The sequence below is a fragment of the Streptomyces sp. NPDC050145 genome, assembly GCF_044460245.1.
GTDB lineage: Bacteria > Actinomycetota > Actinomycetes > Streptomycetales > Streptomycetaceae > Streptomyces.
In genome coordinates this window covers 420,131-464,320 of the sequence record NZ_JBITJS010000005.1, presented here as the reverse complement: position 1 = coordinate 464,320, position 44,190 = coordinate 420,131, and the positions used below count along the sequence as shown (strand labels likewise).

At 70.5% G+C, this 44,190-nt stretch carries 36 protein-coding genes and 2 tRNA genes; 20 read left to right on the top strand and 18 right to left on the bottom strand.

Annotated elements, in window-relative coordinates; genetic code table 11:
- Nucleotides 1–134: 134 nt before the first annotated feature.
- Nucleotides 135–2,708 (bottom strand): aminopeptidase N, encoded by a 2,574-nt coding sequence (gene pepN, locus ACIBTU_RS13535; protein WP_399126211.1) that lies wholly within the window; start codon nt 2,706–2,708, stop codon nt 135–137.
- Nucleotides 2,709–2,843: 135 nt separating this feature from the next.
- Between pepN (ACIBTU_RS13535) and ACIBTU_RS13530 the strand changes: the two genes are divergently transcribed.
- Nucleotides 2,844–3,365: a DUF1203 domain-containing protein gene (locus tag ACIBTU_RS13530; RefSeq protein WP_399126210.1), complete on the top strand. Its 522-nt coding sequence runs from the start codon at nt 2,844–2,846 to the stop codon at nt 3,363–3,365.
- 85 nt (nt 3,366–3,450) lie between these two features.
- Here ACIBTU_RS13530 and ACIBTU_RS13525 read toward each other — a convergent pair whose 3' ends face one another.
- Nucleotides 3,451–4,473, bottom strand: coding sequence for an aspartate-semialdehyde dehydrogenase (locus ACIBTU_RS13525; RefSeq protein WP_399126209.1), 1,023 nt, complete (start codon nt 4,471–4,473; stop codon nt 3,451–3,453).
- Between the two features lie 198 nt (nt 4,474–4,671).
- On the opposite strand from ACIBTU_RS13525, the gene ACIBTU_RS13520 reads away from it, so the two are divergent.
- On the top strand, nt 4,672–5,184 hold the full coding sequence (locus tag ACIBTU_RS13520; protein WP_399126208.1) for a sigma-70 family RNA polymerase sigma factor: 513 nt from the start codon (nt 4,672–4,674) through the stop codon (nt 5,182–5,184).
- Nucleotide 5,185: 1 nt separating this feature from the next.
- Nucleotides 5,186–5,893, top strand: coding sequence for a hypothetical protein (locus ACIBTU_RS13515; protein WP_399126207.1), 708 nt, complete (start codon nt 5,186–5,188; stop codon nt 5,891–5,893).
- A gap of 66 nt (nt 5,894–5,959) precedes the next feature.
- On the opposite strand, the gene ACIBTU_RS13510 is transcribed toward ACIBTU_RS13515, so the two are convergent.
- Nucleotides 5,960–9,271, bottom strand: a complete 3,312-nt coding sequence (locus ACIBTU_RS13510; protein WP_399126206.1) for a S8 family serine peptidase — start codon at nt 9,269–9,271, stop codon at nt 5,960–5,962.
- Nucleotides 9,272–9,512: 241 nt separating this feature from the next.
- Here ACIBTU_RS13510 and ACIBTU_RS13505 point away from each other — a divergent pair, with 241 nt between their 5' ends.
- Nucleotides 9,513–9,980 (top strand): NUDIX hydrolase, encoded by a 468-nt coding sequence (locus ACIBTU_RS13505; protein WP_399126204.1) that lies wholly within the window; start codon nt 9,513–9,515, stop codon nt 9,978–9,980.
- Nucleotides 9,981–10,147: 167 nt separating this feature from the next.
- Entirely contained in the window at nt 10,148–11,911 is a 1,764-nt protein-coding gene (locus tag ACIBTU_RS13500) for a TIGR03767 family metallophosphoesterase (protein ID WP_399126203.1), read from the top strand.
- Nucleotides 11,912–11,924: 13 nt separating this feature from the next.
- Here ACIBTU_RS13500 and ACIBTU_RS13495 read toward each other — a convergent pair whose 3' ends face one another.
- Entirely contained in the window at nt 11,925–12,974 is a 1,050-nt protein-coding gene (locus tag ACIBTU_RS13495; protein ID WP_399126202.1) for a hypothetical protein, read from the bottom strand.
- Between the two features lie 202 nt (nt 12,975–13,176).
- Complete coding sequence (gene pepN, locus ACIBTU_RS13490) at nt 13,177–15,744, bottom strand: aminopeptidase N (RefSeq protein ID WP_399126201.1); 2,568 nt, start codon at nt 15,742–15,744, stop codon at nt 13,177–13,179.
- A gap of 158 nt (nt 15,745–15,902) precedes the next feature.
- Here pepN (ACIBTU_RS13490) and ACIBTU_RS13485 point away from each other — a divergent pair, with 158 nt between their 5' ends.
- A complete protein-coding gene (locus ACIBTU_RS13485; protein ID WP_399126200.1) occupies nt 15,903–16,559 on the top strand; it encodes a DsbA family protein in 657 nt (218 codons plus the stop codon).
- Here ACIBTU_RS13485 and ACIBTU_RS13480 read toward each other — a convergent pair whose 3' ends face one another.
- From ACIBTU_RS13480 to ACIBTU_RS13465, 4 genes are all read right to left on the bottom strand, one after another.
- A complete protein-coding gene (locus tag ACIBTU_RS13480; protein WP_399126199.1) occupies nt 16,560–16,778 on the bottom strand; it encodes a hypothetical protein in 219 nt (72 codons plus the stop codon).
- Between the two features lie 145 nt (nt 16,779–16,923).
- Nucleotides 16,924–17,574, bottom strand: a complete 651-nt coding sequence (locus ACIBTU_RS13475; protein WP_399126198.1) for a superoxide dismutase — start codon at nt 17,572–17,574, stop codon at nt 16,924–16,926.
- 158 nt (nt 17,575–17,732) lie between these two features.
- The gene (locus ACIBTU_RS13470) at nt 17,733–19,172 is read right to left on the bottom strand and encodes an amino acid permease (protein WP_399126197.1); all 1,440 of its coding nucleotides are present in this window, start codon (nt 19,170–19,172) and stop codon (nt 17,733–17,735) included.
- Between the two features lie 156 nt (nt 19,173–19,328).
- Nucleotides 19,329–20,732, bottom strand: coding sequence for an amino acid permease (locus ACIBTU_RS13465; protein WP_399126196.1), 1,404 nt, complete (start codon nt 20,730–20,732; stop codon nt 19,329–19,331).
- Nucleotides 20,733–21,005: 273 nt separating this feature from the next.
- On the opposite strand from ACIBTU_RS13465, the gene ACIBTU_RS13460 reads away from it, so the two are divergent.
- The gene (locus tag ACIBTU_RS13460; RefSeq protein WP_188338935.1) at nt 21,006–21,587 is read left to right on the top strand and encodes a biotin transporter BioY; all 582 of its coding nucleotides are present in this window, start codon (nt 21,006–21,008) and stop codon (nt 21,585–21,587) included.
- A 10-nt stretch (nt 21,588–21,597) separates the two neighbouring features.
- Here ACIBTU_RS13460 and ACIBTU_RS13455 read toward each other — a convergent pair whose 3' ends face one another.
- Nucleotides 21,598–22,923, bottom strand: coding sequence for an FAD-binding oxidoreductase (locus ACIBTU_RS13455; RefSeq protein ID WP_399126195.1), 1,326 nt, complete (start codon nt 22,921–22,923; stop codon nt 21,598–21,600).
- A gap of 63 nt (nt 22,924–22,986) precedes the next feature.
- Nucleotides 22,987–24,438: an amino acid permease gene (locus ACIBTU_RS13450; RefSeq protein WP_399126194.1), complete on the bottom strand. Its 1,452-nt coding sequence runs from the start codon at nt 24,436–24,438 to the stop codon at nt 22,987–22,989.
- Between the two features lie 173 nt (nt 24,439–24,611).
- On the opposite strand from ACIBTU_RS13450, the gene ACIBTU_RS13445 reads away from it, so the two are divergent.
- From ACIBTU_RS13445 to ACIBTU_RS13430, 4 genes are all read left to right on the top strand, one after another.
- On the top strand, nt 24,612–25,094 hold the full coding sequence (locus tag ACIBTU_RS13445) for a ribose-5-phosphate isomerase (RefSeq protein ID WP_399126193.1): 483 nt from the start codon (nt 24,612–24,614) through the stop codon (nt 25,092–25,094).
- 96 nt (nt 25,095–25,190) lie between these two features.
- Nucleotides 25,191–26,012, top strand: a complete 822-nt coding sequence (locus ACIBTU_RS13440; RefSeq protein ID WP_399126192.1) for an Fpg/Nei family DNA glycosylase — start codon at nt 25,191–25,193, stop codon at nt 26,010–26,012.
- A gap of 112 nt (nt 26,013–26,124) precedes the next feature.
- Nucleotides 26,125–27,309, top strand: coding sequence for a PP2C family protein-serine/threonine phosphatase (locus tag ACIBTU_RS13435; protein WP_399126191.1), 1,185 nt, complete (start codon nt 26,125–26,127; stop codon nt 27,307–27,309).
- 318 nt (nt 27,310–27,627) lie between these two features.
- Nucleotides 27,628–28,068, top strand: coding sequence for an HD domain-containing protein (locus ACIBTU_RS13430; protein ID WP_399126230.1), 441 nt, complete (start codon nt 27,628–27,630; stop codon nt 28,066–28,068).
- 17 nt (nt 28,069–28,085) lie between these two features.
- Here ACIBTU_RS13430 and ACIBTU_RS13425 read toward each other — a convergent pair whose 3' ends face one another.
- The gene (locus tag ACIBTU_RS13425; protein WP_399126190.1) at nt 28,086–29,243 is read right to left on the bottom strand and encodes an acyltransferase family protein; all 1,158 of its coding nucleotides are present in this window, start codon (nt 29,241–29,243) and stop codon (nt 28,086–28,088) included.
- 676 nt (nt 29,244–29,919) lie between these two features.
- On the opposite strand from ACIBTU_RS13425, the gene ACIBTU_RS13420 reads away from it, so the two are divergent.
- Entirely contained in the window at nt 29,920–30,114 is a 195-nt protein-coding gene (locus ACIBTU_RS13420) for a hypothetical protein (RefSeq protein WP_399126189.1), read from the top strand.
- Between the two features lie 77 nt (nt 30,115–30,191).
- On the opposite strand, the gene ACIBTU_RS13415 is transcribed toward ACIBTU_RS13420, so the two are convergent.
- A tRNA-Gly gene (locus ACIBTU_RS13415) sits at nt 30,192–30,262 on the bottom strand.
- Between the two features lie 189 nt (nt 30,263–30,451).
- On the opposite strand from ACIBTU_RS13415, the gene ACIBTU_RS13410 reads away from it, so the two are divergent.
- The 5 genes from ACIBTU_RS13410 (at nt 30,452) to clpX (ending at nt 35,378) form a co-directional block, all read left to right on the top strand.
- Nucleotides 30,452–30,528 (top strand) — tRNA-Pro (locus ACIBTU_RS13410).
- Nucleotides 30,529–30,716: 188 nt separating this feature from the next.
- Nucleotides 30,717–32,102 carry a trigger factor gene (gene tig / locus ACIBTU_RS13405; RefSeq protein WP_399126188.1) on the top strand — a complete coding sequence of 462 codons (1,386 nt, stop codon included), beginning with the start codon at nt 30,717–30,719 and terminating at the stop codon, nt 32,100–32,102.
- Between the two features lie 503 nt (nt 32,103–32,605).
- Entirely contained in the window at nt 32,606–33,211 is a 606-nt protein-coding gene (locus ACIBTU_RS13400; protein WP_399126229.1) for an ATP-dependent Clp protease proteolytic subunit, read from the top strand.
- A gap of 65 nt (nt 33,212–33,276) precedes the next feature.
- A complete protein-coding gene (locus ACIBTU_RS13395; RefSeq protein WP_188338946.1) occupies nt 33,277–33,936 on the top strand; it encodes an ATP-dependent Clp protease proteolytic subunit in 660 nt (219 codons plus the stop codon).
- Between the two features lie 155 nt (nt 33,937–34,091).
- Complete coding sequence (clpX, locus tag ACIBTU_RS13390; protein WP_161300949.1) at nt 34,092–35,378, top strand: ATP-dependent Clp protease ATP-binding subunit ClpX; 1,287 nt, start codon at nt 34,092–34,094, stop codon at nt 35,376–35,378.
- Between the two features lie 90 nt (nt 35,379–35,468).
- Here the strand turns inward: clpX and ACIBTU_RS13385 are convergent, their stop codons facing one another.
- Complete coding sequence (locus tag ACIBTU_RS13385; protein ID WP_399126187.1) at nt 35,469–36,413, bottom strand: hypothetical protein; 945 nt, start codon at nt 36,411–36,413, stop codon at nt 35,469–35,471.
- A gap of 115 nt (nt 36,414–36,528) precedes the next feature.
- On the opposite strand from ACIBTU_RS13385, the gene ACIBTU_RS13380 reads away from it, so the two are divergent.
- Nucleotides 36,529–39,150, top strand: a complete 2,622-nt coding sequence (locus tag ACIBTU_RS13380; RefSeq protein WP_399126186.1) for a valine--tRNA ligase — start codon at nt 36,529–36,531, stop codon at nt 39,148–39,150.
- A 90-nt stretch (nt 39,151–39,240) separates the two neighbouring features.
- On the opposite strand, the gene ACIBTU_RS13375 is transcribed toward ACIBTU_RS13380, so the two are convergent.
- From ACIBTU_RS13375 to ACIBTU_RS13360, 4 genes are all read right to left on the bottom strand, one after another.
- Nucleotides 39,241–39,432 (bottom strand): hypothetical protein, encoded by a 192-nt coding sequence (locus ACIBTU_RS13375; protein ID WP_399126184.1) that lies wholly within the window; start codon nt 39,430–39,432, stop codon nt 39,241–39,243.
- Nucleotides 39,433–39,477: 45 nt separating this feature from the next.
- Nucleotides 39,478–40,530, bottom strand: a complete 1,053-nt coding sequence (locus ACIBTU_RS13370) for a glycosyltransferase (RefSeq protein ID WP_399126181.1) — start codon at nt 40,528–40,530, stop codon at nt 39,478–39,480.
- Between the two features lie 103 nt (nt 40,531–40,633).
- Nucleotides 40,634–41,350, bottom strand: a complete 717-nt coding sequence (locus ACIBTU_RS13365; protein WP_399126180.1) for a winged-helix domain-containing protein — start codon at nt 41,348–41,350, stop codon at nt 40,634–40,636.
- On the bottom strand, nt 41,347–41,916 hold the full coding sequence (locus ACIBTU_RS13360; RefSeq protein ID WP_399126179.1) for a hypothetical protein: 570 nt from the start codon (nt 41,914–41,916) through the stop codon (nt 41,347–41,349). The genes ACIBTU_RS13365 and ACIBTU_RS13360 overlap by 4 nt, the downstream gene beginning before the upstream one ends.
- A 133-nt stretch (nt 41,917–42,049) precedes the next feature.
- Here ACIBTU_RS13360 and ACIBTU_RS13355 point away from each other — a divergent pair, with 133 nt between their 5' ends.
- Together ACIBTU_RS13355 and ACIBTU_RS13350 are read left to right on the top strand one after the other, a co-directional pair.
- The gene (locus ACIBTU_RS13355) at nt 42,050–43,591 is read left to right on the top strand and encodes a bifunctional folylpolyglutamate synthase/dihydrofolate synthase (RefSeq protein WP_399126178.1); all 1,542 of its coding nucleotides are present in this window, start codon (nt 42,050–42,052) and stop codon (nt 43,589–43,591) included.
- Nucleotides 43,592–43,597: 6 nt separating this feature from the next.
- Complete coding sequence (locus tag ACIBTU_RS13350) at nt 43,598–43,930, top strand: DUF4233 domain-containing protein (RefSeq protein ID WP_399126176.1); 333 nt, start codon at nt 43,598–43,600, stop codon at nt 43,928–43,930.
- The last annotated feature ends 260 nt before the right edge of the window (nt 43,931–44,190 follow it).

Sequence of the window (44,190 nt, the reverse complement as noted above, 5' to 3'; positions counted from 1 at the left end):
CCCCCCCCCCCCCCCCCCCCCCCCCCCCCCCCCCCCCCCCCCCCCCCCCCCCCCCCCCCCCCCCCCCCCCCCCCCCCCCCCCCCCCACCGGCCGGGAGCCGCGCAAGAAACGCGCGGCCCCCGGACCGTAGGCGTTACGCGTCAGCGCCCTGCGCAGCAAGCGCCCGGGACACACCCGCGCGGGACTCCGAGACAAGGCGACGGAGCGCCGCGTTCGGCCCAGCGGACTCCAGCCAGGAATCCGTCGCCGCCAGCGTCGACTCCGAGACCTGGAGCGACGGGTACAGCCCGATCGCGATCTGCTGCGCGATCTCGTGGGACCGCGACTCCCACACCCCGGCCAGCACCGAGAAGTACCGCTCCGAGAACGAGGCCAGCAGCTCCCGCTGATCGCTCTGCACGAACCCCGCGATCACGGCCTCCTGCACCGCGTTCGGCAACTGGTCCGACTCCACGACGGAGGCCCACGCCGCCTCCTTCGCCTCCGGCGTCGGACGAGCCGCCCGCGCCGTCGCCGCGTGCCGCTCACCCGCCGCCGTACGGTCCCGCTCGTACTCCGCGGCGATCTCCGCCTCGTCGTACCGGCCCACCGCCGCGAGCCGCTCCACGAACGCCCAGCGCAGCTCCGTGTCCACGGCCAGGCCCTCGATGACCTCCGAGCCGTCGAGCAGCGCCTCCAGCAGGTCGAGCTGCTCCGGCGTACGGGCCGTCGCCGCGAACGCGCGCGCCCACGCCAGCTGGTGGTCGCCGCCCGCCTCGGCCGTCCGCAGATGCGCGAGCGTCGCCTCCGTCCAGCGGGTCAGCAGCGCGTCCCGGCGGGCCGGGTCCGCGTACAGGTCGATCGCCAGCTTCACCTGCCGGTGCAGCGACTGCACCACACCGATGTCGGACTCCTTGGCGACACCCGAGAGCACCAGGTCCAGGTACGCGCTCGTGGACAGCTCCGCGTCCCGCGTCATGTCCCAGGCCGAGGCCCAGCACAGCGCACGCGGCAGCGACGCCTCGAAGTCACCGAGGTGCTCCACGACGTACGCCAGCGACTTCTCGTCCAGCCGGACCTTCGCGTACGACAGGTCGTCGTCGTTCAGCAGGATCACGGCCGGGCGGTGCTTGCCGACCAGCTCGGCGACCTCGCTCGACTCCGTCGCCGTGACGTCCAGCTCGAAGCGCTCGCCGCGCAGCAGCTTGCCGCTCTCGTCGTCCAGGTCGTAGAAACCGATCGCGATGCGGTGCGGACGCAGCGTCGGCTCGCCCTTCGCGCCCTCGGGCAGCGCCGGCGCCTCCTGCCGGACGGCGAACGAGGTGATGACACCGTGCTCGTCCGTCTCGATCTCCGGCCGCAGCACGTTGATACCGGCCGTCTCCAGCCACGCCTTCGACCAGGCCTTCAGGTCACGCCCACTGGTCTCCTCCAGGGCGCCCAGCAGATCGCTCAGCCGCGTGTTCCCGAACGCGTGCCGCTTGAAGTACGCCTGCACACCCTGGAAGAACTCGTCCATGCCGACGTACGCGACGAGCTGCTTCAGCACCGACGCACCCTTGGCGTACGTGATGCCGTCGAAGTTGACCAGCACGTCGTCCAGATCACGGATGTCGGCCATGATCGGGTGCGTGGAGGGCAGCTGGTCCTGCCGGTAGGCCCAGGTCTTCATCGAGTTCGCGAACGTCGTCCACGAGTGCGGCCACTGCGAACCCGGCGCGTACGCCTGGCAGGCCGCCTCGGCGAACGTCGCGAACGACTCGTTCAGCCACAGGTCGTTCCACCACTCCATGGTGACCAGGTCGCCGAACCACATGTGCGCCAGCTCGTGCAGGATCGTCGCCGCCCGCACCTCGTACGCGGCGTCCGTCACCTTCGACCGGAACACGTACTGGTCGCGGATCGTGACCGCGCCCGCGTTCTCCATCGCGCTTGCGTTGAACTCCGGCACGAAGAGCTGGTCGTACTTGGCGAACGGGTACGCGTAGTCGAACTTCTCCTGGAACCAGTCGAAGCCCTGCCGCGTCACGTCGAAGATCGCGTCCGAGTCGAGGAACTCGGCCAGCGACGGCCGGCAGTAGATCGCCAGCGGCACCGACTGCCCCGTCTCCGCGTTCTCGTACGAGGAGTGCACCGCGTGGTACGGGCCCGCGATCAGCGCCGTGATGTACGTGGAGATCCGCGGCGTCGGCTCGAACACCCACAGGTCGTCCTTGGGCTCCGGCGTCGGCGAGTTGGAGATCACGGTCCAGCCCGCCGGTGCCTTCACGGTGAACTGGAACGTCGCCTTCAGGTCCGGCTGCTCGAACGACGCGAACACCCGCCGCGCGTCCGGCACCTCGAACTGCGTGTACAGATAGGCCTGTTCGTCGACCGGGTCCACGAAGCGGTGCAGGCCCTCGCCCGTGTTCGTGTACGCGCAGTCGGCGACCACCCGCAGCTCGTTCGGCCCCGAGGCCAGGTCGGTCAGCGCGATCCGGGAGTCCCGGAACACGGCGGCGGCGTCCAGCGACCGCCCGTTCAGCTCGACTTCGCGCACGGCGTCGGCGATCAGGTCGACGAAGGTCTCGGCACCCGCCTCCGCGCTCGCGAAGCGGACGGTGGTCACCGACCGGAAGGTGCCACCCTCCTGGGCGCCCGAGAGGTCGAGATCGATCTCGTAGGAGTCAACGGTGAGCAGCTTCGCCCGCTGCTGCGCCTCTTCACGGGTCAGGTTGGTCCCAGGCACGCGGTCATCTCCAATGGCGGTTCTACTGGCGGTCTACGCTTGTGACGTTTCGGGTCATCCTTCCACGAGGGGTACGGGAAGGCGATGTCCATTTTCCGCCGGTGAAACCGCGCACCACGCACCACCGTGGAGGACATGACCAGGTACGACGCACAGCCCATCGCAGCCACCGCGCTCAAGGAACTGCGCACCACCGACGACGCGGGCCGCCCCTGCGCCCCCTACACCGCGACCGACGCAGACGCGGGCTCCCCGCTCCGCTGCTGCCTGCGGCCCATCGAGCCCGGCGAGCGCATCGCCCTCGTCTCCTACGCCCCGCTGCGCCGCTGGGCCGCCGCGACCGGAGCGCACCCCGGCGCCTACGACGAACAGGGCCCCGTCTTCCTCCACGCCGACCCCGAGGACTGCCCCGGTCACGTCCCCGACCCCGACCACTACCCCTTCGACCGCCCCGGCGCCCTGCGCACCCTGCGCCGCTACGACGCCCGCGGCCACATCGCGGGCGGCCGCCTCCTGGAGATCCCCGCCGACGCGACGGCGGGCTTCGACGCAGCCCTCGACGAGGCCTTCGCCGACCCCGAGGTGGTCCTCGTCCACGTCAGGGCGGTGGAGTACGGCTGCCTCCACTTCGCGGTCGAACGCCCACAGGCCCGCTGACCGGGCCGGACCCGGACCCGGACACACGTCAGGGGCGGCCGCCGGAAGAACCGGCGACCGCCCCTGACGACGGAGGACGTGCCCCCTACTTCTCGGCGGACAGCTCCTGCGCCACCAGCTCCGCGATCTGCACCGCGTTCAGCGCGGCGCCCTTGCGGAGGTTGTCGTTGGAGATGAACAGCGCCAGACCGTTCTCGACCGTCTCGTCGCCCCGGATACGGCCCACGAACGAGGCGTCCTGACCGGCGGCCTGCAGCGGCGTGGGAATGTCCGACAGCTCGACACCCTCGGCCGCGCCCAGCAGCTCGGTGGCGCGCTCGACGCTCAGCGGACGGGCGAAACGGGCGTTGACCTGCAGCGAGTGCCCGGAGAAGACGGGAACCCGGACGCACGTGCCGGAGACCTTCAGCTCGGGGATCTCGAGGATCTTGCGGGACTCGTTGCGGAGCTTCTGCTCCTCGTCCGTCTCGTTCAGCCCGTCGTCCACGATCGCGCCGGCCAGCGGCAGCACGTTGAACGCGATGGGGCGCTTGTAGACGTTCGGCTCCGGGAAGTCCACGGCGCCGCCGTCGTGCGTCAGCTTGTCCGCGTCGGCGACGACCTTCTGCGCCTGCCCGTGCAGCTCGGCGACACCGGCCAGGCCCGAACCGGACACGGCCTGGTACGTGGCGACGACCAGCGCCTCCAGACCGGCCTCGTCGTGCAGCGGACGCAGCACGGGCATGGCGGCCATGGTCGTGCAGTTCGGGTTGGCGATGATGCCCTTGGGGCGGTTCGCGATCGCGTGCGGGTTGACCTCGGACACGACCAGCGGGACCTCGGGGTCCTTGCGCCAGGCGGACGAGTTGTCGATCACGACGGGGCCCTGCGAGGCGACCTTCTCCGCGAGCGCCTTCGACGTGGCGCCACCGGCGGAGAACAGCACGATGTCCAGGCCCGAGTAGTCGGCCGTCGACGCGTCCTCGACCGTCACACCGTCCAGGACCGACCCGGCGCTGCGCGCGGAGGCGAAAAGGCGCAGCTCCTCGATCGGGAAGGCCCGCTCGACCAGGATCTTGCGCATGACCGTGCCGACCTGACCGGTGGCTCCGACGATTCCGACCTTCACAACAGGTTCCTCCGTACGTGCGTGCGGCCATCCGGCCTGGGGGTACGTCCATGATGCGTCTGTCCAGACCCGACTTGTCCAATCCATTGTCCGGCCCTCGGGACGCTGTGCGACAGGCCACAGAATCCCTTGAACCTTTCGGGGGCCTCCGGCGTCGTAGGACACACGAAGCAAGGGGGAGGGGCATTGCTGCGGAGCATGCGCAGAGCGGGGCGCGGACGGGCCGACGACCCGCTGGACGCGACGGTCGAGGACCGGGTGCGGGCCGTCCTCTCGCTGGGCGGGGTGCCCTACGCGGACCTGCCGGACGGCGTGCAGCAGGTGCGGCTGCGCCTTCTGGAGCGGGCGGCGAAGGGCCAGGAGGCGCCGCGCGACGTGTCGGCGTGGGCGGCGGTCGTGGCCTCCAACCTGGCCATGGACTGGCACCGGGCGCGCCGCCGGCAGGAACGCCTCGGCGAGCGCCTGGCGTCCCTGCGCCAGGAGAACGCCCGGGACGCGGCCGACACCCGCGTCCTGTCCATGGCGGTCGCGCAGGGCCTGGACCAGCTGCCCGACCAGCAGCGGCAGGTGGTCGTGCTGCGCTTCTACGCGGATCTGCCGGTCCGCGACATCGCGGCGGAGCTCGGCGTGCCCGAGGGCACGGTCAAGAGCCGGCTGCACACGGCGGTCCGGGCGCTGCGGGCCCGGCTGCACGAACAGGAGGTGGTGTGACGTGCCGGACGAGACGCACGAGGACCGGCTCCTGATGCGGGCCATCGGCGGTGAGCCGCTGCCCGGGGACGATCCGGAGACCGCCGCGATCGAGGCCGACCTCGCCTTTCTCCGCGATCAGCTGCACGGCCTGGGCGACACCCTCGCCGCCCGCGAGGAGCCGACCCGGAGCCCGGCTCCGATCCCGGCCCGGGCTCCCGCCCGCCGGCGCCGCCCCTTGCGCATCGCGGTCGGCGCCCTGGTCGCCGCCTGTGCGGCCTCGCTCGCGGGCGGCCTGGTGTGGCTGGGGGTGAACGGGGCGGGTACCTCCTCGCTGAGCAGCGCCGACAAGGCCGCCGGAGCCAAGGCGGGGGAGGACGCCAAGCGGAGCCCCGAGGGCTTCGTGGCCTGCTCGGCTCTCATCGCCGAGGGCACGGTGACCCGCGTCGACCCCGTGCCCGGCACCCGCCAGGACCGGATCACGCTGCGCGTCACCCGGTACTTCAAGCCGGAGACCGGGGCGCGGACGGTGACGTTCCCGATGGACCGGGACGTGCTGCCGCGCCTGAAGCCGGGCGACCGCCCCCTGATCAGCATCCCCGTGGGCTCCCGTGAGCCGGACAACTGGGCCCTGGGCGAGGACCGCACCCCGCTGCGCACGATGGTCGTCGAGGCGCTCCCCGGAGCGAAGAACCTGCCGTGCGACCAGGGCGGAGGCAAAGAAGGCTGAAGCAAAAAGAGAGGCGGGCGCCGGTCACGGAGACCGGCGCCCGCCCCTACCGGGCCACCCTGACTGTTACGGGGTGACCTTCTCGATCTTCACGTTGCCGACGCCCGCGGCGACGCCGCGCTCGTTCAGCAGCTGCACCTGGCCGAAGAACTCACGGCCCTCCGGCGCGGCGGCCGCGGCGGTGACCTGGGCGGTGACGTCCGTGGACGCACCGTTGGCCAGCGACACGGGCTTGGACTCGTCGACCTTCACCGTGCCGAGGGACGGCGAGTAGAAGACGTCGACGTAGTCGTACGCGGTCGAACCGGACGGCACCGAGTAACCGGCGACCTCCACCGTGTACGTACCGGCGGCCGGCTTGTCGATGCTGACGGACTCCTCCGAGTCGCCGTCGGCGGACGAGGCGACCGGCTTGCCGTCCTTGAGGACCGTGAGGTCGAGGTCGGCGGCTTGGTCGGAGACGTTGCCGATGCTGACGTCGAGCCGCTCGGTGCCCTCGGGCACCTCGACGGTGGTCGTCTGCGTGGCACCGCCGGCGATGGTGGGCCGCGCCGACTTCGAGGAGCCGAGCGGACCGCCCTGGAGCTTGCCGCCGTCGATCGCGGCGAAGTTGTTCGTCACCTTCCACGAGACGTCGGCCGGGGTACCGACCTTCGCCTCGGGGAGCGTCTGCACGGCCGGGTCGAACGCGGCACCGAGCGCCTCGACGTCCAGCGTGTACGGGTTGTCGAGCAGCGGCGACGTACGGCGCGACTCGACCTCGATCTCCCAGACACCGGCCTGCGGGTCCGCGTAGGAACGCAGGTCCGGGCGGCAGGTGTTGGCCGGGTTCTCGTAGTTCGGGTAGCAGCTCGGCGTGGAGGTCTCGTCGACCGGAACGCCGTACGGGTGGATGGAGATGAACCGGGTCTGGCTCTTCTCCTTCAGCCCGCTCATCCGCACCTGGAGCGACTTGGCGCCCTCGGGGACGGTGACGAAGTACGAGGTGGTGCTGTTGCGCTGCACCGAGCCCTTCGCCTGGAACGTGTACGCGGGCTTGGCCAGCGGCGTCGAGACGACGACGGTGGCGAGGACCTGCTGGTCGACGCCCTCGGTGGCCGGGTCGTCGACGCGCAGGATCGCGCTGCGCAGACCGGCGGACTCCGGGGTGGCCTGGACCTTGACGGTGACCGGCTTGTTCAGCGGCAGCCACACGCGGGTGGGCCCGGCGATGCGGAAGGTGCCAACGGAGTTGTTCGCGAGGGACAGCTGGTGCAGAACGGGCTTCGAGGAGCCGGAGGTACGGGTCACGGTGACCTCGTAGGTCTTCCGCTCACCGGCCTTCAGGCCACCCTCGCGGTCGTAGAGACCGGTACCGAAGCCGGGCGTCTTGAGCGCGTAGTCGATGGCGGTGTCGACCGGAGCCTTGACCGCGTACGTGTGCGCGGTGGCGCCGTCCCGGATCGAGTCCCAGGCGTCGACGACGTCGATGAGACCGGAGCCCTCGGCGTAGGCCTGCTCGCCCTTGATGTGGTGAGCGGTCGACGTCAGCGCGGTGCGCAGCTTCGCGGGGGTGAGGTCGATCTTCTTCTGCTTGGCGGCGGAGATCAGCAGCGCGGAGGCACCGGCGGCCTGCGGGGAGGCCATCGAGGTGCCCTGGAGCATCGAGTAGCCGGCCGGCAGCGCGTAGCCCGCCTCGGCGACCAGGGAGCCCGGCAGCCAGGTCTGGGTGGTGTTGATGGAGGCACCCGGCGCGGTGATGGCCGGCGCGAAGCCGCCGTCCTCACGCGGACCGCGCGAGGAGAAGGGCATCATCGCGTACGGCTTCTCGACGACGGAGCCGTAGTTGGAGGCCCAGGTCTCCTTGGAGATGGAGGCGCCGACCGACAGCACCTTGTCGGCGAGCCCGGGGTCACCGATGGTGTTGGCACCGGGCCCGGAGTTGCCGGCCGAGATGACCAGCTGCACGCCGTACTGGTCGATCAGCCGCGTGTACAGCTCGGCACGGGCGTTGTTGCCGTCGTTCAGCGCCGGCAGCCCACCGATCGACATGTTGACGATGTCGACACCACGCTTGGTGACGAGGTCGATCATGCCCTCGGTCAGGGCGACGTTGGTGCAGCCACCGCTCCAGGAGCAGGCACGCGAGGAGACGAGCTTGGCGCCGGGCGCGGCACCGTTCATCTTCTTGTTGCCGAACAGGGAGTTGGCGGCGGTGATACCGGCGACGTGCGTGCCGTGCTCGGACTCGATGACGCCGATGTTGACGAAGTCGACCTTCTTGCCGACCCAGTCGCCACCGTACGGATCCATCGGAACGCTCTTGCGGATCTCGACCACGAAGGGCTGCCGCTCGACGACGTCCGTCTTGGGGTCGTCGGTCCCGAAGTACCCCACCTGGTAGCCGTCCTTGTACGGCTTCATGGCGGCGTCGTCGGTGAAGTCACCGTTGTCGTTGACGTCCACGGTGACGGTGCCCTTGGCGGCGTCGTACAGCACGCCCCAGACATCGGTCGTGTCGCCGTCGCGGTTCGCGTCACCCTTGGCGTCGCCGCCCGCGGTGTCGCTCTCCTTGAAGGTGCTGAACCCGAAGGTGCCCGAAGGCGCCTTGTACGTCCGGCCGTTAGCCGTGAACGTGGGCCCGGCGACGGAGGTGACCATCGGCCGCCAGGTCTTGTCGCCGTCCACGATCGGGTCGGTCGCGGTGACCCAGTCGACGATCTTGCGCTCGCCCGTGGTGGTCTTCTGGAGCGCGGGGTGCCCGAGGTCGACGCCGGAGTCGAGGATGCCGATGGTGACACCGCGCCCGTCGGCCTTCGGGTTGTCCGCGACGAAGTCGACGGCCCCGGTCTCGAACGAGGGGTTGTACGGGTTCTTGGCGGCGGTGTCGGCGCCGGGCCCGGCGGCGGAACCGGAAGCAGCCTCGGCCCCCTTGGCCGAGTCGGCGGCCGGAGTCGGGTCGTCGAGCGCGATCTCCTGCCGGAGATCGATGCCGTGCACCGAGTCGAGCTTCTCGGCGGCCTTGATGGCCGCCTCGGCCCGGCCGGTCGGCAGGGTGGCCCGCACGTAGCCGAGCTTGTCGTAGGTGCGGCCGACGGAGCCGCCCTTGACGGAGTCCAGCTGGTCGGCCACGGCCTCGGTCCTGCCGGGCGCGGTGGCGACCATGACGGTCACGTTCTTCTTGCCGTCGGCCTGGGCGTCGGCGAGAAGTTCCGCGTCCTGGGCGCCGAGCTTGTCGCTCGAGGCCTTGACGGCAGGGTCGGCGGCCGGTGAATCGGCGGCGAGGGCCATGGGTATCGGCCCGGCCGCGGTGAGCGCGGCCACGAGGCCGGCGGCGGCCGCGAGCCGGGCCGCGCGTCTCGCACCGGATATCGGCGCGTGCTGGGGATCGGAGGTCATCAGCATCCCAAGGTGAGATCGAAAGGGATCCGGATTTCGGTGCCGGATGACCGCTCAGCTTTACGTAAGTGACCACACTTTGGGGAGACTTGCCCGAGGCGGGTTCAGGCCGTGGCGTAGACCCGCCATACGCCACACGCGGCAAACCGGCACCAAGCGGACCACCGGTCGCACCGTCTCCGTGCGCCGCAACTTTGACATCGGCCACGCGTCATCGCGGAACAGGTCTTAGCGTCAGGGGATGCATAAAGAGCTGCGGGTGGCGGCCTACGCCGTGTGCGTGCGCGACGGCAGGATTCTCCTGGCCCGCTGGGTCGCGGGCGACGGCACGAAGCGCTGGACGCTGCCCGGCGGCGGGATGGACCACGGCGAGGACCCGTACGACACGGTGATCCGCGAGGTCGAGGAGGAGACGGGCTACGCCTTCACGCCCGGCACCCTCATCGGCGTGCACTCGGTCCTGCGCCGCTACCCCCGCAAGCTCGGCAAGGTCGCCGACTTCCACGGCCTCCGCCTCGTCTACGAGGGCGAGATCACGGGCGGCACCCTGCGCCACGAGGAGAACGGCTCGACCGACATGGCCGCATGGCACGACCTGGACGCGGTGACCGAACTGCCCCGCGTCGAGCTGGTGGACGTGGGCCTCGAACTCTGGCGCACCCGCCCCCCGACGGGCCACGTCCTTCCCCGCGAGGTGAACACGGAGTGACGGCCACGGAGCCGCGCCCCACCTTCGCCCCCAACACTGCGAGCCTCCTGATCCAAGTACGCCGATAGGCGACGCCCGTTGCGTCGCCGTTCACGCGCAGGCCACCCCCGGTGCCAAGCATCCAAGACGGAACTTGTCGCCGCGTCCGCACCAGGGGAGACCGCGCCATGCCGCGCACACGCTCTGTCACGCAAGCCGTACGACTGGACCGCCGCACCCTACTGACCGCAACCGGCGCAGCCACCCTCACCGCGGGCCTCGGCTACGCGCTGGGCGCCCCCGGCGAAGCAGCCGCCGGCCCGACGAACCCGCCCGCCACCCGGGCACGTACGACCACGACGCCCGTCACGAGGGCCCCGTACACGCAGGGCACGACCCTGGCCGAGACGGCGACCCCGCACACGGCCCCCACCCACGCCTACCGCCACCTGACCGCGGGCCCCGGCTGGGCGAGGGTGACCCGCGACGACCTGGCGGCCCCGCACCGGAGCAGGGAGACCCGCCGCACACCGCTCGCCACGTTCGTCCAGTTCACGGACATGCACCTCGTGGACGTACAGAACCCGCTGCGCTACGAGTACCTGCGCGGAGCGACGTCCAGCGCCTGGCGCCCCCAGGAGGCACTCTCGGTCGCGGGCGCGATCTCCCTCGTGGAGCGGGTGAACAGCCTCCAGGGCGGCCCGGTGACGGCGTCCCCCCTGCACTGCGTGATGACGACGGGCGACAACACGGACAACAACGCCCGCTGCGAACTCGACTGGTTCCTGAAGACGATGAGCGGCGGCGGCATCACGCCGAACACGGGAGACCCGGCCCACTACGAAGGAGTGCAGAACAGCGGACTGAAGCTGTACTGGCACCCGGACTCCAAGCTCCGGGACAACGACAAGCAGGCCCATGCCTTCCCGCACATCGAAGGCTTCCTGAAGGCGGCGATCAGCCCGCTCCGGAGCCCGGGACTGAACATCCCGTGGTACTCGACGGTCGGCAACCACGACGCGCTCCCCGGCGGCTGCTACGCCCCCGCGGACCCCTTCTTCGCCGAGTTCGCCGTGGGCGACCGCAAGCTGATGGAGCTCCCCACGGCGGACGGCGAGGCGATCTGGGACAACGTGGAGCGCGGCGGCGACCTGAAGGGCGCGGCGTTCAAGCAGTTGCTGACGGCCCGGTCCCGGGAGATGCGCAAGGTCACCCCGGACGAGTCCCGCGCCCCCTTCACCCCGGCCGAGTACCTGGCCGCGCACCTGGACCCGGCGCACCGGGGCGCGGGCCCGCTGGGCCACGGCTACACGCAGGCCAACCTGGACCAGGGCACGCAGTACTACACGTTCACCGTCGCGCCCGGAGTGCGGGGCATCAGCCTGGACACGACGGACCCGGGCGGCCACTACGAGGGCTCGATCGGCGCGGCCCAACTCACCTGGCTGAAGGCCCAACTGGACCGGGCTGAAGCGGACCACGCCCATGTGATCGTCTTCTCCCACCACACGAGCAAGTCGATGCGCAACCTCAACCCGGACCCGCAGCGCCCGCGCGAGAAGCGCCACGGCGGCGCGGAGCTGACCGCACTCCTCGCCGGCCACCGCCCCGTCCTCGCCTGGGTGAACGGCCACAGCCACAAGAACAAGATCACCCCGCACCAGGGCGCGGACGGCGCCCACGGCTTCTGGGAGATCTCGACGGCGTCACACGTCGACTTCCCGCAACTGGCCCGGGTGATCGAGATCGCGGACAACCACGACGGCACCCTGTCCCTGTTCACGACGCTGATCGAATCGGCGGCCCCGTACAAGGCGACCCCCACGCACCTCACCGCGACGAACCTGGCCTCGCTCTACAGGGAGCTGTCCTTCAACGCGCCGGGCGCCCGCACGACGCTGGGCGGCAAGCCGAAGGACCGCAACACGGAACTGGTCCTGCGCAAAAGCTGATTCCAGACCTGATTCACCGGGGCAGGACGACGACGTAGGCCGCCGGATCCCGGTCCCCGGCGGCCATGAGGGCGGTCCGCACCACGGCGGCCTGCTGCTCCATGGACTCGCGGAGCTTGCGCGGGGTGAGGTGCACGACGGTGATCCCGAGCCGTTCGAGGTGCTCCCGCTTGCGCGCGTACTCGATCCAGACGGAGTCCTCCTCCTGCCGGGGCGCCCGCGCGTCGAGCTCGAGGACGACGGACTGGTCGGGCCAGAAGGCGTCGACGCCGCCGAGATGCGGCCCGCCGGGCAGCCGCAGGTCCACGTTCCACAGCGGCGCGGGCAGGTCGTGCTCGCGCACCATGGCGTAGAGCCGGTCCTCGGCGATGGCACGCCCCTCGGCGAGCAAGGAGTCGACGGCGTCCACGACATGAGGCCGTGTCAGCAGTCGTGCCTGCGTCAACTCGCGTACGACGACGGCGGGTTCGCAGAACTGCCCCCGCACCGCCTCCGTCAGCAGCCGCCGCACGGCCGCCGCGTCGCCGAGCTGGGCGACGGCATCGGCGAGCGCCCGGGCGACGGGAGCGACCGGAACTCCTTGCAGCACCACGGGAGTCGGCAGGACGGTGGCCCGCACGATGCGCGCAAGCTCGGTGGACCGCAAGCGCCGCGTGCGCGGCACCAGCACGTCGACGTGATCGACGGAGTTCAGCGGGGGAGCGGAGGCGAAGCCGTGCAGAGCGAGCGCGGCGAGCCCGGTCACCAGGGCGTCGGGCGCCGCCTCGGCGGGACCGTGCTGCACGGGCACGCCACCGGAACTCCCGGCGCCCCGCCGGGTGGGCCGCCCCGCGTACAGCAGCGCGGCACGCACCCGCTCCTCACCGGTCGGCGGACCGGGGTGCAGCAGGAAGACGCCGGGCAGCAGCTGCCGCCAGGGTCCACCGGGCCGGCACTGTTCCTGCGCGGCGGCGGCGCCGACACCGTGGGCCTTGAGCTGGGCGCCGCTCATGACACGCACATGGACACGGTCGAGCTCGCGCAAGGGACGGGGGAACAGCGGGGCGGGGGAGTTGTGGTTCATGACGAGGCCCTTCCCGGCCGGGCCGCCCCCGCTAACCGCTGTTACCGTCCCGTCGACAAAGCCGGACAAGCTCGCCCTAAAGTCGAACGGCCGCCCGGCCGAAAAGGCCAGGCGGCCGTGCGGGTTACGGCCTGTCATACCCGCATTCAGTAACACCGGATGCCAGGGCGCCCCGAAGGGCGCCCCCGCGCACCCGGAGCCGCTACGAGACGGCCGCCCCGGCGTCGCAGTCCTGCCCGCGCAGCGCCCGGGCCAGATCGTCCCGGGCCTCCAGCACGAGCCGGCGCAGCGCGGGCGCCGCGTCCTCGCGCGCGCTCAGCCACGCGTCGGTCGCCGCGAGCGTCGCGTCGGAGTCCTGGAAGGTGGGGAACAGCCCCCGCACCACGTCCATGCCGATCTGGATGGACCGCTCGTCCCAGACCCGCTCGATGACGGCGAAGTACTTCTCGGCGTACGGCGCGGTCAGCTCCCGCTGGGAGGGCTGCTGGAACCCGGCGATGGTGGCCTCCACCAGCGCGTTGCTCAGCGCGTCGGACTCCACGACCTGCGCCCAGGCCTGCGCCTTGACGGCCGCCGAGGGGCGCGCGGCGAGGCAGCGCACCTGGTGCCGCTTGCCGGAGGCGGTGTCGTCGCGGGCCAGCTCGTCCGCGAGGACGGTCTCGTCGGCGACGCCGTACGTGGCGAGGGTCTCCAGGAACGCCCAGCGCATCTCCTGGTCGACCTCGAGCCCGTCGATCTTCGCGCTGCCCTCCAACAGCCCCTGGAGGAGCTGCAGTTCGACCTCGGCGGAGGCGACGGAGGCGAAGAAGCGGGCCCAGGTCAGCTGGTGCTGGCTGCCCGGCTCGGCGAGCCGCAGCTCCTTGACGGCGCCCTCGGCGAGCAGCCGCCCGCCCTCCGCGCGCCAGTCGGGCGCCGCGTAGTGGGTGAGCGCCGAGCGGGCCCAGGCGTGCAGCATCTGCAGGACGCCGATGTCGGACTCCCGCCCGGCGAACCGCAGCACGAGGCCGATGAAGTCGCGGGCCGGCATGAGCGCGTCCCGCGTCAGGTTCCACAGCGCGGACCAGCACAGGGCGCGCGCCAGCGGGTCGCTGATGTCACCGAGCTGCTCGCGCAGCGTGGCCAGCGAGTTCTCGTCGAAGCGGATCTTGCAGTACGTGAGGTCGTCGTCGTTGACCAGGACGAGCTCCGGCGCCTCGGCCCCGGCCAGCTCGCCCACCACGGTGCGCGGCCCGTCGACGTCGACCTCGGCGCGCGCGTACCGCTCGAGGGCGCCCTCGACGGTGCGCCGGTAGAGGCCGACGGCCACGCGGTGCGGCCGCAGCTCCGGGTGCGACGCGGCGGCCTCCTGGACCACGGCGAGCTCGGTGATCCGCCCCTCGCCGCTCAACGTGACCTGCGGGGTCAGCGAGTTGACCCCGGCGGTCTGCAGCCAGGCCCGCGACCAGGACGTCATGTCCCGCCCGCTGGTCTCCTCCAGCACGGACAGCAGATCGCCGAGCTGCGTGTTCCCGTACGCGTGCCGCTTGAAGTAGCGGCGCGCGCCTTCGAGGAACGCGTCCCGCCCGGCGTAGGCGACGAGCTGCTTGAGCACCGACGCGCCCTTGGCGTACGTGATGCCGTCGAAGTTGAGCTTGGCGTCCTCCAGGTCACGGATGTCGGCCGTGATCGGGTGCGTGGAGGGCAGCTGGTCGGCGCGGTAGGCCCAGGACTTGCGGTTGTTGGCGAAGGTGATCCACCCGTTCTCGAACCGGGTCGCCTCGACCATGGAGAACGAGCCCATGAAGTCGGCGAAGGACTCCTTCAGCCACAGGTCGTCCCACCACTGCATGGTGACGAGGTCGCCGAACCACATGTGGGCCATCTCGTGCAGGATCACGTTGGCCCGGCGCTCGTACGAGGCCTGGGTGACCTTGCCGCGGAAGATGAACTCCTCGCGGAAGGTGACCATGCCCGGGTTCTCCATGGCGCCGAGGTTGTACTCGGGCACGAAGGCCTGGTCGTACTTGCCGAAGGGGTACGGGTAGTCGAAGTTCTCGTGGAAGAAGTCGAGGCCCTGCTTCGTCACCAGGAACACGTCGTCGGCGTCGAAGTACGGGGCGAGACCCTTGCGGCACATGGCGCCGAGCGGGATCTCGAGGTCGCCGCGCGTGTAGGTGTCCGTCACGTAGTGGTACGGGCCGGCGACGATCGCGGTGATGTACGTGGAGATCGGCTTCGTCTCGGCGAACCGCCAGACGCCGTCGGTGAGTTCACCGACCCCGTTCGACCAGACCGTCCAGCCCTCGGGCGCCTGCGCGCTGAACCGGTACGGGGCCTTCAGGTCCGGCTGCTCGAAGTTGGCGAAGACGCGGCGGGAGTCGGCCGGCTCGTACTGCGTGTAGAGGTAGACCTCGCCGTCCTCGGGGTCGACGAAGCGGTGCATGCCCTCGCCGGTGCGGGAGTAGGCGCACTGGGCGTCGACGACCAGCTCGTTCTCCTCCGCCAGGTTCTCCAGCTGGATCCGGCTGCCGTCGAACACGGCGGCCGGGTCGAGGTCCTCCCCGTTGAGGGAGACGGCCGTGACGGACGGGGCGATCAGGTCGACGAAGGTGCTCGCGCCGCGCTCGTTCGCCCGGAACCGGATCGTGGTCACCGAACGGAAGGTGCGCGGTCCCTCGCCCGGCGCCTCACCGACGGCGGACCGCAGGTCGAGGGCCACCTCGTACCCGTCGACGGACAGCAGACCCGCCCGCTCGCGGGCCTCGTCGCGGGACAGATTCTCACCGGGCACGGGCGGCACTCCTTCGTGACGTTGGACGGGTCCTTGTGGGACCGTTCGAACGCCTATGATCCTCGCACGCGTCCCATTCGCCGGACATCCGGGAATGGGACCGCCCCGCGAGCGCGTTGTACCCGGGCGTACCCCTTCAGCGACTGCCTAGGAGTGTCATGCCCGCCACGGCCGAGAAGCCCGTCGAGAAGACCCCCGTCGACTTCTGGTTCGACCCGCTGTGTCCCTGGGCGTGGATGACCTCCCGCTGGGTGCTCGAGGTCGAGAAGTTCCGCGACATCAAGGTGCGGTGGAACGTGATGAGCCTCGCGGTCCTCAACGAGGACAAGCTCGACGAGCTGCCCGAGGAGTACCGCGACATGCTCGAGACCAAGGCCTGGGGCCCGGTCCGTGTCGTGATCGCCGCGCAGCAGGAGCACGGTTCGGAGGTGCTCGGCGACCTGTACACGGCGCTCGGCACCCGGATCCACAACGGGGGCGAGGGCCCGACCAAGGAGGCCGTCGCCGCCGCCCTCGACGAGGTCGGCCTGCCCGCCTCCCTCATCGAGCACTGGGACGACACGAAGTACGAGCCCGAGCTGCGCGCCTCCCACAAGGAGGGCATCGACAAGGTCGGCCAGGAGGTCGGCACGCCGGTCATCGCGGTCCCCGGCGCGGACGGCGAGCAGATCGCGTTCTTCGGCCCGGTCGTCACGCCGGCGCCCAAGGGCGAGGCCGCGGCGAAGCTCTGGGACGGCACGCTGCTCGTGGCGTCGGTCCCGGGCTTCTACGAGATCAAGCGGACGCGTACGGCGGGCCCGGTCTTCGAGAACTAGTCAGTCGTCGAAGTCCTCGGGGAGCTGGACGTTCCGGCTCTCGACGCCGTGCTTCCGCAGCGTCCGGCAGCCGGTCTTCTTGCAGCGCCACCAGTCGTGGGTGTACGTCTCGCCCTCGGTCTTCCGGAGCCAGGCGTCCTCCTCGGGCGTCAGATGGCGGTGCTGCTCGTAGGACTTGCAGGTCGGGCAGTGCCGCTGACGCTCCACCTCGTTGGTCATCGGCCCAAGATGCCCCGGAAACGGTAAAACCGACAGACCCCCGTGAGTCACGTCCTCACGGGGGTCTGTCATTTCAGCCGCCCGCCGCAGTGAAGGTTGAGAAGACGATCACGAGGCGGGACGTATGTGACGCGGCGCGTCCCCGTCAGGGGGCGAGCAGCAGATTGAAGGCACGCTCCTTCGCGGCCGCGTACCGCTTGGCGACGTCCTGCCAGTTGACGACGGCCCACATCGCGTCGATGAAGTCGACCTTCTGGTTCTTGTACTGCAGGTAGAAGGCGTGCTCCCAGGCGTCGAACACGAGGATCGGGGTCGAGCCCTGGCCCACGTTGCCCTGGTGGTCGTAGACCTGCTCGACGATCAGCCGCCCGCTGACCGGTTCGTAGGCGAGGACGCCCCAGCCGGAGCCCTGTGTCGTCGCGGCGGCCTTGGTCAGCTGTGCCTTGAAACCGGCGAAGGATCCGAAGGACTCGGTGATCGCGTCGGCGAGGTCGCCCACGCCGTCGGCGGCCTGCGGCTCGCCGCCGCCCCCGTCCTTCGGGCTGTTCATGTTGTGCCAGTAGATGCTGTGCAGGATGTGGCCGGAGAGGTGGAAGGCCAGGTTCTTCTCCAGGCCGTTGAGGGCGCCCCACTGCTCCTTGTCGCGGGCCTCGGCGAGCTGCTCCAGGGTGTCGTTGGCCCCCTTCACGTACGCCGCGTGGTGCTTGTCGTGGTGCAGCTCGATGATCTGCGGATTGATGACCGGTTCGAGCGCCGCGTAGTCGTAGGGAAGCTCAGGAAGCGTGTAGATGGCCATGTACGTGTGCCCTCCGGCTGCTCATTGCACGGCTTATTGCAAGTTATGTGCAAGTGCAGGCTAACAGCAAGAGTGCCGCGCGCAACGCGAAGGACCCCCGGGCCAGTTGGCCCGGGGGTCCTTCGGAAACAGGGGGAAACAGTCGGAACAGGGGGGGACTACTTCTTCTCGGCGAGCTTCTGCCGCACGAAGCCGACGACCGCGAGGACCAGGGTCAGCCCACCGGTGTAGAGCAGCTGCTCACGGGTGCCGGGCTCGCGGGCCATCAGGACGAACACCGCGACCATGCCGAGCAGCGCCAGGACGGTGAGGTACGGGTACGCCCACATCTTCACGACGAGCTTCTCCGGCGCCTCGCGCTCCAGCTTGCGGCGCAGGACCAGCTGCGAGATGGCGATGAAGAACCAGACGACGAGGATGATCGCGCCGATGGTGTTGAGCAGCCAGGCGAAGATGTCGTTCGGGCGCCAGTAGCTGAGCAGCACGCACACGAAGCCGAACGCGGCCGACAGCGCCACCGCGACCCGCGGCACCCCGCCCGAGATCCGGCCGACGATCTTCGGGCCCATGCCGCGGGCGACCAGCGAGCCGGCCATGCGGGAGGCGCCGTAGATGTTGGCGTTCATCGCGGACAGCAGGGCGATCAGGACGACGACGTTCATGATCTGACCGGCGGCCGGGATGCCCAGGTGGTCCAGGGTGGCGACGTACGGGCCCTTGGTCGGGATCTCCTTCGCCGTCCACGGCAGCAGCACGACGACGACGGCCATCGAGCCGACGTAGAAGAGCGCGATGCGCCACATCGCCGTACGGACCGCCTTGGCGACACCCTGCACCGGGTGCTCGGACTCGGCGGCGGCGATGGTGACGGTCTCCAGACCGCCGTACGCGAAGACGGAAGCGAGCAGACCGACGATCAGACCCTCCGAACCGTTCGGCATGAAGCCGCCGTGGCCGGTGAGGTTGGACATGCCGGGGGCTTCGACGTCGGGCAGGACGCCGAGGATGGCCAGGACGCCGATGCCCAGGAAGAGGACGATCGCGCCGACCTTGAGCGTCGCGAACCAGAACTCGAACTCGCCGAAGTTCTTCACCGCGGCCAGGTTCGAGCCGGTGAACAGGAGCATGAACAGCGCGACCCAGGCCCACTCCGGCACACCGGGAACCCACGCGTGCACGATGCCCGCAGCGCCGATCCCCTCGAGGCCCACCGCCACGCACAGCAGGAACCAGAACGACCAGCCCGCCGTGAACCCGGCCCACGGACCGATGCCCCGCTCCGCGTGCACGGAGAAGGAGCCGGAGGCCGGATACGCCGCCGCCATCTCGCCGAGCATGCGCATCACCAGCATCACGAGGGCGCCGGAGATCGCGTAGGCGAGAATGATCGACGGACCGGCCGCGGCGATCGCGGTGCCGGAGCCGACGAAGAGGCCGGCGCCGATCACGCCGCCGAGCGCGATCATCGACAGATGGCGCTGCTTGAGGCCGTGCGAGAGCGACGGCTCGGCGGCCGCCGGCTGTTCGACGGGCTGCGCGACCGCATCCTCTACGGTTGCCGCATCCTCTGCGGCTGACTGCGCGGACGTCCGAGACATGGATGTGCCCTGTTCACTAGCTGAGACGGGTCATGAGTAAACGGTGCGTAAACGGCCCACAGTCTGGGGGCGGGGCCCGCTCACAGGGAATACGTTTCCGCTATACGGACACGACGCTCACACCCCGCGACGTCCTCGTAGACGCTGCGTGAAGGATCAGGCACGCCGTGCGCGCAACTCCCGCACACCCGCCACGGCCAGTACCGCCGCCGTCGCCCCCGTCGACCACAGCAACTGCGGCCGCGCCCCGTCGTCGGTCAGCATCAGGCCGACCACCGAGGCCATCGCGGCGAGCGCCGCCCAGGTCAGCCACGGGAACGCCCACATCTTCAGGACCAGGCGCTCCGGCGCCTCCGCCTCGATGCGCCGGCGCAGCCGCAGCTGCGACACCGCGATCAGCGCCCACACGAACAGCAGCACCGCGCCGACCGAGTTGAGCATGTAGAGGAACACCGAGTCCGGCCACTTCAGATTCAGCAGCACGGACACGAAGCCGAAGGCCACCGACGCGAGGACCGCCCGGCGCGGCACCCCGCCCCCGCTCACCTTCAGCAGCGAGCGCGGCGCCTCCCCGCGCTCGGCCAGCGAGAACACCATCCGGGACGCGCCGTACAGGTTGGCGTTGAGCGCCGAGAGCAGCGCCACGAACACCACGATGTTCATGATCTGGCCCGCCGACGGGATGCCGATGGCGTCGAGGACGGTGACGTACGGGCTGACGCCCGCCTTCTGCGCCGTCCACGGCAGCACGGTCACGATGACCAGCATCGAGCCGACGTAGAAGAAGAGGATGCGGAACACCGCGCTGCGCACCGCCCGCGCCACCGAACGGACCGGGTCGTCCGACTCGGCCGCAGCGATCGTGACGACCTCCAGGCCGCCGAACGCGAAGACGACCGCGAGCACGCCCGAGACGACGCCCTGCCAGCCGTGCGGCAGGAAACCGCCGTCGCCGGTGAGGTGCGTGAAGCCGACGGGGTCCGTGTCGGGGAGCAGCCCGAAGATCGCCAGCAGCCCGAGCACCAGGAACGCGACGATCGCGAAGACCTTGAGGGAGGCGAACCAGAACTCGAACTCGCCGAAGTTCTTCACCGCCGTCAGGTTCGCCGCGGTGAACACCACCATGAACAGCAGCACCCACGTCCACTGCGGCACCGACGGCGCCCAGCCGTTCGCGATCTGCGCCGCGCCCGTCGCCTCCACCGCGAGCACCACGACGAGCAGGAACCAGTACAGCCAGCCCACGCTGAACCCGGCCCAGCGGCCGAGCGCCCGCTCCGCGTGCACCGAGAACGAGCCGGAGGCCGGCATCGCCGCCGACATCTCGCCCAGCATCCGCATCACGCACATCGCGAGCGCGCCCGCGATCAGATACGAGACGACGATGCCCGGGCCCGCGACCTCGATCCCGGCCCCGGACCCCACGAACAGGCCCGCGCCGATCACCCCGCCGAGCCCCAGCATCGTCAGATGCCGCTGCTTGAGCCCACCGCCGAGCGGTTCGTCGGGCAGCGGTCCTTCGGAGGGGAGCGGGGCGTCGTCGTGCCGGGGGTCGTGCATCAGGTGCGTCAGCCGATCTGAGGTGCGCAGGAATTGGCGGGAACCTACAGTCTCGCCGCCCATCACCCCGCACCGCAAAACGCACCCGTCCGACAGCTGACCTCAGTGACGAGCGTCACCCCGCGCGGGGTGTGCGTGACGACCTTTGTGCGGAGCCCACCAACACCCCGCTCAAGCCTTTGTCGAGGCGCGACCGTGATCGCCGCGAGCCCCCTGGGATAGCGTCACGAAGAACCACCACCTTGCCCAGCACTCCAGAAACGCGGAGACCCGATGAGTACCGCCACCGCCGCCGTCGCCCGTCCGGGCAAGGTCCTGGCCGACCTGCTGCCCGCCTCCCGCACCAAGGACATCGCGCTGGTCCTCGGCGGCGCCGCCCTCACCGGCATCGCCGCGCAGATCGCGATCCCGGTGCCGGGCTCGCCCGTGCCGGTCACCGGGCAGACCTTCGCCGCGCTGCTCGTCGGCACCGCGCTGGGCGCCCGCCGCGGCTTCCTCGCGCTCGCCGTGTACGCGCTCGCGGGCATGGCCGGCATGCCGTGGTTCGCCGAGGGCACCGCCGGTTTCGCGATGCCGTCCTTCGGCTACGTCCTCGGCCTGATGCTCGCCTCCGCGGCCGTCGGCGCCCTGGCCCGCCGCGGCGACGACCGCTCGGTGTGGCGCACGGCCCGCGCCTTCCTCGTCGGCGAGGCGATCGTCTACGCGGTCGGCGTCCCGTACCTGGCGCTGTCCACCGGCATGAGCCTGACCGCCGCGATCGCCGCGGGCCTCACCCCGTTCCTGATCGGCGACGCGATCAAGGCGGCCCTGGCGATGGGCGCGCTGCCCACCGCCTGGAAGTTCGTCGGCAAGTGAGCGTCACCCGCTAGACGTTGTAGTTCCTCCGGAAGAGGTTCGCCGGGTCGTGCGTGGCCTTCAGATCGGCGAGCCTCTTTCGCGTTCCCGCGTCGTACAGCCCCTCGGGCCGGTCCGCGCCGCCGAACGCGAAGTTGAGGGAGCGGCCCATGACACGGTCCGCGACCGCGCCGAACGCCCGCGCGTGATGCGCCCGCGCCGCGTCCCGCCCGCCCTCGCCGAGCGGCGACAGGATCCGCACCAGCCAGGCCGCGTCCCGGTACGGCACCGCGTTCGCCGCCGGCCGCGACAGCGCGCCGCCCAGCTGGTTCAGCTGCACGACGTGCATGCCGTCGGCGCCGGGCCCGCACGCGGTGAACAGCTCGGTGACCCCGGCGAGATCGAGCGCGTCCAGGAACACGCTGTCCCCGTAATAGGGGTGCGCGAAGTCCGGGTCGCTGTGAATGGTGTGGCTCTCCCCGTACGGCATCTCGCGCAGGGTGTCGGAGAGCGCCGGGCCGAGCGCGGCCCGCAGCGGCGCCACGAGCCGCTCGCCCTCCTCCGCGCTGCCCGTGAAGGCGATCCGTACGGAGACCAGGTACGTGCCGCGCAGGTGGGGCGGCATCGACGGCAGGTCCGGGTAGACGAGCGCGGCGAGCGACGAGGTCAGGGTGTCGGGGACGGTCGCGGCCCAGCGCGTGTACTCCCGCACGATGTCCGCCGGGTCCGTGACCCGGCCGTCGTAGGCGAGGGAGCCCCCGTGGAGCCGGGTCACCGGGACGAGGCCCACCTCGATCGCGGTGACGACGCCGAGGTTCGCGCCCCCGCCGAGCAGGCCGTGGAAGAGCTCGGGGTCGCTCTCGGCGGTGACGTGGCGCAGGACGGCGTCGGCCGTCACCACGTCCACGGAGCGCACATGGTCGGCGGTGTAGCCGAACTCCCGCGCCAGGATGCCGAGTCCGCCGCCCAGCGTGTAGCCGACAGCGCCGACGCTCGGCGCCGAGCCGTTCAGCGGGGCGAGTCCGTGCGGGGCCGCGGCCTCGGCGACCGCGCCCCAGCGGGCGCCCGCGCCGATCCTGGCCGTACGGGCCACCGGGTCCACGGTGACCGTGTCCATCCGGCGCGTACTGACGAGGACGCCGCCCTCCGCCGAGTCCGGCAGCCCGTGCCCGGTGGCCTGCACGCCGACGGGGAGTCCGGCGGCCGCGGCGTGCGCGACGGCGGCCACCACGTCGTCCGGCCCCGACGCGGTGAACACCACGTCGGGGCGGAGGGCGAAGCCGGTCTGGAACCCGGCGATCTCGTCGTCGTATCCGGCGTCACCGGGCCGGAGGGCAAGGGTCTCTGCAGTGGTCATACGGGCACTGTGCCCGCATAACCTGACAGGTTCCGTCAGCTTTTTTGTTCTGTCAGCCTTCGGTCAGCTCTCCACCGAGTCGGTGACCGAGTCGGTGAGCGGCGCGTTCTTCTTCGTCCGCTCCCGCACCAGCGAGACGCCGACCACGAACACCGCGACGAGCAGCGAGAGCAGCACCTGCTCGCGCCCGGCGTCGTCGGTGAGCATGTAGACGAGCACGAAGGAGATCGCCGCGATCGTCGCCCAGGTCAGGTAGGGGAAGAGCCACATCTTCACGACGAGCTTCTCCGGCGTCTCGCGCAGGATGATGCCGCGCATCTTCAGCTGGGTGAAGCAGATGACCAGCCACACGAACAGGGCGACCGCGCCGGAGGAGTTGAGCAGGAAGTTGAAGACGGTGTCCGGCCACTGGTAGTTGAACCAGACGGCGAGGAAGCCGAAGACGACGGAGCCGAGGATCGCGGCCCGCGGCACACCCCGCGAGGTGGTCTTCGCGAACGCCTTGGGCGCGTCACCGCGCTGGCCGAGCGAGAACGCCATGCGGGAGGCCGTGTACAGGCCCGAGTTGAGGCAGGACAGGACGGCGGTCAGCACGATGACGTCCATGACCTGACCGGCGTGGGGGATGCCGATCGAGTTGAGCGCGGCGACGTACGAGCCCTCGTCGACGATGGACTTGTCGTTCCAGGGCAGCAGCGTCAGCACGATGAAGATCGAGCCCAGGTAGAAGATGCCGATGCGCCAGATCACGGAGTTCGTGGCCTTGGTGACGGCCTTCTGCGGGTCCTCGGACTCACCGGCGGCGAGCGTGACGATCTCGGAGCCCATGAACGAGAAGACGACCATCAGCACACCGGTGAGGATCGCCCCCGGCCCCTTGGGGAAGAAGCCCCCGGAGTCGGTCAGGTGCGCCAGTCCGCTGCCCGGGTTGTCGGAGCCCGGCAGCAGGCCGAACACGGCGAGCAGGCCGACGACCACGAACGCGCCGATGGCGACGACCTTGATCCCGGCGAACCAGAACTCGAACTCGCCGTAGGAGCCGACCGCGGCCAGGTTCACCACGGTGAGCACGAGCATGACGAGCAGGGCCCAGCCCCACTGCGGGACGGCCGGTATCCAGCCGTTGAGGATCTTCGCCCCGGCGGTCGCCTCCACGGCGAGCACCACGACCCAGAAGAACCAGTACAGCCAGCCGATGGAGAAGCCGGCCCAGCGCCCGAGCGCCTGGTCGGCGTAGGCGGAGAAGGAGCCGGACGTCGGCCGGGCGGCGGCCATCTCGCCCAGCATCCGCATCACGAAGACGACCATCGCGCCGACCAGCGCGTACGAGATGAGGATGGCGGGGCCGGCGGCGGCGATGCCGGAGCCGGAGCCGACGAAGAGGCCGGCGCCGATGACGCCGCCGATGGCGATCATCGACAGGTGCCGGTTCTTCAGGCCGGCCTTGAGTCCGTCGCCGCTGTCCGGCGATCCGCTCTCGAGGGTGTCCGTGGTGGGGGCTGACTGCGTTGTCATGCACGGGTCCTTAGATCTGGTGCAAACGAGCGTTCACATTCAAAGCACGACAAGGCCCCCAGCGGAACCCCTGAGTCCGGATCGTTGCCAAGCCCGTACCGGCGGCCCCGCCCCGCGCGCGCCGCCGCACCCGGAGGCGGCCCCCCGGCCCCCGGCGTGCCACACTCGGACGCATGCGCGTGTACCTCGGCTCGGATCATGCCGGCTACGAACTCAAGAACCACCTGGTCGAATGGCTCAAGGCCCACGGCCACGAGCCCGTCGACTGCGGGCCCCACATCTACGACGCCCTCGACGACTACCCGCCCTTCTGCCTCCGCGCCGCGGAGAAGACGGCCGCGGACCCGGAGTCGCTCGGCATCGTGATCGGCGGCTCGGGCAACGGCGAGCAGATCGCCGCGAACAAGGTCAAGGGCGTCCGTGCGGCGCTCGCCTGGAGCGAGCAGACCGCCGCGCTCGGCCGCGAGCACAACGACGCCAACGTCATCTCGATCGGCGGCCGCATGCACACCCAGGAGGAGGCGACGAAGTTCGTCGAGATCTTCCTGAGCACGCCGTACTCGGGTGAGGAGCGGCACCAGCGCCGGATCGACATGCTCTCGGCCTACGAGACCACGGGCGAGCTCCCCCCGATCCCCGACCACCACCCGAAGTAAGCCTCTCCGGCCTTCGAGGAGCGGGGGTCCGGGACGCAGCCCCGTGCCCCGGACCCCCGCTCCGCCGGACCCCGCCCGCCCCGAGAGGAACCCAGCGTGCCCGAGGGCCACACGATCCACCGCCTGGCCCAGGACCACGCCGAACGCTTCCGGGGCACGGAAACCCGGGTCACCAGCCCCCAGGGCAAGTTCTCCGACGCCGCCGAACTCCTCACCGGCCAGGAACTGACCCGCACCGAGGCCCACGGCAAGCACCTCTTCCTCGGCTTCGGCCCCGAGGACTCCTGGGTCCACATCCACCTCGGCCTGTTCGGCAAGTACACCCTCGGCGAGACCCCCGCCCCGCCCCCCACCGACACGGTCCGCCTGCGCCTGGTCAACGCCACGCACTACTCGGACCTGCGCGGCCCCACCACCTGCGCCCTGATCACGGACGCCGAGAAGCAGGCGATACACGACCGCCTCGGCCCCGACCCGCTGCGCCCCGCCGACGGCCCCGCCAAGGCATACGCCCGGATCTCCCGCAGCCGCACCACGATCGCCGCGCTCCTGATGGACCAGAAGATCGTCGCCGGCGTCGGCAACGTCTACCGGGCCGAGGTCCTCTTCCGCCACGGCATCGACCCGTACGTCCTCGGCCGCGACATCGGCGAGGCCCGCTTCACCGAGCTCTGGGACGACCTCGTCGACCTCATGCGCGAGGGCGTCCGCCACAACCGCATCGACACGGTCCGCCCCGAGCACACCCCCGAGGCGATGAACCGCCCGCCCCGCGTCGACGACCACGGCGGCGAGGTCTACGTCTACCGGCGCGCGAACCAGCCCTGCCACCTCTGCGGCACCGAGATCCGCACCGCCGAACTCGCGGCCCGCAATCTCTTCTGGTGCCCCGCCTGCCAGCCCACCGGCGCCCGCTGAACCTCCCCTTCTGATTCCGGCCCGACCCGCAACCGGGTACGGTGCCCGGAAAGGGGGACAAGTGGGACCACCCGTGCGCAGGTCCAGGCCGCACGGATAGGGTCCACGAGCAATGGCGGTACGACGAGAACGGCACGGGCGCGAACAGCGCGCGGAGGCCGACACGCTTCCGGCCCGGTTGAAGATGCGCATGCACCGGGTCCGCACCGCCGTGCGCAAATCCGGCGTCGACTACTTCCGCGGGGACGGTTCCGACTGGATCGCCCTCGTCGGCCTCCTGTTCACCGTGCCGGTCATCGCCTGCTTCACGATCCTCGACCCGGTCTGGTGCTCACCGGCCGTCCTCGTCCTGCCGATCGTCGCGGGCGGACTCCTGCTGCGCCCGGCCAGCCTGCTCGGCCTGTACGCGGCGGCGGCCGTCGCCCTCATCGTCGAGTCGGTCCAGCTGGGCCCCTACGCCGAGAACATCGCCGCGGTCACCCCCGGCACCGTGCTCACCGTCGCCGCCTGCGGCTTCTTCGGGCTGCTCATCGCCCAGTTCCGCAGCCGCGTCGGCGTGCCCTGGCGGCGCGGCGGCACCATGCTCTTCGACCTGCGCGAGCGGATCCGCACCCAGAGCCGGCTGCCCAAGCTGCCGCAGGGCTGGCACCGGGAGATGGCCCTGCGCCCGGCCGGCGGCCAGTCCTTCTCCGGCGACTTCGTCGTCGCCGCCCGCACGAACAACGGGCGCACGCTGGAGGTCGTCCTCACCGACGTCTCCGGCAAGGGCATGGACGCGGCGTCCCGGGCCCTCCTGCTCGCCGGCGCGTTCAGCGGCCTGCTCGGCTCGCTCCCGCCGCACGCGTTCCTGCCGGCGGCCAACGGGTACCTCCTGCGCCAGGACTGGGACGAGGGCTTCGCCACGTCCATCCATCTCGTCCTCGACCTCGAATCAGGCGACTACGAGCTCTACTCGGCCGGTCACCCGCCGGGCCTCCAGCTCAACGCGGGCACGGGCCGCTGGGAGGAGAAGGCCGCGGAGGGCCCGCTCCTCGGGGTCTACGACGGCGCGGAGTTCGACGCGATCAAGGGCACCCTGCGCCCCGGTGACGTGCTGATGCTCTTCACGGACGGACTCGTGGAGACCGCCGACCGGGACATCTCGGAGGGCATCGACCGCCTCACCGGCGAGGCCGACCGCTACGTCACCGGCGGCTTCCACGGCGCGGCCTGGCACCTCATCGAGGCGGTCGCCAAGGACGTCAACGACGACCGGGCGCTGCTGCTGATCTGCCGCGACAACGCTCCGCTGGGCTGACTGGTCGTCCCCGCCCCGCCCTGCCGGTCACGGCCGTCTTCGCGTCTTCCCCCGGTGGGGGCTGGTCGCGCAGTTCCCCGCGCCCCTGAAATGCAGACCCTTCGGGTCGCATTTCTCCGATGCGTGAGCGCCCCCTGAGATCGCGCACGAAGTGCGCATCTCAGGGGGCGCGGGGCTGTGTCCATCAGCGGCTCCGCCGCGGGGCGCGACCAGCCCCCACCGGGCCGCACCCGGTGACGAAGAAGCGGACCCACGGCGACTTTCGGGACCGTGAGGACATGCGCGGGGGACGGGTCCGCATAGGGTCACTCCATGCGGATGCTGACCCTGGCAGAGATCGAGGCCCTGGCCCGGCAGGCCCACGCGGCCCAGACGGACAAGGCCGGCCGCCCCTACGCGGAGCACCTCCAGGCCGTCGCCTCGGGAGTGGAGCGGCGCGGCGGCACCCCGGACCAGATCGCCGCCGCCTGGCTCCACGACGCCGTCGAGGACGACGCCCTGACCGCCGACTGGCTGGACTCCGCCCCGCTCACGGACGCCACAAAGGAAATCGTCCGCGCGCTCACCAAGCGCGCGGACGAATCTCCGCAGATCTATGCCCGTCGCATCCTCGACACCCCCGGCGCCCGCCTCGTCAAAGAGGCGGACCTGGCGCACAACGCGGACCCGGCCCGCCTCGCCGTCCTCGACGAGCCGACCCGCACCCGCCTGACCGGCAAATACGCGAGGATGCGGGCCCTGCTCGGGCTCAGCGACTGAGGATCGGCGACTGAAGCTCAGCGGCGCGAGCGCGCCAGCTCCGCCGCGTCCTTCTTGAACGCCCACTCCATCTTCGGTTCCATCGCGAACCGGAAGGCCCTCTGCACGGGCGGCGTGCACAGCAGCGTGACGACCGTGCCCGCGATGAGGGTGACGGCGACCTCCCCGAGCGGCTTGTGGATCCACCCCGCGTCGAACCAGCCCCAGAACCGGGAGCCCTTCGCCAGGAAGCCGTGCAGCAGGTAGCCGTACAGCGTGCCCGCGCCCAGCACGGTGAACCACATCTTCCGCCCCGGCACCCAGGCGAAGAAGCACGCGGTCAGCACCATCGAGCAGCCGAACAGGGCGAGCGTCATCACGACACCGGCCCACCACGGCGCCCCCAGCTCCTGCGCGCTGTCGCGGTGGTAGAACCAGGCGGACGTCATGCGCGGCCCGGCCCAGTACGCGAGCACGATCGCGGCCAGGAAGACCGGCACCGCGATGATCCGCACCTCGCGCCGCCGCACCAGCTGGAAGTGCTCCGGCTTGAGGAACAGGCCGAGCACGAAGAACGGCAGGAACTGCAGCACGCGCTGGAGGTCCAGGTCGTCGCCGATGTCGGGGGAGATCGACGCGAGCACGGCGACGCCGAGGGCGACCGGGATCGGCCAGCGGATGACCTTCCAGAGCGGCGTCGTGAGCCGCCACACGAACAGCGCGACCAGGAACCAGGTCAGGTACCAGGGGTCGAGCAGGCTGAACGGCTGCGACGGGTCGTCGTCCGCGTACCGCTTGAAGAAGGTGTAGGCGATCTCGAAGATCACGTACGGCACGGCGACGCCGGTGATCAGTCGCCGCAGCCGGTCCGGCCGCATGTCGAAACTGCGCGAGAAGTAGCCGGACACGATGATGAAAGCCGGCATGTGGAACGTGTAGACGACCATGTAGAGCGCCTCGGCGGCGCGGCTGCCGTCCGTCAGGGGCTCCCAGGAGTGCCCCATGGCGACGAAGACGATCGCCAGGTACTTCGCGTTGTCGAAGAACGCGTCCCGCTGTTTGGGGGCGGGGGCCGCCGGGGAGGCGGCCGCGGGGCGCGGATCGTGCGGGGCTCGGGGGGAGGGCGTCGCGTCCACGGTCGGTGCGGCCGGAGGCAGCGGCTGACTGCGGTGCGACCCGTGCGCAGTGCGGAACATCTGAGGCACCCTAGTGGCGCCTGTGCGATTTCGTAAAACTCCCGACGTCATTCCCGCTTTTCTCTCGGGCGCGCTCGGCATTTACGCGAGCCGGGATGGGTGTGTGGGCCACGGATCCGTCATGGACTTATTGCCGACCTGTCCGGTATCCCGCTTTTCATCCCACTTAAACGGTGCATAACATCTGTTTCCGGCCCGGCAGGTTGTCGCATTCATCACAATCATCCCCGCATGGTGATCGCATGGATAACGGGCGGTGATCGCGCGATGCGATGCGTCGTCGAATTCTGAGGATTCTCTTTAATTTCTCCTCGGCCGCGCCCCGTGTGTGGGTGTGATCACGTCGAGGGGAAAGTGCGGAAATGGCGCAGGGGACCTGGGTGGACCTGCGGCGAGCGTGCGAGGGGCATGTGTGCGCCGCATGTGCCCCATGGAAACGATCAAGCCGATTTCGCCGGCACCCCCACCCCCGCCCCCGGCGTGCTGACCACCCCGCCCACGTGCGCTGCTCGTGCGCCCCGGGGGTGTCCGGGCCCCGCGCCCTCGCGCGCGCGTGGCCGACGATGCGTCACCGGCCGCATACGGAGGCCGTGTTGGTGGCACGATGGTTCTGGCGGGGGGTGTGGGGCTGTACCCCCCGGGCCGGGAGAGCGGACCGACCTAGGGTGTGATCAGTGTGGCCATTTCGCTGTCAGTGGTGCTGTTGTTGGCGATCGTCCTCGTCGTGCTGATGCGAGGTGGTTCGATCAAGGCGGGGCCCGCCGTGGTGGCGGTCCTCTTCGGCTTCTTCCTGGCCTCGACCGGAATGGCGCCCGCGATCAACAACTTCCTCAACTCCGTCGCGTCGAGCATCGCCGCGATCAAATTCTGAGCGGCCGGACGCCGGGAGCGAAAAAGCCCCCGGCCCGGTCCACCTGGGGTGGATCCGGGCCGGAGGCCTTGGAAGAGAGCGGGCGACGGGAATCGAACCCGCGTAGCTAGTTTGGAAGACTAGGGCTCTACCATTGAGCTACGCCCGCATGCGGGACACCAGATCTCGGTGACCGCGGTACGCAGGCATCGTAGCGGGTCCCCGGGCCGGACCGCACACCCGTTGTCCGACCCGCGCCGGTCGTCCCGTCCGCACCCCGTGTCCCGACCCCGCGTCCCACCCCCGCAAAGGGGGGAGTAGCACTGCCTGCGGGCATGTACCCTACGTGTCGCACCGACGGGGTGTGGCGCAGCTTGGTAGCGCGTCCGCTTTGGGAGCGGAAGGCCGTGGGTTCAAATCCCGCCACCCCGACCAGCGTTCCGGACGGCCGCCCACCGGCGGCCCCGACGCTCGTCGTCTGCTCCGCGGGGCTCCTGAAGATCGCGTTGTGGGTCGGCTCCTGCTTGCCGTTACTATGCAAGCTGCGTGCCCGTGTGTCTCTCAGACCGTGTCTCTCAAGACCGGGCAGGAACCCAGAAGTCAGCCCCCAAGGAGACCGAACCGTGAAGAGCGCCGTGGAGACCCTGAACCCGACCCGGGTTCGGCTCAGCATCGAGGTGCCCTTCGAGGAGCTCAAGGACAGCCTCGACGCGGCGTACAAGAAGATCAACCAGCAGGTCACGGTGAAGGGCTTCCGCAAGGGCAAGATCCCTGCCCGCGTCATCGACCAGCGCTTCGGCCGCGGTGCGGTCCTGGAGGAGGCGGTCAACGACGCGCTTCCGAAGTTCTACACCGAAGCGGTCAACGAGGCGGAGCTCAACGTCCTGGGCCAGCCCGAGGTCGACATCACGGAGCTGAAGGACGGCGAGACGCTGAACTTCACCGCCGAGGTCGACATCCGCCCGACGATCGAGATCCCGGACTACTCCGGCATCGAGGTCGAGGTCGACGCGGTCGAGGTCACCGACGAGGACGTGGACAAGTCGGTCGAGCAGCTCCGTGAGCGCTTCGCCTCCACCTCCCCGGTCGAGCGTGCCGCCGAGGACGGCGACGTCGTGACGATCGACCTCGAGGCCAAGGTCGAGGGCGAGGTCCTCGAGGACGGAGTCGCCTCCGGCGTCTCCTACACCATCGGCTCGGGCGAGCTGCTCGACGGCATCGACGACGCCGTGAAGGGCCTGGAGGCCGGTGGCGAGGCCACCTTCACCTCCGAGCTCAAGGGCGGCTCCGCCGAGGGCAAGGAGGCCGAGGTCACCGTCAAGGTCACCCAGGTCGCCGCCCGTGAGCTGCCGGGCCTGGACGACGACTTCGCCCAGCTCGCCTCCGAGTTCGACACCCTCGACGAGCTGAAGGCCGACAGCCGCAAGCGCCTCGAGAACATGAAGCAGTACGACCAGGCCACCCAGGCCCAGGAGCGTGTCCTCGAGAAGCTGCTCGAGCTGGTCGAGGTCCCGGTCCCCGAGAAGCTGCTCGAGGACGAGGTCCAGACCCGCAAGCACAACCTCGAGCACCACCAGCTCGGCCAGATGGGTCTCGACATCGAGAAGTACCTCGAGATCCAGGGCAAGACGGTCGAGGAGTTCGACGCCGAGACGCGCGAGCAGGCCGTCAAGGGCATCAAGACGCAGTTCGTCCTCGACGAGCTCGTCAACAAGGAGAAGCTGAACGTCAACCAGGAGGAGCTCACCGAGCACCTCATGCGTCGCGCCGCTTCCTCCGGCATGTCCCCCGACCAGTTCGCCCAGGCCGTCGTCGAGGGCGGCCAGGTCCCGATGCTGGTCGGCGAGGTCGCCCGCGGCAAGGCCCTCGCGGTCGTCGTCGAGGCTGCCACGGTCAAGGACACCAACGGTGAGGTCGTCGACCTCGAGGACGACGAGGACGAGATCGCCGAGACCGTCGTCGCCGACGCCGAGTCCACGGAGCCCTCGGAGGAGCAGGCCCAGGCCTGACCCCCGTAGCACCACCCCAGCAGGCCCCCGGGACCCCGTCCCGGGGGCCTGCTGCGCCCCACCCCTGGGGGCGGCCGGCAGCCCTCTGGGGGCGCACGAAGTGTGCCCTTCAGGGGCGCGGGGCTGTATCCGATCAGCGACTCCGTCGCGGGGCGCGACAACCAACCCCTGGGGGCGCACGAAGTGTGCCCTCCAGGGGCGCGGGGAACTGCGCGACCAGCCCCGTACAAGCCGCACCCGCCGCGAGACCGTCGATGGCAGACGCGACCGCGCCCCGGCGAGGGCTGATCGCACCCCCGGCCGAGCCATGACCCCGCACCGAGCGGAGCGCATGCGCTCACAGCGAACAGTTCCATTCCCGGGATTCTCCGGAGGGGCCCGCGCGTTAGGGTCCATGAATACGAGGGCAGGGGAGTCCCCGAGCGAGGGCCCCGGCCTCAGTTAGAGACGCGAGACGGCGCGCTAGCCGTCAGAGACGAGCAGGTGGATACGTGACGATTCAGATGCCTTCCGCCGCCGGCGAGCCGTCCATCGGTGGTGGCCTCGGCGACCATGTCTACAACCGGCTGCTCGGCGAGCGAATCGTCTTCCTCGGCCAGCAGGTCGACGACGACATCGCCAACAAGATCACCGCGCAGATGCTTCTCCTGGCAGCGGACCCGGAGAAGGACATCTACCTCTACATCAACAGCCCCGGCGGCTCGGTGACGGCCGGCATGGCGATCTACGACACCATGCAGTACATCCCGAACGACGTGGTCACGATCGGTATGGGCATGGCGGCCTCCATGGGCCAGTTCCTGCTCACCGGCGGCACGGCGGGCAAGCGCTTCGCGCTGCCGAACACCGACATCCTGATGCACCAGGGCTCCGCCGGCATCGGCGGCACGGCCTCCGACGTCAAGATCCAGGCCGAGTACCTGCTGCGGACGAAGCAGCGTATGGCGAGGATCACGGCCCAGCACTCCGGCCAGACCGTCGAGACGATCATCCGTGACGGTGACCGCGACCGCTGGTACACCGCCGAGGAGGCCAAGGCCTACGGCCTCATCGACGAGATCATCACTGCCGCTACGGGTGTTCCGGGCGGCGGCGGCACGGGCGCCTGATCCCCGCGATCAGCACCGGCCGACCCAGCCCACTGCTTCCTTCACCAGGACGGAACACCGCCATCATGAACAACATCCCCGGCAGCGGCCTCTACACGGGCCCGCAGGTCGACAACCGCTACGTGATCCCGCGCTTCGTCGAGCGCACCTCGCAGGGCGTGCGCGAGTACGACCCGTACGCGAAGCTCTTCGAGGAGCGCGTGATCTTCCTCGGTGTGCAGATCGACGACGCGTCGGCCAACGACGTCATGGCGCAGCTGCTGTGCCTGGAGTCGATGGATCCGGACCGCGACATCTCCATCTACATCAACAGCCCCGGTGGCTCGTTCACGGCCCTCACGGCCATCTACGACACGATGCAGTTCGTGAAGCCGGACATCCAGACGGTCTGCATGGGCCAGGCGTCCTCCGCGGCCGCCGTGCTCCTCGCCGCCGGCACCCCGGGCAAGCGCATGGCCCTGCCGAACGCGCGCGTGCTGATCCACCAGCCCTCCGGCGGCACCGGCCGTGAGCAGCTCTCCGACCTGGAGATCGCGGCCAACGAGATCCTCCGCATGCGGACGCAGCTGGAGGAGATGCTGGCCAAGCACTCGACGACGCCGATCGAGAAGATCCGCGACGACATCGAGCGCGACAAGATCCTCACGGCCGAGGACGCGCTCGCGTACGGCCTGATCGACCAGATCATCTCCACCCGCAAGATGAACAACGAAGCGATCGCGTAACAGCACGCTGTATCGTCTGCCGTTCCCCGGCACGGTTCACGTCGAAGTGAACCGTGCCAAGGGGGGCCCGAACGGGGGGCCCGGCAAGGTACCGTCGGATACAGGCACCAGGAGCCGCTTGTGCGAGCGTCTCCCAGGCGAAGGGGAAGCACCTCGTGGCACGCATCGGTGACGGCGGCGATCTGCTCAAGTGCTCGTTCTGCGGAAAGAGCCAGAAGCAGGTCAAGAAGCTCATCGCAGGCCCCGGTGTGTACATCTGCGACGAGTGCATCGACCTCTGCAACGAGATCATCGAGGAAGAGCTCGCGGAGACGAGCGAGGTCCGCTGGGAGGAACTTCCCAAGCCTCGCGAGATCTACGAGTTCCTCGAGAGCTACGTCGTGGGCCAGGAGGCCGCCAAGAAGGCGCTCTCCGTGGCCGTGTACAACCACTACAAGCGCGTCCAGGCCGGCGAGAACGGCGGAGCGCAGGGCCGTGACGACGCGATCGAACTCGCGAAGTCCAACATCCTGCTCCTCGGCCCCACAGGCTCGGGCAAGACACTTCTCGCCCAGACCCTGGCGCGCATGCTGAACGTCCCGTTCGCGATCGCCGACGCCACCGCCCTCACGGAGGCGGGCTACGTCGGCGAGGACGTCGAGAACATTCTGCTGAAGCTGATCCAGGCCGCGGACTACGACGTCAAGAAGGCCGAGACGGGGATCATCTACATCGACGAGATCGACAAGGTCGCCCGTAAGAGCGAGAACCCGTCGATCACGCGCGACGTCAGCGGCGAGGGCGTGCAGCAGGCCCTCCTGAAGATCCTCGAGGGCACGACGGCGTCCGTCCCCCCGCAGGGCGGCCGCAAGCACCCGCACCAGGAGTTCATCCAGATCGACACGACGAACGTCCTGTTCATCGTGGGCGGCGCGTTCGCCGGTCTGGAGAAGATCATCGAGTCGCGGGCCGGCGCCAAGGGCATCGGCTTCGGCGCGACGATCCACTCCAAGCGCGAGCTGGAGGAGAAGGACCAGTTCCAGGAGGTCATGCCGGAGGACCTGGTGAAGTTCGGGATGATCCCCGAGTTCATCGGCCGTCTCCCGGTCATCACCTCGGTCCACAACCTCGACCGCGAGGCCCTGCTCCAGATCCTCGTGGAGCCGCGGAACGCGCTGGTGAAGCAGTACCAGCGCCTCTTCGAACTCGACGGCGTGGAGCTGGACTTCGAGCGCGAGGCCCTCGAGGCCATCGCCGACCAGGCCATCCTCCGCCGCACCGGCGCCCGCGGCCTGCGCGCCATCATGGAGGAGGTCCTCCAGTCGGTGATGTACGAGGTCCCGTCCCGCAAGGACGTCGCCCGAGTCGTCATCACAGCGGAAGCGGTCCACTCGAACGTGAACCCGACCCTGATCCCGCGCGACGCCCGCGGCACGGGCAGCGGCGAGCAGAAGTCGGCGTAGCCGCACCGCGGTTGACGTGAGCTGACATGAGAGGGGCCCCGGTCGGATGTCCGACCGGGGCCCCTCTCGTCACGTTTCCGCGGGTGCGCGTCAGGCCTTGACGCGGACCTCGGTGCGGAGCTTGGCCGCGATGTCGGAGGCGGCCTTCAGGTCGGGGGACTTGCCCGCGAGCATGTCGGCGACCTCGATCGGGACGACCATCGCGACGGTGCTGTGGTCACCCCAGATGCAGACCGGCATGTTGAACGCCTTCGGGCCCTTGGTGGCCGTGGAGGGGTTCTTGCTCTCGATCTTCACTTCCTGGCACTTCAGCACGAAGTCGTCGGTGCTGAAGTCGGTGGGGTCGCCGATGAGCGTGCCCTTGGTGTTGCCGCTCTCGTCCTTGGCGGCGTTGTCCGCGGCCTTGGCGAACATGCCGTCGACGAGCTTCGACGGGTCGTCGATCTCGCCGTAGGCACCCTGGAACTGCAGGGCCTTGCCGCCCATCGGGTTGGACGTGTCCTTGACCTCGTAGGAGGCGTTGACGGGCGTGCCGTTCTTCAGGCCGTCCTTCTCGGCGTCCTTCATGTCCTGGTCGTCGAAGCCGCCGCTCGACGACTCGCTCGCGTTCTTCTTGTACTCGCCGAGCACCGTGGCCGGCGTCGTCAGCTTGTGGGCGCCGTCGTCCGCGACCGAGGCGCCGCCTCCGCCACCGAAGACGAAGTACGCGCCGACGCCGAGCGCGGCCACGACCGCGACGGCGCCGATGATCAGGCCGGTCTTCTTGCCGCCGCCGCCACCGGCCGGCGGGGCCGGCGGGTACTGGCCGCCGTACGGGGCCTGCGGCTGCTGGCCGTAGGGGCCGGGCTGCTGCGGCTGGCTGTAGCCGCCCTGCTGCGGCGGGACACCCTGGGGAGCCTGCTGGGGGTAGCCGTAGCCGGGCTGCGGCGCCTGGGGCTGCTGGCCGTACGGTCCCGGCTGCTGCGGCTGCTGGCCGTAGGGCCCGGGCTGCTGGGGCTGCTGGCCTCCGTACGGGCCCGGCTGGTTGTAGCTCATTACTGGGGTTCCCTCCCGCTGTTTATGTGCTCCCGACATCCTGACGTACGCGCGTGCGGATCGGTCCCCCGGATTCGGTTTCAGTACGGGACTGTGACCCCTCTAAACTGACCCCGTGACCGAGAACACTCAGCAGCAGACAGCGCCCACCTCCGAACTGCCGACCCAGTACGCGCCGGCCGAGGTAGAGGGGCCGCTGTACGAGCGCTGGGTAGAGCGTGGGTACTTCGAGGCGGACGCGAAGAGCGAGAAGCCGGCGTACACCATCGTCATCCCGCCGCCGAACGTCACGGGCTCGCTCCACCTGGGCCACGCCTTCGAGCACACGCTGATCGACGCCCTCACCCGCCGCAAGCGCATGCAGGGCTTCGAGACGCTGTGGCAGCCGGGCATGGACCACGCGGGTATCGCCACGCAGAACGTCGTGGAGCGCGAGCTCGCCAAGGAGGGCAAGTCCCGCCACGACCTGGGCCGCGCGGCGTTCGTGGAGCGCGTCTGGGAGTGGAAGGCCGAGTCCGGCGGGCAGATCGCCGGCCAGATGCGCCGCCTCGGCGAGGGCCTGGCGTGGAGCCGGGACCGCTTCACCATGGACGAGGGTCTGTCCCGCGCCGTCCAGACCGTCTTCAAGAAGATGTTCGACGACGGCCTGATCTACCGCGCCGAGCGCATCATCAACTGGTGCCCGCGCTGTCTGACGGCCATCTCCGACATCGAGGTCGACTACCAGGACGACGACGGCGAGCTCGTCTCCATGAAGTACGGCGAGGGTGACGAGACCATCGTCGTCGCCACGACCCGCGCGGAGACGATGCTCGGCGACACCGCCGTCGCCGTCCACCCCGACGACGAGCGCTACGCCCACCTCATCGGCAAGCAGATCAAGCTGCCGCTGACCGACCGGTCCATCCCGGTCGTCGCCGACACGCACGTCGACCCGGAGTTCGGCACCGGCGCCGTCAAGGTGACCCCGGCGCACGACCCGAACGACTTCGCGATCGGCCAGCGTCACGACCTCGAGGCCATCGAGGTCCTCGACGAGCGCGGCGTGATCACCGCCCACGGCCCCTTCCAGGGCCTGGACCGGTTCGAGGCCCGCTCCGCGATCGTCGCCGCCCTGCGCGCCGACGGCCGGATCGTCGCCGAGAAGCGTCCGTACGTCCACTCCGTCGGCCACTGCTCGCGCTGCAAGACGACGCTGGAGCCGCGTCTGTCCCTGCAGTGGTGGGTCAAGGTCGAGACGCTCGCCAAGGCCGCGGGCGACGCGGTCCGCGACGGGCGGGTCGACATCCACCCGGCCGACATGTCGCAGCGCTACTTCGACTGGGTCGACAACCTGAACGACTGGTGCATCTCGCGCCAGCTGTGGTGGGGCCACCGCATCCCCGTCTGGCACGGTCCCGACGGCGAGCTGGTCTGCGTCGGCCCCGACGAGGAGCCGCCCACGGGCGAGGGCTGGAAGCAGGACACCGACGTCCTCGACACGTGGTTCTCCTCCGGCCTGTGGCCGTTCTCCACGCTGGGCTGGCCCGAGCAGACCCCGGACCTGGAGAAGTTCTATCCGAACTCGGTCCTGGTCACGGGCTACGACCTGATGTTCTTCTGGGTCGCCCGCATGATGATGTTCGGTCTCTACGCGATGGACGGCCAGCCGCCGTTCCGCACGATCGCGTTCCACGGCATGGTCCGTGACGAGAACGGCAAGAAGATGTCGAAGTCGTTCGGCAACGTCGTGAACCCGCTGGACTGGATGGACAAGTACGGCTCCGACGCCCTGCGCTTCACCCTGGCCAGGGGCGCCAACCCGGGCATCGACGTCCCGATCGGCGAGGACTGGGTCCAGGCCTCCCGCAACTTCGCCAACAAGATCTGGAACGCGACCCGCTTCGCGCTGATGAACGGCGCGACGGTCGAGGGCCCGCTGCCCGAGCCCGAGCAGATGTCGGCGACCGACCGCTGGATCCTGTCGCGGCTCAACAAGACGGTGGCCGAGGTCGACGGCCTCTACGACGACTACCAGTTCGCCAAGCTCAGCGACGCGCTCTACCACTACGCGTGGGACGAGGTCTTCGACTGGTACGTCGAGCTGTCGAAGACGACGTTCATGGCGGGCGGCGAGCAGGCCAAGGTGTCCGGCCGGGTCCTCGGTGAGGTCCTCGACGTGACGCTGCGTCTGCTGCACCCGATCGTCCCGTTCGTCACGGAGACGCTGTGGACGACGCTGACGGGCGGCGAGACGGTCGTCCTCGCCGAGTGGCCGAAGGACTCCGGTTTCCGTGACGAGGCCGCGGAGAAGGAGATCGAGACGATCCAGCAGGTCGTCCTCGAGGTCCGCCGCTTCAAGGCCGAGCAGGGCCTCAAGGCGGGCCAGAAGGTCCCGGCCCGCCTCGCCCTCGAAGGCAGCCCGCTCGCCGCGCACGAGGCCGCCATCCGCCAGCTGCTGAAGCTGCAGCCGGAGGGTGACGCGTTCGCCGCCAGCGCCACGCTGCCGGTGGCCGGGGTCGAGGTTGCCCTCGACCTGTCGGGCGCGATCGACGTGGCCGCCGAGCGCAAGCGCCTGGCCAAGGACCTCGCCGCCGCGGAGAAGGACAAGGCCGCGGCCGAGGGCAAGCTGGGCAACGAGGCCTTCCTCGCCAAGGCCCCGGACAACGTCGTGGACAAGATCAAGGGCCGCCTGGCCAAGGCGGACGAGGACATCGCCCGCATCCAGTCCCAGCTGGACCGCCTCCCGCAGGCGTGACCTGATCTCCGTACGCCGATCCCCGTACGACACCTGAAGGCCCCCGGAACCCATCGGTTCCGGGGGCCTTCTCCGTGGGGCGGGCGGGGCTCAGCGCGGTCCGGGGCCCTTGTCCTTGCCGCGCACCACCGGGACGAGGCTGCGCACGGCCAGGCCGGCGGCGATCAGGGTGAGGCAGCCGACGATCAGGGCGAGGATCGCGAGCGGGGACGAGCCGGTGGCGGCGAGGGTGCCGGTGCCGCCACCGCCGAGTATCGCGGCGTCCGTGGGCTTTCCGTACATGAGTGAACTCCTGTCAGTGGGTCGGGTGTTGACGGTTCTACGGGTTCAGGTGGTGACCCAGCGGGCCTCGCGGCGCAGGACCAGGTCGAGCAGGGAGCGCAGGAACACGGCCTGGCGGAACGCGTCGTAGGCCAGCTCCGGGATCAGGGGCGCGGCGAGCAGGGAGGCCCGCCAGCCGAGGCGGCGGACGGTCAGGGTGCGTTCGACGACGAAGAGCAGCGTGATCGCCGTCCAGAACACGGAGAAGCCCTGCCAGCCGATGAGGGTGAGGCTGAGCACGGCGAAGGTGGCGAAGAGGCCGAGGGCGAGGGCACCGACACCGAGCAGCAGCTGCTGGCGGAAGTAGGGGGCGGTGACCGGGGTCCAGCCGTAGTCGCGCAGGTTCTCCAGGGCGCCGCGCTGCCAGCGCAGCCGCTGGTGCCACAGCTTGCCGAGCGAGGGCATGACCTCGGTGACCAGCCAGCAGCCGTCGGGGGAGACGGTGCGGTGGCCGAGCGTCTTGACGGCCTTGGTGATCTCGTCGTCCTCGGTGAGCGAGGCCAGCGAGTAGTAGCCGTCGCCGCCGCCCACGGTGCCGGCGAGCCGGGCCGCGCGGACCTCGCGCAGCACGGACGCGCGGAACAGGGTGCCGGTACCGGTGAGCACGACAGCCTCGTTCTTCTTGCGGCGGATCTCGCCGGCGTAGCGCTGGTACTCCATGCGCTGGAGCAGGCCGAGCAGGCCGCCGCCGGGCTCCCCGTAGAAGATGCCGCCGACGGCGCCGACCTCCGGGTCGGCCATCGCGTCGACGGCGCAGGCGACGAAGTCGGGGTTGAGGACGGTGTCGGCGTCCTGCACGAGGACGTACGCGTCGTCGTCGAGCTCGTCGAGCAGCGGGCCGAGCGCCTGGTTGAGCGCGCCGGCCTTCTTGTCGCGATTGTCGGTGGGTACGAAGACCTCGGCCCCGCAGTGCGCGGCGATCCGGGCCGTTTCGTCCGTGCAGTTGTCGGCGACGACCACGATGCGGTCGGGGCGCGAGGTCTGCCGGTACAGGCCGGCCAGGGTGGCGACGATCCGGTCCTGTTCGTCGTGTGCGGGGATGAGGGCTACGAGGGGCATGGGAGACGACTGTGGGGCGGTGCGGTGGCCGTAGCGGTGTGCTCAGGTCGCGCGCGGGTCGCAGAGCGCGTCGCGGGACAGGACGAGGCTTTGGGCCCGGGCCCTACGACCGCGCCGGCCGGGGCGGCACGTACCGGTAGCCGACCCCGCGGACCGTCTCCACGGGAGCGTCCCGACCGGTGGCCCGCGCGATGCTGCGGCGCAGGCGCAGCACCGCGTGCTTGACCTTCGTGGAGTCGCCGTCGGGCCGGGACCGCCAGGCGCGGGCGAGGAGCTGCTCGGGGGTGAGCACCTGCCCGGCGTTGAAGGCGAGCGCGAACAGGAGGTCGAACTCGAGGGCGGTGAGCGGGACGAAGGTGCCGGCGAGGGAGGCCTCGCGGGTCAGCAGGTCGAGCCGCAGGACGCCGTCGTCGAGGAGTTGGCCCGCCGGGTCGGCGGGCATCGCGCGCCGCAGCCGGGCCAGGATCAGGGCCTTGGCGAAGGGGAGCGGCACGTCGAGCCAGAGCAGGTCGTCGGCGCCGGCCTCCAGGGCGCGCAGCGCGGTCCGCTCGCGGTAGGTGCGGTCGAGCGCCATGACGCACAGGTCCTCGGTCATCTCGCGGACCCGCTGCAGCACGTCCCACGGCCCCGGGTTCCGCAGCCGCAGGCTGAGCAGCAGCAGGTCGGGCCGGTACCGGTACAGGTCGCGCAGCGCGTCCTGCCCCGTGTGCACCATGCGGTACGTGAAGCGCGGGTCCCGCAGGGTCGTCAGGACGTGCGGCGGGGCGTCGGCCGGGGTCGCGACGAGGAGGAGCGGCAGGGCGCGGCCGGTCGACGTCATCCGGTGCGCAGTCCGAGGCGGACGAGTTCGGCTTCGGCGAGGGCGTCCAGGGTGGCCGGGTCGCCCTCGCGCCAGCCCTCGGCGAGGCTGCCGGGGGTGGAGTCGGGCAGGGCGCCCGCGGTGCGGCCCACGTCGTCGAGGGGGCGCAGGAGGGTGCGCAGGGCGAGGAGTTCGCGGCCGTCCTCGGTGGCGGCGAGGTCGCGGGCGGCGGCGGCCTGCCGTACCCAGCGCAGCCGCCGGGGCAGCCACAGCGCGAGCAGCAGCGCCACGGGCACCACGAACAGGGCGACCGCGGCGAGCAGCGCGAGTGCCTGGGCCGGCGCCGGGCCGGCGGGCGAGGCGTCGGCGAGCCGGTCGCCGGCCAGCGCGACGTCGTGCAGGGTGCCGTTCACGCGCGGGCCGAGCAGCGGCAGCCGGGCGTTCGCGTGCGGGGCGGGGCGATCCGGCTGGGAGATCAGCCGGTGCGCGGCGACGGCGGCCGAGGCCCAGCCGCCGGACCACAGCAGCACCGCGCCGTCACCGAGGATCTGCCGTGTGCGACGGCCGGGTTGATGTGCGTACCACATGGTCAGATTGGACCCCCGGGCTCCGGGAGGGGAGGCGAACCGCGCCGAGCGGGCGGGGCGGTTTACGGCGGATGGACGCGTGCCGCGGGGACAGGGGGCGGCGGTGTCGGCGGGGCTCCGTAGACTGGCGGATGTGAGTGACCTCCCCCCGCACGACAGCAGCGACGACCACGAGACCGACGGTGTGCCCGGCGTCCCCGACGCCTTCGACGACATCGTCGGCGAAGAGACGACCCGTGACCCGGACCTCGCGGTGATCGAGGCGGGCAGCCGCACCCTGCGCACACAGGGCGGCCCCCCGCAGGGCGACGGCATTCCGGCCCGCCCCGAGGACCCCGAGGTGGAGAAGGCGCTGCGCGCGGTCGAGGCCGACCTGGCCACGCGCTGGGGCGAGACGAAGCTGGAGCCCTCCGTCAGCCGTATCGCCGCGCTGATGGACGTGCTGGGCGAGCCGCAGCGCGCGTACCCCTCGATCCACATCACGGGGACGAACGGGAAGACGTCGACGGCCCGCATGATCGAGGCCCTGCTCGGCGCCTTCGAGCTGCGCACCGGGCGGTACACCTCGCCGCACGTGCAGTCCGTCACCGAGCGCATCAGCCTGGACGGCGCCCCGATCAGCCACGAGCGCTTCATCGAGACGTTCGAGGACATCAAGCCGTACGTCGAGCTGGTCGACGCCCAGCAGGAGTACCGGCTGTCGTTCTTCGAGGTGCTGACCGGCATGGCCTACGCGGCCTTCGCCGACGCGCCCGTGGACGTCGCGGTCGTCGAGGTCGGCATGGGCGGCAGCTGGGACGCGACGAACGTGATCGACGGCTCGGTCGCCGTGATCACGCCGATCGACCTGGACCACACCGACCGGCTCGGCTCCACGCCCGGCGAGATCGCGGGTGAGAAGTCCGGGATCATCAAGCAGGGCGCCACGGTGATCATGGCGCAGCAGCCGGTGGACGCCGCGCAGGTCATCCTCAAGAAGGCCGTCGAGACGGACGCGACCGTGGCCCGCGAGGGTCTGGAGTTCGGTGTCGTCGCGCGGCAGGTCGCGGTCGGCGGCCAGCTCGTGACGCTGCGCGGGCTCGGCGGCGAGTACGAGGAGGTCTTCCTCCCGCTGCACGGCGCCCACCAGGCGCACAACGCGGCGGTGGCGCTCGCCGCGGTCGAGGCGTTCTTCGGCGTCGGCTCGCAGCACACGCGCCCGCTCGACATCGACACGATCCGCACCGCGTTCGCCTCGGTGAGCTCGCCGGGCCGCCTGGAGGTGGTGCGCCGCTCGCCGACCGTGGTCCTGGACGCCGCGCACAACCCGGCGGGGGCGCGGGTCACCGCCGAGGCGATCGGCGAGGTCTTCGACTTCAGCCGGCTGATCGGTGTCGTCGGCGCGAGCGGCGACAAGAACGTACGAGGGCTGCTCGAGGCCTTCGAGCCGATCTTCGCGGAGATCGTCGTCACGCAGAACTCGAGCCACCGCGCGATGGACGCCGACGAGCTGGCCGCGGTGGCCGTCGAGGTGTTCGGGGACGACCGGGTGGTCGTCGAACCGCGGCTCGACGACGCGCTGGAGGCCGCGATCACGCTCGCCGAGGAGGAGGGCGAGTTCGCGGGCGGGGGCGTGCTCGTCACCGGGTCCGTGATCACGGTCGGCGAGGCCAGGCTGTTGCTGGGGAAGGGCTGATCCGCTGTGCGTACGTTGTGTTCCTCGACCCTGATCGGTGAGTTCTTCATCATCGGGTTCGCCGGGCTCGTGGCCATGAAGGACCCGGATCTGTCGTCCGGGCTCGTGTGGACGGTGTGCGGGGTCGCGATGCTGCTCAGCGTGCTGCTGTGCGGGATGGTGACGCGGCCCGGGGGTGTCCAGCTGGGCTGGGCGCTGCAGATCCTGCTGGTGCTGAGCGGGTTCTTCGTGCCGCTCATGTTCTTCCTGGGGCTGTGCTTCGCGGGGCTGTGGTGGGCCTCGGTCCACTTCGGGCGCCGGATCGACGAGGCGAAGCTCCGCTGGGCCGCGGGTCAGTAGTCGTCCGGCGCCTGTTCGTCGGGCCTCGTCTGCCGGGCGAGGTCTCGTCGCCGGGTAACACGTCCGTCGTGGCCGGTCGCGCAGTTCCCCGCGCCCCTGAAATGCAGACCCTTCGGGTCGCATTTCCCCGATGAGGCGCAGCCTCATCAGGGGCGCGGGGAACTGCGCGAGAAGCCCCACCGGGCCGCACCCGGCGACGAACCGGTGAACCCGCGGCGAGGGGCCGGGCCCGGGGCGCCCCATGGCCCCCGTAAACTCAG

Bases quoted from the DNA above. Each gene is read 5' to 3' on its own strand.
- ACIBTU_RS13530 (WP_399126210.1), top strand. From the start codon at position 2,844: ATGACCAGGTACGACGCACAGCCCATCGCAGCCACCGCGCTCAAGGAA.
- ACIBTU_RS13520 (WP_399126208.1), top strand. From the start codon at position 4,672: ATGCGCAGAGCGGGGCGCGGACGGGCCGACGACCCGCTGGACGCGACG.
- ACIBTU_RS13510 (WP_399126206.1), bottom strand. From the start codon at position 9,271: ATGACCTCCGATCCCCAGCACGCGCCGATATCCGGTGCGAGACGCGCG.
- ACIBTU_RS13505 (WP_399126204.1), top strand. From the start codon at position 9,513: ATGCATAAAGAGCTGCGGGTGGCGGCCTACGCCGTGTGCGTGCGCGAC.
- ACIBTU_RS13500 (WP_399126203.1), top strand. From the start codon at position 10,148: ATGCCGCGCACACGCTCTGTCACGCAAGCCGTACGACTGGACCGCCGC.
- ACIBTU_RS13495 (WP_399126202.1), bottom strand. From the start codon at position 12,974: ATGAACCACAACTCCCCCGCCCCGCTGTTCCCCCGTCCCTTGCGCGAG.
- ACIBTU_RS13485 (WP_399126200.1), top strand. From the start codon at position 15,903: ATGCCCGCCACGGCCGAGAAGCCCGTCGAGAAGACCCCCGTCGACTTC.
- ACIBTU_RS13480 (WP_399126199.1), bottom strand. From the start codon at position 16,778: ATGACCAACGAGGTGGAGCGTCAGCGGCACTGCCCGACCTGCAAGTCC.
- ACIBTU_RS13475 (WP_399126198.1), bottom strand. From the start codon at position 17,574: ATGGCCATCTACACGCTTCCTGAGCTTCCCTACGACTACGCGGCGCTC.
- ACIBTU_RS13470 (WP_399126197.1), bottom strand. From the start codon at position 19,172: ATGTCTCGGACGTCCGCGCAGTCAGCCGCAGAGGATGCGGCAACCGTA.
- ACIBTU_RS13465 (WP_399126196.1), bottom strand. From the start codon at position 20,732: ATGCACGACCCCCGGCACGACGACGCCCCGCTCCCCTCCGAAGGACCG.
- ACIBTU_RS13460 (WP_188338935.1), top strand. From the start codon at position 21,006: ATGAGTACCGCCACCGCCGCCGTCGCCCGTCCGGGCAAGGTCCTGGCC.
- ACIBTU_RS13455 (WP_399126195.1), bottom strand. From the start codon at position 22,923: ATGACCACTGCAGAGACCCTTGCCCTCCGGCCCGGTGACGCCGGATAC.
- ACIBTU_RS13450 (WP_399126194.1), bottom strand. From the start codon at position 24,438: ATGACAACGCAGTCAGCCCCCACCACGGACACCCTCGAGAGCGGATCG.
- ACIBTU_RS13445 (WP_399126193.1), top strand. From the start codon at position 24,612: ATGCGCGTGTACCTCGGCTCGGATCATGCCGGCTACGAACTCAAGAAC.
- ACIBTU_RS13435 (WP_399126191.1), top strand. From the start codon at position 26,125: ATGGCGGTACGACGAGAACGGCACGGGCGCGAACAGCGCGCGGAGGCC.
- ACIBTU_RS13430 (WP_399126230.1), top strand. From the start codon at position 27,628: ATGCTGACCCTGGCAGAGATCGAGGCCCTGGCCCGGCAGGCCCACGCG.
- ACIBTU_RS13425 (WP_399126190.1), bottom strand. From the start codon at position 29,243: ATGTTCCGCACTGCGCACGGGTCGCACCGCAGTCAGCCGCTGCCTCCG.
- ACIBTU_RS13400 (WP_399126229.1), top strand. From the start codon at position 32,606: ATGCCTTCCGCCGCCGGCGAGCCGTCCATCGGTGGTGGCCTCGGCGAC.
- ACIBTU_RS13395 (WP_188338946.1), top strand. From the start codon at position 33,277: ATGAACAACATCCCCGGCAGCGGCCTCTACACGGGCCCGCAGGTCGAC.
- ACIBTU_RS13385 (WP_399126187.1), bottom strand. From the start codon at position 36,413: ATGAGCTACAACCAGCCGGGCCCGTACGGAGGCCAGCAGCCCCAGCAG.
- ACIBTU_RS13375 (WP_399126184.1), bottom strand. From the start codon at position 39,432: ATGTACGGAAAGCCCACGGACGCCGCGATACTCGGCGGTGGCGGCACC.
- ACIBTU_RS13370 (WP_399126181.1), bottom strand. From the start codon at position 40,530: ATGCCCCTCGTAGCCCTCATCCCCGCACACGACGAACAGGACCGGATC.
- ACIBTU_RS13365 (WP_399126180.1), bottom strand. From the start codon at position 41,350: ATGACGTCGACCGGCCGCGCCCTGCCGCTCCTCCTCGTCGCGACCCCG.
- ACIBTU_RS13360 (WP_399126179.1), bottom strand. From the start codon at position 41,916: ATGTGGTACGCACATCAACCCGGCCGTCGCACACGGCAGATCCTCGGT.